Here is a 57671-nt window from a genome sequence, read left to right on the forward strand (position 1 = left end):
GATATATGAAATAAAAAACTAAAGTCTTATCGTTTTTAAAGTCAAAAAAACTTTAAAAAATATGAATATCATGATTTTAAATGCATTTCATCACATCAAATTTAGAAATATACAATTTACGCTTCACAAAATTCATATTTCACAAAAATGAAACAAACATGCTCATTTTAAACTAAATAACGTATTTTTGAAAAACAAATGAAGAACAATAAAGCAACATATAAGACTACAAGCACCACCCTATTATGGGAGGTAACTTTTGTTGCTTACTCTACTACAACTACTACAACCCCTTAGGGGTACTACAATTACATATCATCCTATACGTATACTTTATTTAAAGTTAATTTAACTTGAGTAAAACTCAAATAATTCTCTTTTCACAATAATTTTACCTAGCGACCATGGTCCCTCGTTAATAAAAAACTAAACAACAACAAAATGAAAGTACTCAAATTTGGAGGCACTTCTGTGGCCAATGCACAAAATATAAAATTGGTAATGTCAATTGTCATGAACCAATCCCTAGACCAACAATTAATTGTAGTGGTATCTGCTTTTAGTAAAGTTACTGATATGCTCCAACTTGCTTCACAAAAAGCGGCTGCTGGAGATGAAAATTACAAAACAATTCTTGCCGAAATTGAGAAAAAACACTTAGAAGTTTTAAGAGAGCTTATACCAGTACAAGATCAAAGCGGTTTGCTTAGCCAAATCAAGAGAATTATCAATCATCTTGAAACCTTACTCGATGGCTGCTATCTTTTGGGTGAATTATCCGCAAGAACTTCAGATACTATTTTAAGTTTTGGTGAGTTGCTTTCTTCATTTATCATATCCGAAGGAATACAACAAATTAGCCAAAATAGCGGATATAAAGACAGCCGAGAATTGATTAAAACCAATACTGACTTTGGTAAAGCTACCGTCAATTTTGAGGTATCAAATGCATTAATTAGTGATTTTTTTAAATCTAATGAAAAACAGGTAGTTGTAATGCCGGGTTTTATTGCTGCTTCATTAGACGGAATCAATACTACGTTAGGACGCGGAGGATCTGACTATACGGCAGCTATTCTTGCGGGCGCACTTGATGTACAGGAACTTGAAATTTGGACTGATGTCAACGGAATGTTTACTGCCAATCCAAAAATTGTAAAACAAGCAAAACCTATTGCATTCATTTCCTATCAGGAAGCGATGGAGTTGTCTCATTTTGGAGCTAAAGTACTGTATCCGCCAACTATACAGCCTGTTTTAAGAAAAAATATTCCTATTTTAATCAAAAACACTTTTGAACCAGAAGCCGAAGGAACTTATATTTCGAACCAAATTGTAGCATCATCTAATCCCGTAAAAGGAATTACACATATTGATAAAATCACATTGATTACACTTGAAGGTTCTGGAATGATTGGTGTTTCTGGGTCTTCTAAAAGACTTTTTGAAGTATTATCACATCACAAAATAAACGTGATTTTTATTACTCAAGCCTCATCGGAACATTCCATATGTATCGGGATTTTAAATTCAGATGCCGCTGTGGCCGAGGCTGCAATCAATTCTGCATTTGAAGTGGAAATTCTGCAAAATAAAGTTAATCTATGTATAGTTGAACAAAATTTATGCATCATAGCCATAGTAGGCGAGAATATGAAAAATCATCAAGGTTTAAGCGGTAGAATGTTTAGCACTTTGGGAAAAAACAATGTTAATATTCGCGCCATTGCTCAAGGAGCTTCGGAAAGAAATATTTCGGCGGTAATTAACGAAAGAGATGTAAAAAAAGCATTGAATTCGCTGCATGAAAACTTTTTTGAAGAAAACACCAAGCAACTCAACTTGTTTGTGATGGGAGTAGGAAATGTGGGAGAAAAATTCATAGAACAAATTCAACATCAAAAGAAATTCCTTAAAGAAAAATTGAAGATAAACCTGCGCGTAATAGCCTTGTCAAATTCTAGAAAAATGTATTTTGATGAAGATGGAATCTCCTTAAAAGATTGGCAATTTGCTTTAGAAACAGGAGAACCGTGTAACCAAGAGCAGTTTATCACACAAGTTAAAGAACTCAATTTACGCAACAGTATTTTTGTAGATATCACGGCAAATGAAAGTGTTTCTAAAACATACGAACAGTATTTAAAACACAATATTGCCGTAGTGACTTGTAATAAAATTGCATGCGCATCAGAGTACGACAATTATAAAAAGCTAAAAAAACTATCCAGACAATTTAATGCTCCTTTTCTGTTTGAAACTAATGTTGGAGCGGGATTACCAATTATTGATACCGTAAAAAATCTGGTTGCTTCCGGCGATAAAGTAAATAAAATTCAAGCTGTATTATCTGGAAGTCTGAACTTTATTTTTAATAATTTCGATGAAAATAATACTTTTCATGATGTTGTAAAAGAAGCTGGTGTACAGGGATTTACAGAGCCAAATCCAAAGATAGATTTGAGCGGAATTGACGTTGCCAGAAAGATATTAATCTTGATTCGCGAAAGCGGTTACAAAATGGAAATTGACGAAATTACAAACGAATCGTTCATGCCTGCTGAATGTTTGGAGACAACTAATAATGAAGCCTTTTTCAAATCCTTACAAACACATGCGGCACATTTTGAATCCATTTACAAAGAAGCATTAAGCAAAGAATCTCGTTTGAAATATGTAGCTCAATTTGAAAACGGAAAAGCAAATGTAGGATTGCGATTCATTTCCAAAGACCATCCTTTTTATAATCTAGAAGGAAAAGACAATATTGTATTGTTCTTCACAGACCGTTACATAGATCAACCGCTATTGATAAAAGGAGCTGGTGCCGGAGCTGCAGTTACAGCTTCAGGAATTTTTGCAGATGTAATCAGAATTGGAAATATATAAATAAGTCATAAAGTCGAATGTCATAAAGTGTACAAGTTACCAATTCCATTTTATGTACATTTCAATGACTTTATCACTTTAAGACATTAGACTTTAAGACTACTATTATGAATGAAATAAAAATATTTTGCCCAGCTACAATAGCTAATCTTTCCTGTGGCTTTGATGTGTTAGGATTGTGTCTTGATACAGCGGGTGACGAAATGGTTATCAGAAAATCTGCGGTAAAAGGGATTCGCATTACTAAAATTGTGGGTGCCGACCTGCCTTTTGAAACCGAAAAAAATGTTGCTGGAGTCTCCGCTTTGGCAATGTTAGAAGAAGTAGAAACCGAATTTGGATTTGAAATCGAAATTTACAAAAATATCAAAGCCGGAAGTGGAATTGGAAGTAGTGCCGCGAGTGCAGCAGGTGCAGTTTTTGGAATTAATGAATTATTGGGACGTCCATTTACACGTAAAGAATTGGTTTTATTTGCGATGCAAGGCGAAAAATTAGCCAGTGGAAATGCCCATGCTGATAACGTTGCTCCTGCCCTCTTGGGAGGATTCACATTGGTAAGAAGTTATAATCCACCGGATATTATAAAAATAGAAAGTCCATCTGAACTGTACGCCACCGTGGTTCATCCTCAAATTGAATTGAAAACATCAGATGCTCGTTCCGTATTAAAACAAACCATTTCCTTAAAAAGTGCCATTGTACAATGGGGAAATGTAGGCGGATTAGTAGCAGGTTTGTACACTAAAGATTATGATTTAATAGGTAGGTCCTTGCATGACGAAATAATAGAACCCTTGCGTAGTGTTTTAATTCCTGGATTTGATTTAATCAAGAAAACAGCCTATGAAAATGGAGCTTTAGGTTCAGGTATATCGGGTTCAGGTCCTTCTATTTTTGCTTTAAGCAAAGGAAAGGAAACCGCTGATAAAATCGCAAAAGCCATGAGGGTTGTATACGATGAAATGAATTTACCGTATGAAATTCACGTTTCAAAAGTAAATGATGAAGGAATGAAAATAATAGCCCCCTAACCCCCGGAGGGAGAATAAATGAAAAATATAGTGATTTTAAAATTATAATGAACACATTCTGAATCCCGTTTCGTCTGCCTTCCCTCTGGGGTGGGTTGGGGTGGGGATTCTATAATTACTAAACATAATGAAATACTACAGTTTAAACCATAACGCACCCAAAGTTTCTTTCAAAGAAGCCGTAATACAAGGATTAGCATCTGATAAAGGATTGTATTTTCCGGAAACCATCACCCCGTTAGCAACTGCTTTTTTTGAAACCATCGAAAATTTAAGCAACGAAGAAATTGCTTTTGAAGCGATTCAACAATTTGTAGGTGATGCAATTCCAGAAACCACTTTAAAACAAGTCATCGCCGAAACATTATGCTTTGATTTTCCTATTGTCGAAATTGAAAAAAACATTTACTCTCTTGAATTGTTTCATGGCCCAACAATGGCTTTCAAAGACGTAGGCGCAAGATTCATGTCACGTTGTTTGGGGTATTTCAACAAAGATAAGGCCGATAGTAAAAATACGGTTTTAGTTGCCACCTCTGGCGATACAGGTGGTGCTGTAGCCAGTGGTTTCCTTGGTGTAAAAGGCGTTGAAGTCATTATACTATATCCATCGGGTAAAGTGAGTGATATTCAAGAACGACAATTGACCACTTTGGGACAAAATATTAAAGCACTTGAAGTGGATGGCGTTTTTGATGATTGTCAGGATATGGTTAAAAGAGCGTTTTTGGACGAAAGTCTACAACATAAAAACTTAACATCAGCAAACTCCATCAATATTGCGCGCTGGTTGCCGCAAATGTTTTATTTCTTCTTTGCTTACAAGGAATTAAAGAAACATAATAAACCTTTAATTTTCTCTTGTCCAAGTGGGAATTTTGGGAATATTTGCGCAGGGATTATTGCTAAAAAAATGGGATTACCCATTGAACATTTTGTAGCTGCAACGAATGTAAACGATACGGTTCCGAGATTTTTAGAAAACGGAATTTACGATCCAAAACCTTCCAAAGCGACCATTTCAAATGCAATGGATGTCGGGAATCCAAGTAATTTTATTCGAATTCAGGAAATCTACCAAAATGATTTGAAGGAATTTAAAAAAGACTTTTCTTCGTTTACATTCTCTGATGCTGAAACTTTAACAGCCATGAAAACCATTTATGACACCAACGGATATATTGCAGAACCTCATGGAGCTGTGGGCTATCTTGGATTAAAAAAAGAATTAGAAAATTATCCAAATGCAATAGGTGTTTTCTTAGAAACGGCACATCCCATTAAGTTTTTGGATACAGTGGAACCAACATTAAACGTAAAACTATCTATTCCTAGACAAATTGAGAGTGTTTTAGGTAAAGAAAAAGTGAGCGTTAAAATTAAAACCTATGACGATTTGAGAAATTTTTTAAAATAGATTCAGGAGATTTTTCACTTTCTTGAAAACGCCCTTTTTTAGAATTAAAATGAAAGTAATGATTCGATTAAATAAAGAGTGATTTTTAATAATTTTATCAGCAACAAAGAATCAAAACCAACTCTTTTTAGTTTAAAATGATTAAAAAAATAGTACGTTTAGTCTCCTAATTTGATTTCAATTATTTTAAAAAACAGTAGATGACCACTTTTCCAGTAATTGCCTCAACATTGTCAGAAAAAGAATTAGGGGATTTTATCAAAAAAATGTACGAACTGACAGACGATTATAATTGTAAATTGTACCGGACAGGTGTAAATCACACCTACTTTATTTCGTAAAGAAAACTAAATTTGTTTTAGGGGTTTACTGCTATCAATGGCGAACTAAATTAGAAATTGAGCAAGAATTAGAACTTTTGAATTTACTTAGAGAAAATTCTTTTTCGGTATCAATTCCAATTTTAGATAAAAAAGGGAATTTCATTCAAGAAATTAATGGAATTCCAGAAGCGGGAGCATCTATTTATAGTTTTTTTTAGGAATACAAGCGCAAAGATTTGATTGGTCCAATATCTGTATTACTGAAAACTATCTCAAAATGTATGTTGAAAGAATCAAAAATTGGATTGAATACAGTGAGCGAAACAACAATTCTAAAAATTAATGCTTTAGTTTTATTGAAATACATTTCTGTTTTTTACACAAAAGGGTAAATGAATTATAGTTCAAAGATTTATTTTAACACCAATTAATAAAAACAACCACTAAAAAAACCTTTACTATGGACATTCATTTTAGACAGGCAAATCAAAACGATGCTGCTGCAATTTGGACCATTTTACAGCACGCTATTTTGCGAAGAAAAAATGACGGAAGCACACAATGGCAAGATGGTTATCCAAATCCAGAAATTATAAACAACGATATTTTAAAAGGCGCTGGATATGTTTTAGTACAAGATCAAACTATCATAGGATATACAGCTGTTTATTTCAACTATGAGCCTGCTTATGAAAATATTCAAGGAAAATGGCTGACAAATAACGACTTCGTTGTGGTACACCGAATTGCCATTGGCGAAAGCCAAATTGGAAAGGGTTTTGCAAAATTGATTTTAAAATATGTAGAGCAAGTTGCACTTGAAGAAAACATATATAGTATAAAAGCAGATACCAACTATGACAACTTGCCTATGTTGCGTATTTTTGAAAGTTTGGGATATCAGTATTGCGGCGAAGTTTTTTTTAGAGGAAGTCCACGAAAAGCTTTTGAAAAAATACTAAAACCGTAATCCGTTACCAAAATAAAAACGGTTCACAAATCCCTTATGTTCTTGCTGATAGCAAAAGAAGAGATTTGAGAACCGTGTTTAAAAAGTATCGCTATATTTAAAAAACTAAGCTTTAAATTAAGCTATAGTTTCTTCTTCTACTTCGTCTACAAATTCCATGTGATCTTCTATTTCTGATGTAGTATCTGGCTTTGAAGCTTTTAAGGCATTAAATCGTTCTAATTGCTCAAGTTCCCCTTCATCACCACTGAAATAAGGAAAAACATCCATAATAGGAGACTCAGATACGGCAGGAATGGTGTAATCACCCATGGTTCCTTTCATGATTGTTATCGTGTTATCGTACGCTTCTCGCACATCATTGGCTTGCACTAAGACATACATATTTGTTTTGCGTTCCTTTCCGCTCTCTTCATCATAAGCAATTAGTGAAATTTTAGAACGGAACCATCTGTCTGCATTTTCAAAAGGGTGAATTTCAGCATAATTAGCTAGTTTAATATTGGTGATTTTAAATTCTTCACTAATATATGCTGCCATTTCTTCATTGATTCTACTTTCGGCTTCTGTATACGATAGAGCATCTACAAGATAAGCCTCGGTAGTAATTTTTTGACCACCAGTCTCGTCTGTTTTTCTATATTTTACTTTGCATTCGTACCAAATATTACTCATTTCAATTATTTTTTAGGATGCCAAAGATAAATTTTAAAGAAAAAAAACAACCTTTTTTTTCAAATAGATATTCACAAAATACATTCTAATTGAAAAATCATTTTACATCCTAAACAAAAAAATCTCTCCTATTTGGAGAGATTTTTTAAAAGTTTATTTTAGTAGAACTAGTCAATAAAAGTAACCAAATCTGATTTACTCTTTCTAACTTTTACTAAATCTGATAACCAATCGTTTTTAGCATCACGGTATCCTACAGGAAGTATAACACAACTTCTTAAACCTTTTTCTCTTAAACCTAAAATTTCATCAAGAGCATCAGGATCAAAACCTTCAATTGGTGTGGTATCTACCCCTTCAAAAGCAGCTGCTGCGATGGCCATTGCAAAGGCAATATACGCTTGTCTAGCTGCATGTTGAAAGTTAACTTCTGGATCTTTTTGCGGATAACTGCTTAAAAGCATTTGTCTGTAATTTTCAAATCCTTCATTTTTAAAACCACGAACCTCATTTGTGAGATCAAACATGGTATTGATACGCTCTGCAGTATACGTGTCCCAAGCAGCAAAAACAAGCAAATGTGAACAATCTGTAATCACCGATTGGTTCCATCCTATAACTCTTATCTTTTCTTTAATCTCTTGATTAGTAACTACCATAATCTCAAAAGGCTGTAAACCACTTGATGTAGGTGCTAGAATTGCGGCCTCAAGAATAGTATCTAATTTTTCTTGTGAAACCTTTTCACCATTCATTGCTTTTGCAGCATATCTCCATTTTAATTTGTCTATTAATTCCATGTTGTATTAGTATATTAAATTTATTTATTTAGTAGGCTTTGATGCTATCCCAGGCCATCTGGAAACTTTCGTTTAAAATATTTTCATCCGCAGTACACAAATCTTTGCTATTTATATTCATTAAGAACGCCATAGGATATATGGAATGTGTATACAATAAGTATGGCGAACTATTCTTGATGACTCCCTTACTTATTCCTTCATTCCATAAATCAAAAAGTGGAGTCAGGAAAAGCAATCCTTCTTGTCTGGTTTGATCATCAATCATAGGGGTGTTATCACATTGCGACAAAAATGATGCTTCCTCTGGATGTGCTAATTTATATTGTGCCATGTTGTGCCAAATGGTTTCAAACTGTTTGGGAATAGTATCCCCTGGCGCATGTGAACTAAATGCAGCATGAGCAAAATTAGATTTTACAGAAAGATACAACTGGTTGAGCAATTCTTGTTTGCTATCAAAAAAAAGATAAATGGTAGCTGGTGATATAGATGCTTCTTTGGCAATTTTAGCCATTGATGCTCCTTGAATACCACCACTGTTGACAAGCTGCAAGGTAGCTTTTAACAATGCCGTACGTTTATCTATACTTTTTTGTAGCTGTGCCATATTCTATTTCTTGTTGTAACCAAATCACATTAAATAACTCTACAAAGGTATTTAAATAAAAGAATGAACATTCATAAATTTAAGTTAATAGTTAATTTACAGATTTAAAAAATATTGTTAAATAAAAGTTAAAAAATAATTAAACAACTGTTTAAATTAAACACATGTTTAGTTTTGCTAAATCAAAAAAAAGATTCGTTTGAAAAGTAATTTTAATGACAAACAAATTCAAATCCTAGAAGTTGCAGAAACTCTATTCTCAGAAAAAGGATTTGACGGTACCTCAATACGGAACATTGCTAAACTAGCCCAAATTAATGTGGCTATGGTTTCCTATTATTTTGGTTCCAAAGAGCGTTTGCTTGAATCTTTAATTGTATATCGCACTTCAGATTTAAAACTCCAATTGGACAAACTCCTTCAAGAAGAAATAGAACCTCTGGAAAAAATAAACAAATTAATAGCCCTTTACATTGATAGGATTAACCTAAATAAGGGAATTTATCGCATTTTGCATTTTGAGTTTACGTCCAAAAAAAGAGAACAAAACATTCAAGCGTTCTCTGAATTGCGAAAAGGAAATTTAAAATCCTTAGAATTGATTATTGAAGAAGGGCAAAATAAAGGAATTTTCAGAAAAGATGTTATTGTACCTCTTATCACACCTACTATTTTAGGAACTTTTTTTCATTTCCACATGAACAAACCTTTTTTTGAGAATTTATTGAATTTAAAAACAGAGGATTTATATAACAATTACATAAAGACCAATTTGACTAATCACATTCAACAAACAATAAAAGCCTTGCTAATATATGAAAGCTAGTAAATTCATGCTCTTTGGGATTTTCTTCATTGGAATTTCAGCTGTAGAAGCACAACAGAAAACAAGTCTTACGCTTACGGAAGCAATAGACATGGCTTGGAGTAAAAGTAATGAGATTACTTTAGCTAACACTAAAATCAAAACAAAAAAACTCGAGTTACAAGCTACTAAAAACAATCAATATCCAGATTTAAAACTTTCAGGACAATACCAACGCTTGGCAAATGCCGGTATCAATTTTAAGTTAAATCAAAGTAATGATCCACAACAAATGCCCGTTGTCAATCAATTGATGGTAGGACAATTGAATGCTACTGTTCCGGTTTTTGCAGGCTTTAAACTCCAAAATAGCATTAAAGCTCAGGACTATTTATACCAGGCAGAAATGGCAAATGCAGAACAAACCAAAGAGGAAATTGCTTTGCGTGTTATTGAGTATTATGCAAATTTATACAAAGCACAAAAAACAATTGAAATTTTAAAGGAAAATCAAAAAAGTGCCAAACAAAGAGTTAAAGATTTTATTGAACTTGAAAAAAACGGTATAATTCCTCGAAATGACTTACTGAAATCAAAATTACAAGTTTCAAAAATTCAGTTATCATTAGATGAAACCACAAACAACTTAAAAACAATCAATTTTTACCTAACTACGCTGTTAAAATTAAATCCCGAAACACAACTTGAAATTAGAGAAGCTGATTTTGCTGATTTTCAAATGACAAATGTGCCTACTAATGAATTACCAGCCTTAGAAAATAGAAAAGATTTAAAAGCGTTACAGCATCAAGGTAAAGCTAGTGAAACAAGTGTAAAAATATCCAAAGGCTCCTACTACCCTACCATAGCGCTTGTAGGTGGATATACCGCACTAGACTTAAGCAATGTCATAACAGTTCAAAATGCTATGAATGTAGGCGTAGGAATTTCGTATGATTTAAGCATGCTTTTGAAAAACGGAACCTTGGTGAAAATTGCTGAAAATAAAGTTATAGAAGTGCAAAATAACGAAGCAATTTTAACTGATTACATTCGGACACAAGTCAAAAAAGCAATAGAGGACTATGATCTTGCTTTAAAACAAACTGTAGTTTATGAGGAAGCACAAGAGCAAGCTACAGAAAATTATCGGATTGTCAAAGATAAGTATGACAACGGACTATCTGACACAAATGATTTGCTTGAAGCTGATGTAGAGCAACTCAATTCAAAAATTAATAAAGCTTTGGCGAAAGCCAATAGTATTCAAAAATATTACGAGTTACTCTCGGTTACAGGTCAATTATCACAATCATTCAATCTCGCTCATAAATAAAATACTACCATGGAAAAGAAAAAAACAAATACAAAATTTATAATTATCCTAGTAGCATTGGTAGTTTTGGGTGGTACATACGGTACCTTCAAGTACATGCATTCCCTAGCACATGAAGAAACTGATGATGCCCAAATTGAGAAAAAGATGAATCCTATTATTCCTAGAGTTTCAGGATATGTGGATAAAGTGTACATCAAAGACAATGATTTTGTCAAAAAAGGAGACACCCTTTTTACAATTGATAAAAGAGATTATTTATTAAAAATTGATGAAGCAACAGCGGCACTTGTAGGTGCAGAGGGCAACTTTGAAGTTTCAAAAGCAGATATTGGTAGTGCATTAGCAAGTATATCTGTATCAGATGCCAATGTATTATTTGCTGGTGGAAATATAGAAACAGCAAAAATTAGATTAGGAAGAGTTAATAGCGACTACATTCGTTATGAAAACTTATATAAAAGCCACTCCATTACTAAACAACAATACGAGCAAGCGCTTGCTGCAAAACTTGAAGCCGAAAATCAAGTACGCGTTTTACAACAACAAGAAAGAGCTAGTGCTTTTCAAAAATCAGTGATCGTAGCAAAATCAAAAGTTTCTAATAAACAAACTGAAGTAGCCGCTGCCAATATTAAGCGCGCAAGAGCATTGGTTGATGCAGCTAAGCTAAACTTATCCTACACTGTAATTACTGCTGCAATTGATGGACAAGTATCAAAAATAGACATTCAACCAGGACAACTAGTACAACCTGGACAATCTTTATTTTACATCATCAATAATAATGAAGCCTGGGTAGTTGCAAATTTTAAAGAAACTCAGCTTAACAAAATGGTAGTGGGACAAAAAGTTACTGTAAAAGTTGATGCTTATCCCGATTATGATTTCCAAGGGACTTTAACTTCCTTTTCACCTGCTACGGGTTCCCGATTTTCTTTGCTTCCGCCAGATAATGCAACAGGTAATTTTGTAAAAACAATTCAAAGATTACCAGTTAAAATTAGTTTAGACCCAACAAATGATGCCGAGAAAATAAAATTATTACGACCTGGTATGAATGTAGATGTTGATGTTAGAATAGATTAAGCATCTTAAAATGCTTAATCTGAACTTATAAAACGACAAACTTAAACTCTAATGATAGTTTACACTTAGTAATAAAATGGTTGAATCGGGAGAAGATGATTTAGTAGAATACGGTTTTAGGCGTGTCATTATAACAATTACAGCAGTGCTTTGTGCCATGCTGGAAATTGTAGATACCACAATTGTAAATGTAGCTTTAAACAACATGCGAGGAAGCTTAGGTGCATCTCTTACAGATGTGGCTTGGGTAATAACGGCTTATGCAATTGCAAATGTTATTGTGATCCCAATGACGAGCTGGTTGTCACAGCAATTTGGTCGTAGAAATTATTTTGCAGTTTCTATAATTATATTTACGGTTTCATCCTTTTTATGTGGAAATGCCAGTAATATATGGGAACTCGTTGCTTTTAGATTCATTCAAGGATTGGGTGGAGGTGCCTTATTAGTTACAGCACAAACCATCATTACAGAAAGTTATCCTGTTGCAAAACGTGGAATGGCTCAAGCGATATACGGTATGGGCGTCATTGTAGGACCTACACTAGGACCGCCGCTTGGTGGATATATTGTTGATCATTTTTCTTGGCCGTATATTTTTTACATCAATATACCGATAGGAATTATTGCTACATTATTGACACTATCATTTGTAAAAAGTCCTAAATACGGTAAAAAATTAAAAGCAAGCCAGGTAGACTGGTGGGGCATCTTTTTATTAACCGCTTTTATAGGTTCCTTACAGTACGTTCTTGAACATGGGCAGCAAGATGACTGGTTCAATAATATTACAATTATAACCCTTAGTGTAGTTACTGTTTTTGGGTTAGTTCTTTTTATATGGAGGGAGCTTACTTATGAACACCCCATAGTAAATCTGAGAGTTTTAAAAGACACTAATCTTAGGGTGGGAACAATTATGTGCTTTATTTTAGGATTTGGTTTGTATGGTTCTACCTTTATAATCCCTATTTATACGCAATCCGTTTTAGGATGGAGTGCTTTAGATGCGGGCCTACTACTAATTCCTAGCTCCATAACTACAGGAATTATGATGCCGTTCATAGGTAAAATGATTCAGCGGGGAGTTCCACAAGCTTATATGGTAGCTGTAGGATTTTTAATGTTTTTCTTTTTTACTTTTTGGATGCAAAGTGTGATCACTCCAGACTCTGGGGAGGAACACCTGTATTGGCCACTAATTCTTAGAGGAATAGGTTTAGGATTATTATTTGTACCCATATCTACACTTTCTCTATCTACTTTAAAAGGAAAAAGCATTGGTGAGGGAGCCGCTTTTACAGGAATGATGCGTCAGCTAGGTGGCTCTTTTGGTATTGCAATTATAACCACGTTTATTGCTCGATTCAATCAAGAACATCGAGTAAATTTAATAGCACACTTAGACAAAACATCTTTTGAAGTACAAAAAACAGTACAGCAGCTTAAACTGGGCTTCATGTCAAAGGGTTATCCCGAAAATGAAGCATTGGCAAAAGCCTATAAAGCAATAGAATATAAAGTCATGGTTCAAAGTTCAGTGCTATCTTATATGGATATTTTCTTGTACTTAGGAGCTTTGTTCTTGTTATGTATTCCATTTATCCTTTTGATTAAAAAGGGAAAAAATAAAATAAATCCTGCTGATGCTATGCATTAACATAAAAAAAACCGTTAATCGATATTAACGGTTTTTTTATTTTCTATCTGGTAAAAACCAAGTTATTTCCTTTTGACTCTGTAGCATCAAATTGATATCCATCATAATTAAAGCCTTTTAAATCCTCCATAGTTTCTGCATTGGTATCTATGATATAACGAACCATCATTCCGCGGGCTTTTTTAGCAAAAAAACTAATAATCTTGAGTTTGCCGTTTTTATAATCTTTAAACTCAGGTGTAATAACCGGAACTTTTAATGACTTAACATCAACTGCCGAAAAGTATTCGGTACTCGCTAAGTTCACAAACAACTCCCCTTCTTTTAGCTCCTTATTTAAAGCTTTAGTAATGGAAGGTTTCCAAAACTCATAAAGATTTTTACTTTCGCCAATAGGTAATTTTGTACCCATTTCTAATCGATACGCCTGCATTAAGTCTAATGGTTTTAATATGCCATAAAGTCCAGATAGTATGCGTAATTTATCCTGTAAAATTTCAATTTTTGAAGGTGAAAGGGTAAATACATCTAATCCTACGTACACATCTCCATCAAAAGTGTATACTGCTGGACGAGCATTCTTAGGAGTAAATGGAGTTTTCCATTCTTGATTTCGTTTCCAATTGAGATCTGCAAGTTTATCTGATATGCTCATTAATACTGATAAATCAGCTGGTTTTTTTTCTTTTAAAACTGAATGAATTTCAGCTGACTCTTTTAAGAAAATAGACTTGGTAAACGTTTCAACGGGCAATTTCTTCTCAAAATCTAAGGATTTAGCTGGCGATATAACAATTTTCATACACAATATTCTTCTCGAACGCTTTTATATTAGTAATCCCAAAAGTACTAATTGAAATTTAGATTTCATGAATCTTTAAATTGATTTGTCGAATAGTGTCATAGATTATAAAAATCAATCGGAATTTTATTTATTTTTGGTAAAAACCAGAACCATTTCTATGCACAATATCCAAATAAAAAAAGCCACATTAAAAGACCTTTCGCTGTTACAAAAGATAAGCATACAAACCTTTACTGAAACATTCGCAGCTGTCAATACCCCCGAAAATATTAATTCTTACATTACAGAAAAATTAAATATTGAACAATTAACAAAAGAGTTAAAACATCCTTCATCGGAATTTTTCATCGCTATTTTGAATAATGAAGTTGTGGGTTATCTCAAAATTAATTTTGGAGATGCTCAAACTGAAAAACAAGATGAGAATTCCCTTGAAATTCATCGAATATATGTACTGCAATCCTATCATGGGGAAAATATAGGTCAACAATTACTTGATTTTGCTTTACAAATAGGACATAAAAAGCAAGTCAATTACATTTGGTTAGGCGTATGGGAGGAAAATCATAGAGCATTAAAATTCTATAAAAAAAATGGATTTATTGAATTTGACAAACACCTATTTTTAATGGGTGATGACCAGCAAACCGACTTATTAATGAAATTGAAATTAAAATAATTATGATGGCAGCAGAAAAACCAACCCGAATATTAAATGCAGCTGTTATCGTGGCTGCCCTAGGTTATTTTGTAGACATTTATGACTTATTACTATTTGGAATTGTTCGTACAGATAGCCTTATTGATTTAGGAATTACAGGAGATGCCATTCGTAACCAAGGTGAATATTTAATCAGTATGCAAATGTTTGGGATGCTTTTTGGAGGGATCCTTTGGGGAATTCTCGGTGATAAAAAAGGTCGGATTTCTGTTTTATTTGGCTCTATAATCATGTATTCTGTTGCTAATATTGCTAATGGTATGGTTACTACCGTAGACGGATATGCTTTTTGGAGATTAATAGCAGGAATAGGTCTTGCGGGTGAACTAGGCGCTGGGATTACCTTAGTTACAGAAAGTTTGCCTAAAGAAAAAAGAGGATATGGTACTATGATTGTAGTAGCCGTGGGAGTTTCTGGAGCTGTAGCTGCATATTTAGTGTACCAAGTTTTTCAAGATTGGCGCTTGTGCTATTATGCAGGTGGAATTTTAGGATTGTTACTTCTTTTTTTAAGAATTAAAATTTCAGAATCAAAAATGTTTCAGGATGCACATAAAAGTACCGAGAAAAAAGGTGATTTCCTGTCTTTGTTTTCCAATAAAACTAGATTTTATAAATACCTGAAATGCATTCTTATTGGAGTTCCGCTGTGGTTTTTGGTCGGAGTACTAATTACTTTTTCGCCAGAATTTGCAAAAGCACTTGGAGTACAAGGATACGAAACTATTGCAGCTGGTAAAGCTATTGCTTGGTGTTATGGCGGACTCGTTTTTGGTGATATTGCCAGCGGATTAATAAGCCAATGGCTAAAAAGCAGAAAAAAAGTAATGGCTCTTTTTTTACTTTTAAATTTAATCATGGTATTCATTTTCTTAAATGCTTTTAATATCACAACAATTACTTTTTACACATTATGCTTTTTGATGGGTTTCTCTGTAGGATATTGGGTATTGTTTGTTACAATTGCTGCAGAACAATTTGGCACTAATATTCGGGCAACAGTAACTACAACAGTACCCAACTTAGTTAGAGGATCACTACCCCTTATATTACTTATTTATAGTTTTTTTAGAGATAGAGTATTTGATGGTGAAATCTTAAAATCAGCAATGATTGTTGGCACATTACTCTCAATTATTGCATTAACAGCACTTTGGAATCTTAAAGAAACTTTTGACACTGATTTAGATTATTCCGAATAAAGAACATCAAAATTGAAGTGCCAAAAAAACAGCAAAAATGATTTATTTTTGTCTAAATTTATACTATGAAACAGGACGTTATTATTGTAGGAGCTGGATTATCTGGATTAACAGCAGCAGTATATTTGCACCGCCAAGGTAGAAAAGTACTAATTTTAGAAAGTAGTGAACGTGCGGGAGGTAGAATAAAAACAGATTCAAAAGACGGTTTCCTTTTTGATCGAGGTTTTCAGGTTTTATTGACTGCTTATCCAGAAACGAGAGCTTTACTAGATTACAAAGCTTTGAATCTCAAAAAAATACTTCCGGGCGCCACTGTACTCTACGACAAGGGAAGCTTTGAAATTGCTGATCCGTTCAGAAGACCATCAGCAACACTCGCAACGCTATTTGCCCCCGTGGGAACTATAAAAGATAAGCTGAATACATTGTGGCTTAAAAACAAACTACAAAAACAAACTATTGAAGCAATTTTTGAACAAAAAGAACAAACCACTTTACAACAATTAAAAGAATATGGTTTTAGTTCAAAAATGATAAAGCGATTTTATGCTCCCTTCCTATCCGGGATTTTTCTTGAAAACGAATTAAAAACTTCTAGCAGAATGTTTGATTTTGTGATGAAAATGTTTTCTGATGGTGATGTTGCCGTACCTGAATTAGGAATGGAAGAAATTCCGAAACAATTAGTAAAAATGCTCCCTGAAGGCAGTATAATATTTAATACTAAAGTAATAAAAATAGATAGCAATACAGTAACAACTGATGATGGAAACGTATTTGAAGCCAACCAAATTTTACTGGCTACAAATGCAAATGCGCTAACTCAAACGCATTGTCCAAATCAAAAAATGCAATCACAGCAAGTAACCAATGTGTACTTTGTGGCTGAAAAAGCTCCCACGAACAAGGCAGTTGTTGTTCTTAACGCTTCTACTCTTAAAAAATGGGTCAATAACATGACCGTGATGACTAATGTGTCCAAGGCCTATGCCCCACAAGGCAAAATATTAATTTCTGTTTCTTACAATGGCATCCCAACTATTAACGAAAATACACTGGCGGAAAACATGAAACAAGAATTGAAACAATGGTATGGTGATCAAGTTGAATCTTGGAAAATGATTAAATCGTACCAAATAGAATATGCATTGCCTAATCAAGAATCAGTTCGAAATGATATATCTAGTCAAGAACTTACATTATCCGAAAACGTATTTATTTGTGGAGATAACTTACTCAATGGATCTATAAATGCTGCTATGAGAACAGGTAGACTCGCAGCCGAAGCCATGATGAAATCTAACTAAATTTAAGCCTATTCAACAAAAATTTTTTCAAAATTGAAACAAGGAACAAGGGTTAACATATTAAAAAATTCAACAACACCTTTTTACAACTACTCCTTTTTGAAATAAAAAAAGTGATCAAAATAAACTTTTTTATCAGTAGCCAAAACAGACAATGAAATTGCTTATTTTTGTAAACTATTACCACCACTTAAAAGTTAAAACATTATATAAGAGCTGCTATATTGCTATTGATTTTACTTTTTTGAAAATGGCACACCTTTTACTTTAGCTATAATAAAAAATATGAAATTAGTATATACCTTATTAGTTGCATTTGTCTTAAACACTGTTTATTCACAACCTACTGATGCCTACTTTGAAAAAATTAGAAACAATGAAGCAGAGCTAACCGCTTTTTTTTCGCAAATGCCTAAAGGAGGAGATTTACACCACCATTTTTCAGGATCTATTTACGCAGAGCCTTTATTGCAACACGCCATAAAAGAGGATTTCTACCTCAACACAGAAACCATGGACGTGAGAAAAGTAAAAGAAAATTCAGGAAACTGGTCCTTATTTTCTGCGCTCAAGGCAAATGGTACGCTGGAAGTATACAAACAAAAAATAATGCAAAAATGGTCTATAAAGGATTACAACTACGTGGATTATCCTTCGGATAAATTATTTTTTGAGTCTTTCATGAAATTTGAACCCGCCATACAAGGCAATTTTGCAGCAGGATTATTAGAACTTAAAAAAAGAGCTATTGCTGAAAATGTAAGTTATATTGAAACACAATTATCTACGATTCCAAATACTTTGCAAACGAATGATTTAGTAAAATTCGATTCAAGATTAAGACAATTGGCTGCTGCCAAAGATGAAAAAGCAATACTCAAAACATTAGATTCTCTCTATGTTATTTTCCAAAAAAGAGATGCCGAAATGTATGCTAAAAACTTCAACACTAATTTTGTTGCTAAATTACACAACGATTTAAAAATTGATGATACACAGTTTACAATGCGTTATCAAAATTTTGTATTGCGTTTTATGGAGCCTGTAGATTTATTTAAAAACATAGTTATTGCATTTATCTCTGCAAACGAGAGCAAATTGATGGCTGGCGTAAATATAGTCTCACCAGAAGATGGAGAAACCTCAATGAAAGATTACGGCTTGCACATGTTAATGTTTAAATATTGTAGTTCTCGTTTTCCCAATGTAAAATATACCATGCACGCTGGTGAACTAACACTAGGACTTGTTCAACCCGAAGAATTATCGTGGCATATTGGCGCTGCTGTTCATACAGCTGGAGCAAATAGAATAGGTCATGGAGTGGATATGGCTTATGAAAAAGATGCTTATAATTTATTGCGATTTATGGCTTCTAAAACCATTCCAATTGAGATCAATTTAGTGAGTAACGAGTTTATTTTAAAGGTAAAAGAACAGCGTCATCCCTTTTCGTTGTACAAAAAATTTGGAGTACCCATAGTTATCAGCACAGATGATGCTGGAATTTTACGTACAAATATGACAGAGCAATATGTATTACTAGCCAAAAGATATAAAGAGGTTACCTATAAAGACATCAAGCAATATGTATACAATAGCATTCTTTACAGTTTTATAAAAGAGGAAGCAGTGAAAAAACAATTACTTCTTGATTTAGACAAACGTTTTTCAAACTTTGAAAATCAATTTTCAAAAATGTAAAATTTACTTTTTCGGTATTAACTAACTGGTTTTATTGTTTAAATCCTGTTATTTTGGAATTGTTAAAATAAAACTACATCCTTCTCCTTCTTGGCTTTTGATGTAAATTATTCCACCTTTTTCCTCGACTATTTTTTTTACTATCGACAAGCCAATTCCAGTACTTTCTTTTACATCACGGGCTTCAATTGTTTGAAAAACATTGAATACTTTTTGTTGGTATATCTCTGCAATGCCTGGTCCATTATCTTTGATTGTGAATTCATGAAAATCAGTCAAAGATTGATAACTACATTCAATTTTACCAAGTGGTTTGTCATTATATTTCACTGCATTACCAATCAAGTTCGTAAATACTTGCTGTAACAAAATTCGTTCGGCTAGTACAATAGGGAAATTAGTTCCTATTGAAACTTCAAAAGTATCAGGAACAATAGAATCTACCAATTGTTCTAATAGATCATGTGTATCTACACTTTCTTTCTCAATTTCAATACGACCAATTCTTGAGTATTCTAGAACACCATTGATTAAATTGTCCATTCGGGATACCCTACGACGCAGTAAATCAAAATGTCCTTTAACTTTTTCTGGCAATTCAGGCATATCCTCAACAATCCATTCAGAGAGACTGTAAATAGCTCTTAAAGGTGATTTTAAATCATGAGATACTACATGGGCATATTCATCAAGTTCTCGGTTTTTCTTTTCTAAACTAGTAAGTGCGTCAATAAGATTTTCTTCGGCAATCTTTCTATCCGTAATATCTGTGCCTATTGAAATATATTGGTATGGAACTCCTTTATTATTTAAAAATGGAACAATCGTTTTATTTTCCCAATAAAAAGTCCCATCTTTTGCTTTGTGTTGTACTTCGCCTTTCCAAGTTGTACCGTTATAAATGTTTTCTGAAATCTGTTTTCCAAAATCAGTTTCAAAAAAAGCAGCCATGTTTGGTTGTTCATTTCCTATCAACTCTTCTCTATCAAATTTTGAAACAGTACAAAAATTATCATTAACATACGTTAGTTTTCTTTTTCTATTAGATATTGATACAATAGCAGCCTCATCGAGTGCAGCTCTGATATCTTTGATTTCTTTAGATTTTTCGGAAAGATTTTGTTCGGCAACCGTAATGTCTGTAACGTCTTGTACAACACCGTTAAGTGCAATTATGGAACCTTGAGCATCCATTACGGGTTCACCCATAGCTAAAATATATTTAACTCTTCCGTCTGGAAAAACTATTCTATAATTTGTTTTGAACCTGTTACCGGTTTTGGACACCTCTTCCATAATATTATCCAAAACTATTAAATCATCTTGGTGGATTAAAGTTCTAATTTTTGCAACTAACTCATCTGTAGGCATCTTATCCATTTCAAAAATACGATAATACTCATCAGACCAAATCAAATTTTTTGTAACAAAATTATAATTATAACTGCCAATTTTAGCAATTTGCTGAGACTCCTCAAGTAAATAATTCACTTCTTTTAGATGTTGTTCTGCAAGCTTTTCTTTTTGAACATTTCTAGCAATTGCGTATAAATTTCCTGTTTCTGGATCTGGTGAAGTGTTCCAACTCAAATTTATATATGATCCATCTTTAGTTCTAAACCTATTTTCAAAACTAACTGTCTGCTTTAAATCAGCAAGTTTTCCTACCTCATCAAGTGTTGATTGCACATCCTCAGGATGAACAAAATCTATAAAAGGTTTTCCTTCTAGCTCTTGTTTTTCAAATCCTAAAACCGCTGTAAAAGCTGGATTTACTTTATAGAAAAGTCCATCTAAATTTGCTATACAAACCAAATCCTTTGAGAGATCTATGAAATTTTGCAACTCTTTTTGAGAGTCCAAGTATTCTAAATTTTTCTTCCTCGCATCTAGTAACGCGACCACTTGATTTGCTAAAAGTTGTAAAGCATTTTTTTGTTCTTCATTTAAACGTTTGGGTTCCGTATCAATAACACAAAGAGACCCCATGACAAAGCCATTTTTGTTGATCAATGGAGCACCTGCATAAAATCTTATATTTGGGTTTCCCAAAACCAACGGGTTATCATAAAATAATTCATGTTCCGTTGCATTTTCAACCTCAAAAACATGATTGTTCATGATGGTATATTGACAAAAAGAATCTTCTCGCGATGTTTCACTTGCATTCAGCCCTACACTAGCTTTAAACCATTGTCTGTCTTTATCAATTAAACTTACTAATGCTATAGGAACACCACAAATATAGGAAGCTAACTGTGTGATTGATTCGTACTCTTTCTCTGAAATAGTATCCAAAATTGCATAGTCCTTAAGAACTCTTAGACGCTCAATTTCATTTTCAGGCATAGGGTATACTTTCATTTGAAAAGATTTTGAATTACACCGAAATTTACAAAGAAAAATTGCACAAAGAACATTTTTGAAAAAAATATTAGTTTTTATCTTAAATGTTTGCATAAAACACAAACAAAATCTAAATTATTCAACATAATATTCGTTCCTATTTTTAAGAATACAAACACTGTTCTCAAATGAAAATAGCATGGGAACGAAATCACTAATGTTGAAATTGTTTTAATAATAATTTATTATACTATTCAATTGCAATTACCCTGCTCTACAAAGATGTATAACCTTTTTTTTATAGCAAAACATCATTCCAAAAAAATACCTCCAAATGTATGATACAGTTGGAGGCAAAATTTAAAGTAAATGCAAATCAATCTTATGTTATCTTGGATTCAAAATAAGATCAATTCTTTTTATAGCATCTTCATAATGATATTTTGTTTCAATATTGACAGCAGCAGATCGAGCAGTTGTCAAAAGTACTTTTAATACATTCAATTCCCCACGAACCAGGCCACGTACATCTGATTGTGCGACATTATAAAAATCAGATGGGCGTCCTGATTTTATTTCTTCTTTCATTAAATAGCTCATTCTTTCTATATATGCTCTTTGCAGGTTTCTTCTGTAAATGGTAACATTGGCTCCAGCCGAAGCTTCTTTCCAAATACCTTTACGCATATCACTCAAAGCGTCTAAAGCTTTATAATTATTAGTTCCTACAATTTCGGCATCCAGCAATCTTCCTAGACGTTCAAAACTCAATACACTGTTTAGAAAACGTGCTTGTATATTTCTAAAACGCTCTGTATACCCAGTATAGTCAAGATTTTTTAAGGTATTTACATTAACAATCCATGTAGGAGAAGCAAATGCATTAGCCTGCAACCACTGCATGGCTTCTATTTGTTTTTCTTTTGGCACAACATTATATACACTCCCTTTTTGATTGGGTTTTTTATAACTTTCGTACACTCCACCTATATTAGTAACAACATGCCCTACATACCTTCCCCATACATCTAGCATTTCTTTGTATAACTCATCAAGGTCTTCGTAATTATTAGTCACATCACTGGTCCACTCAGGTAAATGAGTTGCAACATATTGTAAATTTTTCAATCCATAAGTACTGGCTTTCATGGCGTCATTCCCTACATCTTCTGTTTGTGAAGTAGGATCAAAACTACTACTTTGACTCCCAAACTTATAGGTTATATCTCCTGCTTTTTCCATAATCCACTTATCCAAAGTTGGAACTTCAGCCTCTGGAGAATTAGCGTTTGGTATGTATCGATACCCCCAGTTAGTGGCATAATGATCATAAGGACCCATTTGACGAATGAAACGAATATTTTTATCTCCTGGCTGCGCAATATAATTGTATCGAGCATAATCCATCAAACTTGCTGCAATTCCGTTTTTTTGAGTAAAAGCTCCGTCTCTATAACTTTCGGTATTGTATGCGCAACTTGCACCCATATTGTGCGGAAAACCGAGTGCATGTCCTACCTCATGCGCAATAACCATTCGCATCATTTCGCCCATTTCTTCATCACTAGTGTTTAATGTTCGAGCCGAAGGATTTGCTGCACCTGTTTCTAGTAAATAACGATTTCTGTACGAACGCAAATGATTGTGATACCAAATTACGTCACTCTCAATAATTTCTCCAGTACGAGGATCAGAAACACTAGGTCCAACAGCATTTCTTGTAGTACTTGCTACGTAACGAATCACAGAGTAGCGAATATCTTCTGGACTAAAATCTGGATCTTCTTCTTTGCTTGGAGCATCCTTGGCAATAATAGCATTTTTAAAACCAGCTGTTTCAAATGGTTTTTGCCAATCTTCAATTCCTTGCTTGATGTACTTTCTAAGCTTAACAGGAGTGGCAGGATCAAGATAGTAAACTATAGGTTTTATTGGCTCTACAAGCTCTCCTCTGGTGTAAGCAACTGGATCTTTAGGTTCTAATCTCCAGCGGCGAATGTATCTTTTACTATCTGATTTTAAAGCTTCGCTGCCATAGTCTATTTGATCCATCGTAAACCATCCTACCCGATCATCGGCCAGTCTGGGTTGCATGGGCTTTTCTGGCAATAAAATCATCGATTGATTCATTTGAATACTGATTGTTTCAGAATCAACTTGTACGGGTGGTTTTGAAGCATTATAGGTAAAATCTTGAATCACCTCAATGTTCATAGGGAAACTTTTCATGGTATTGATAAAACTTCGAGACTCATCTATACCTCTCACTTTGTAGGTTTCTCGCATTTCTGCAGACAATCCGCTTATGGATCGCACGTCAGTACTGTAAAACTTAGTCACATCAATTACAGTATTTAAGGTGTCTTTGCTAAAGGCTACTATATCAAAAGCGAATAAAGTAGGCTCGTAATTATTAGCTTTAACCGAAATGCTTATTGGCAAACTATCAGCGGCAACAGCACTAAACGATTTAAGTTTTATTAAAATTTTATCTTGAAAACGTTGCCAAACAATAAGTTGTTCATTCGTTTCCGAACCTGCATTTACATATCCACCACCTAAATTTGAAGGGAGTTTTGACAATCTACTCACCAGCAACATGTCTTTATCTAAAAGCTTATTTGGGATTTCAAAAAAATACTTTTTGTCTACTTTGTGGACTGTAAACAAACCCTCATCGGTTATAGCATCTTTTGTAATTACTTTGCTATACTCCTTAATAGTTGTCTCTGGTTTCTTTTCAGGAGCTGGCACTACAACGGCATTTTTGTCTTTTTCCTTTTTAGATTGGGCCTGATTTTCTAAAGGTACAAGACTGGTAAGAGCAATAGCTGTAAAAATGAAAAATTTCTTCATTTAGTAGGTTTTATTAGTTATTTGCTATAAAAATAAATGTAAATCAAGCTTTACTAAATTATATTACACCATTTAACAATTAATTAACAACGAACAAATGGCGTGGTTTGATGTTTTTAAAACTAAGTTTTGCATTTCTATATTGGTTTTAGAGTATTAGAAAAACATAAAAAAACCCAAAAGAAATTCTTTTGGGTTTGGTATTTAGTACGAATTAAATGTTTAAATGAAATTTAATCATTCATAGAAATTAAAAACTCCTCGTTATTTTTAGTTTTCTTAAATCGGTCATTTACAAAGTCCATAGCTTCAATAGGATTCATATCAGAAAGGTATTTTCTCATAATCCACATTCTTTGTAATGTTTTTTGATCTAACAATAAGTCATCACGTCTTGTGCTAGAAGAAGTTAAATCAATAGCTGGAAAAATACGTTTATTAGCAATTTTTCTATCAAGCTGCAACTCCATATTTCCTGTACCTTTAAATTCTTCAAAAATTACTTCATCCATTTTCGATCCTGTTTCAGTTAATGCAGTTGCAATGATACTTAGAGATCCTCCATTTTCTACATTACGAGCAGCACCAAAAAAACGTTTTGGTTTTTGTAGTGCATTCGCATCAACACCACCACTCAAAACTTTACCGGATGCAGGCTGAACGGTATTGTAGGCTCTTGCCAAACGGGTAATGGAATCTAATAAAATAACAACATCATGACCACATTCTACTAATCTCTTGGCTTTTTCAAGAACAATGTTAGCTATTTTTACGTGTTCTTGTGGTTCTCTATCAAAGGTAGAAGCAATTACTTCACCACGCACACTGCGTTGCATATCAGTAACTTCCTCTGGACGCTCGTCAATTAATAGAACGATCAAATAAACTTCAGGATGATTGGCGGCAATAGCATTTGCAATTTCTTTAAGCAACATGGTTTTACCCGTTTTTGGTTGTGCTACAATCATACCACGCTGTCCTTTTCCTATTGGTGAAAACAAATCGATGATGCGAGTAGAAACAGTGCTTTGTTTTTCGGCCAATTTGAATTTCTCTGATGGAAAAACTGGCGTTAGGTGTTCAAATGAAACTCTATCTCGAACAACTTGTGGATCATGTCCGTTGATTTTTAAAACGCGCACTAATGGGAAAAACTTCTCACCTTCTTTTGGTGGACGTACGACTCCTTTTACCGTGTCTCCTGTTTTTAATCCAAAAAGTCTAATTTGTGAAGTAGATAAATAAATATCATCTGGTGATGCTAAGTAATTGTAATCTGAAGATCGTAAAAAACCATATCCATCAGGCATCATTTCTAACACTCCTTCACTTTCAATGATTCCATCAAATTCAAAATCGGCAGCAGCAAAATTGCTTTTTTTGTTTTTAAAATTCGGATTTTGATTTACGTTCCCGTTAGTGTTTTGCTTATTGAGCTGATTCGGGTTTATTTTTTTTATAGCAAGTGGTAATTCATTTTTTACAGCAGGAGCATCTTCAACTATCGTTTCTGGCTCTGATTCTACTGTTTTAACTTCTTCCTTATTTTTCTTTAAAGCTATCTTTTTCTCGTATGCTGATTTATTAAATTTTATAGCTTTACCCCTTTTAACACCATCTTCCTCAATATTCGTGGACATTGCTGGAATGTCCTCTGTTTTTGTATCTGTTGCAGTTTCGTTATCAGGAGATACAGTAGTAATTGCCTCTGGAGTAACGGATATATCATTTTCAAAAAGCGTACTTTTTTCGTTTTTTTGAATGGGTGCTTTTTTTACAGGAAGTATTCTTGTTCTTTTTGTTTTTTCCTCTTCAAGATTCTCACTAGGTTTTGCAACATTCTCCGGTGCTTTACTAAGTGCTTGTTGCTCTAGTATTAGCCCAATTAATGTTTCTTTTTTTACACCGTTAAACTTTATGGTTTTTGCTAATTTAGCAATTTCTTGAAGCTCAGAAAGCTTCATTTCTTTTAATGCAGAAATATCAAACATGAATGTTCTAGGAATTTAATTAATTTTGTTGGAGATGTTATAAAAGATAGGTGGTAATTTTTTAAATCAACTGACCGCAGTATGAAGTTATTACGGTATTATGATGCAATAATACGAATAAAAAATTAGCATACAATAGTATTTTTAAAAAAGAAAATATATTTTTGTAAAACAAATATAAAAAATGATACAACGAATTCAAACCGTATACCTAGCATTAGTATTCATTATGACTGGTGTTTTGTTGTTTTTCTTGCCACTTTGGACCTTAAATGATGGAAAAGCATATTATTTTATGCAAAATCAAATCTATACCATCATTCTTGGACTAAGTACTATGCTGACACTAGTGAGTATCATTTCATTTAAAAAGAGACAAAATCAATTTGTTATGGGCAGATTGAATATCATATTAAATATGATTTTATTAGCATTGTTTGTCTATCGTTCGCTAAATTTATCTGGAGAAACACCTGCTGTTTCTGAGAAAGGTATTGGGATGTTTCTACCTGTTCTTGCTATCGTGTTTTTAGTTTTGGCTAATAAGGCGATCAAGAAAGATGAAGATCTCGTAAAATCTGTGGACAGATTGAGATAATACTATAATTTTTTATTTATTAGTGCGAAGAAAACCCGAATTAATTTTCGGGTTTTTTTGTGATTTATTGAAAATGATAAGATAAATAAATATAATACGTTGTTGCAATTTGACAAATATTTCAATTACATTAAATTTCAAAATTTTGTAAGAAATAATAAATACAAAATCAAATTAGTGTCTGTTATTTTTTATATATTTGATTATATTAAAACTTTATGTCTGATAAAATCCGAATTCACCTTGCAGATGACCATCAAATATTAATCGATGGTATTAAAACGCTACTCCACACAAACCCTCACTTTGAAGTCGTTGGTTTTTCTGTAAATGGATCTAATTTGTATCAGGAAGTTGTTCAAAATAGTTCTGACATATTAGTACTAGACATCAACATGCCCGAAAAAGATGGCATACAAGTCATAAAAGAATTTGCATCAAAAGGATTTCCTTGTAAGATTATAATTTTATCTAGTCATGATGATTTACGAATCATTAAAGAAGTTATGAAATTAGGTTCAAGCGGCTATTTGACCAAGAAATGTGCAGGTGAAAATATTGTTGAAGCCATTCAAGCTGTGCACAATGGGGAAGAATATTTTTGTAGATCTGTTAGAGAGAAAATATTTAATTCTGCTACCAAAGAAAATCCAAAATTAAACAAACTCGATCAAAATGGAGATTTTATCTTAACAGATAGAGAACTTGAGATTATAACATTAATTGCTCTTGAATTTAGTGGAAAAGAGATAAGCGATCAACTCTTTATCAGTATGAATACTGTAGAAACGCATCGTAAAAATATTATGAAAAAATTAGACGCAAAAAACTCCATTAGTTTGGTTAAATATGCCCTTAAAAACAAGCTTATAAAGACTTAAATATCAATATATCACTATTAATACATCCTTTGTATTGGCTTTTAAATACAAGAATTAATTACAGCAGCATGTTAAACAAGCAAATTACAATTCTGTTTTTATTTATTTTTGGCTTTTTCCCTGTTTTGTTATTGGCCGAAGACAAAACCCAAACAATGAAGGATATCATATTGCTTTCTAACAAATCTATTGAACTCATGCGAGAGGGCAGCTATGAGAAATCTTTGATACAATCTAGACTAGCACTCAGCAAAGCTATTCAAATTAAAGACAATAATATCATTGCTAGCTGCTACAACACTATTGCAGCTAATTTTGATCAACTTTCAGAACCTGACAAAGCATTTTATTATTACAACAAAGGATTAATTTATGCCAAAAAAACCAATAATGATGTATTAAAAAACTGGCTATACAACAATATTGGAAACATTTATTGCTTTGATAAAAAACAATACAAAGAAGGAATTTATTACTATAAAAAATCATTAGAATACAGCACTAATATTAATGATGTTGCACAAATTTTATTTACAAAACTAAATATTACCTGGGCGTACTTTGATATTGGTGATTTTAAAAATGGGTATCCCTATTTAGATTACATCAATAAAAATCATAAAAAGGACGGTGATGCATCTACAATTGTAGCGCTGCACATGCTTAACGGAATGTATTATTCGAGTATTAATGATACTAAAAAAGCTACCTTACATTTTGAGAATGCCATCAGACTAGGGATTCAAGGAGATGAAAAATCAGATTTATCATTTTCTTATCTTGAGTATTCTAAATTTTTAACAAAAACTGGAGATTACAAAAAAGCATACTCTTACCTCGACTCCTACATTAGATTGACCGAAGAATTAAAAGACGAGGAAAAACTAAAAAAAGCAAATGTTGCAGGAATAAATCTTGAAATCGACGAATATAAACGTGAAATTGACAAAATTGAAAGTGAGTTCAAAACCAAACAAATAGAATTATTAGAAGAACAATACCGCAATAAAAAAATTGTAATTGTTGTAGCCGTAATCTTGCTATTACTCTCTTTGGTCTTTTATATTTTAACTTTAAACGCAAAGTTAAAACACAAAAACAAAATTAAAGACTTACAAAGCAAGGTTCAAGAAAACATACTAAATGCCTCCATTAATGGTCAAGAATTAGAACGGAAAAAAATTGCTTCTTTTTTACATGATAACATAAGTGCTCTATTATCATCTGCAGGAATGCAATTACAAGCTTTTACCAATCAAACACAAAATTTCCCTACTGAAATTACTAAAACAAAACAAATCCTTGAAAATGCACACGACCAAGTTCGGGATTTATCCCATGAATTAATGCCTTCGTTACTGGTTCGTTTTGGATTATTTGATGCTCTGGAAGATCTATGCGAAAAAAACACAAACTCATTACTGAACTTTGTCTTTAACAATTCAGTAGATCGAAACACCCGTTATGACGAAGACTTTGAAATGAAAATCTATTTCATCATTATGGAACTCATTAACAATACTATAAAACACAGTACAGCCTGCCAATCTATAGTTTCATTGAACGAAAATAATAACACGTTGCAAATAAAAATTATTGATAACGGAAAAGGTTTTGATTCTTCTAATTTTCATATTCTTGAGGGCTTTGGAATTAACCAAATTAAGTCTAGAATCAATAACTTGAAAGGGACATTTTATATTGATTCAAAACTCAATTGGGGTACAACTGTAAGCATTGAAGTTCCCATACACTATCATAAAAAGAATTCTAACCCCGTTTACCCAACTCAATAATTTCCATATCCTTAATTTTATCTCCTTCTATCACAAATCGCAACATAGTGCGTACTTGATGAAAACCACTTATACCAGCGGCTCCAGGATTAAGGTGCAAAAGATTCAGTTTCTTATCAAACATAACTTTCAGTATATGAGAGTGTCCGCAAATAAATATTTTCGGCGGATTTACAAGTAGTTCTTCTCTAATACTAGCATTGTACTTCCCAGGATAACCACCAATATGTGTGATCCACACATCAACTCCTTCACACATAAATCGGTTGTGTAATGGAAATTCCATTCGAGCCTTTGCATCATCTATATTACCATAAACAGCACGCAAAGGTTTTACTTTTTGTAGCGCATCAGTAACAATCAGATTACCTATATCGCCCGCATGCCAGACTTCATCGGCTTGGTCCACATATTTCAAAATGGTATCGTCTATATGACTGTGCGTATCCGAAAGTAAAAGGATTTTTTTCAATTTAAGTTTTTTTAGGAGCTTTTTCCAGCTATTCGCTTTATTCCCGATCAAAAAAACTACGGCTAAAAAGCCTTATTTTTTAAAATCGGGAGATACCGCTGCTATCTGGGCTAGAAATTTTGGTAAAAATAGCCATTCTTGGTTCAATAATGAAATCGAATTCATTCTTAACAAACTTTGGCAGTTTGTCATTTCCTTGCACAAAAATTAATAAGTATCTTTGTCGCATCAAAAAAAAACAGTTGAGATATTTCGTTAAATTTGCATATAATGGCACGCATTACCACGGATGGCAATTCCAGCCTAACGCAGCCTCTGTTCAAGAAACCATGAACAAAGCCTTTTCGGTATTGCTAAATACACCCCTAAATCTTATGGGTGCCGGAAGGACTGATACAGGAGTTCACGCAAGAGAAATGTATGCTCATTTTGACATAGAAAAATCATTTGATAATACAAGTTTGATTCACAAACTCAACTCTTATTTACCCAAAGATATTGTAATTTATGACCTGATAGCAGTTCATGATGATGCACACACTAGGTTTGATGCTACTAAAAGAACTTACGAATATCACATTCATACTTTTAAAGATGTATTTTTACAAGATAAGAGTTGGTACTTTCATCAAACGTTAGATATTGAACTTATGAATCAAGCAGCACAAATACTGTTTTTACACACTGATTTTCAATGTTTTTCTAAAGTAAACACTGATGTAAACACATTTGATTGTACGATTTATGAAGCGCATTGGACACAAAAAGACAACAATTCATTGGTTTTTACCGTTTCGGCAAATAGGTTTTTACGCAATATGGTGCGTGCCATTGTAGGAACGTTGATCAATGTAGGGTTACATAAAATTACACTCGAGGATTTTACAGCCATTATTGCTAGTAAAAACAGAGATAAAGCCGGGATCTCGGTTCCTGCACATGGTTTATATTTAACCAAAATAGAATACGATTACATTACACAATAGCCCTGATTACTTCACTCAACTTTTATTTTCGTAGGAGTTCAGTGAATTACATTTGTAACGAATAGCAGACACGAGCAAAGCAAATTCATTAAGTAAACAGCTCCAAAAAATAATATGAAAGCAAAAGCATTTGATACTAGATTATTCAAACGAATATTAAAATTTACAAAACCCTATCAATGGCGTTTTAATGGAGTGGTTATTTTTGCCATTTCATTGTCAATATTTGCAGCGTTACGCCCGTATTTATTGAAACAAACCGTTGATGGTTACATTGCTACACAAGATCAAAAAGGATTATTGATGTATGTAATCTTAATGGGGATTGTACTTTTATTAGAGGTGTTTTCACAATTTTACTTTGTCTTTTGGGCCAACTGGTTGGGTCAAGACATTGTAAAAGACATTCGTACCAAACTGTTTCAGCACATTTTGAGTTTTAGAATGAAATATTTTGACCATGTTCCTGTGGGGCAATTGGTGACTCGTTCGGTTTCTGATATCGAATCTATTGCTAGAATTTTTAGTCAAGGTTTGTTCATGATAATTAGTGACTTGATGAAAATGGTTGTGGTGCTCGGTTTTATGTTTTACATGAACTGGACCCTAACTTGGATTGTTATTGTCGCCATGCCTATCCTGGTTTTTGTTACGAGGATATTCCAAAAGAAAATGCAAGTTGCTTTTGAGGAAGTGCGTACTCAAATTGCCAATATGAATTCCTTTGTACAAGAGCGTGTCACGGGCATGAAGATTGTTCAACTCTTTAATAGGGAAAATATTGAGTCAGAAAAGTTCAAAGAGATAAATGACAAGCACAAGAAAGCGTGGATAAAAACCATTTTATACAACTCTATCTTCTTCCCTATTGCAGATATTATTTCGTCATTGACACTTGGTTTTATTGTGCTTTACGGCGGAATCAAAATATTAAACGGAGACAATTTCACTACGTTTGGAGATTTATTTTCATACACCATGTTTATTGGAATGTTGTTCAATCCACTAAGACAAATTGCCGATAAATTCAATGAGATGCAACTGGGAATGATTGCTGCCAACCGTGTTTTTGATATTTTAGACACCCAAGATCAAATACAAGATACAGGTATTCTTGAGGCGCCAATTTTTAAAGGAAATATTGAATTTAATAAAGTTCGTTTTGGTTATATTCCTGATGAAGAAGTAATAAAAGGAATTGATTTAGAAGTAAACGCTGGACAAACAATTGCCATTGTAGGTTCTACTGGTGCAGGAAAATCTACTATTATCAATTTACTGAATCGTTTTTACGAAATCAATAGCGGTTCCATATATATTGATAATCAAAATATTGAAAATTATACTTTAGGTTCTTTACGTAAGCAAATTGCGGTAGTATTGCAAGATGTTTTCCTTTTTGCTGATACTATTTTTAATAATATCACCTTAAATAATCCTGAAATTGATCGCGACCAAGTATTGGCTGCAGCCAAAAAAATTGGAGTGCATGAATTTATCATGAGCTTGCCTGATAATTATGACTTTGATGTAAAAGAACGCGGAGTAATGCTATCCTCTGGTCAGCGCCAATTAATTGCATTCTTGAGAGCCTATGTGAGTAACCCAAGTATTTTAATTCTTGACGAAGCAACATCTTCTATAGATACCTACTCTGAAGAATTGATTCAGCGTGCTACTGAGACTATTACAAAAGGCAGAACCTCTATTGTTATTGCGCACCGATTAGCAACGATTGTAAACGCTGATAAAATTGTAGTGATGGACAAAGGGCTAATCGTTGAACAAGGTACACATCAAGAACTAATTAATCGTGAAAGTGGTTTTTATAAGAATTTGTATGACTCTCAGTTTTCAGTGGCGAATTGATTAAAATAAAATGTTTAAATTCACCTGCTTTAATAGTTACATTTAAACCTGCAAGCAATTGAAGAAAATAGGAATTGGTTTCTTGATACTACTTTTATATTCGTGCATCCCACTACGAATTGCACCAAATATTGAGGGTGATAAAATTGTACAAGCCAAAAAATTCAAAAAAGACCTTCCAAATTGCTACGGATTTGTCTTTGAAGACAAAAAAAAGGCTGATGAATTTTACAACTTTATCAATACCAAATACAATTTAAAACACAGCAATGTAGATTCAAATGTTCCCATTATTATTGACAACAAAACTTTTTATATGTCTTTTTTTGAAAGGGAAAGAGTGACAAAAACGCTGAATTTAATTCCAATTGCCGTTGATACCGGTTTACAAAGCAAAGGGAATGATCCGATCTTTGAGGACAATTATACTTCTAGAAATGGTTTTTGGTACATCATTAATTCGGTTAGGGATAAAGAAATCAAGGACTGTCTCGACCCAAATTATCCCGAACTAGCAATTGTTACCAAACATTTAAAAAAGCTTAGAGATGAGTATTTTTCGACCACAAATTATATTGAAGCCTATTTAAAAATGAAATGATTGAGCTGGTGCAAACACCATTGCTAATAAACTTATAAAACGGTTAATTTTTTTTAAAATAAATCCTTAATTTTGCTATCCGAAAAGCGATTCAAACAAGTCGTAAATGAAAATAGTAGAAGTACTGCATTCTCATCAATAAAAAAAACAAAAAAAACTTTACAATGAAATACGATATTATAGTTTTAGGAAGTGGTCCTGGTGGTTATGTTACTGCAATTAGAGCATCTCAATTGGGCTTTAAAGTAGCCGTAATAGAAAAAGAAAACTTAGGTGGTGTATGTTTGAACTGGGGATGTATCCCAACAAAAGCCTTACTTAAATCGGCTCAAGTTTTTGATTATTTAAAACATGCTTCGGATTACGGATTAACAGTATCCTCATTTGATAAAGATTTCCCAGCTGTCGTACAACGCAGCCGATCAGTAGCAGATGGAATGAGCAAAGGTGTTCAATTCTTAATGAAAAAAAATAAAATTGACGTGATTGATGGTTTTGGAAAACTAAAACCAGGCAAAAAAGTTGATGTTACTGACAAAGAAAATAAAGTTACAGAATATAGTGCAGATCACATTATTATAGCTACTGGAGCTCGCTCTCGTGAGTTACCAAACTTACCACAAGATGGTGTAAAAGTAATTGGTTACAGACAAGCCATGACATTGCCAACACAACCTAAATCGATGATCATTGTTGGTTCTGGAGCAATTGGGGTTGAGTTTGCACATTTTTACAACGCAATGGGAACAGAAGTAACTATTGTTGAATTTATGCCAAGCATTGTTCCTGTTGAAGACGAAGACATTTCTAAACAAATGGAACGTTCTATGAAAAAAGCAGGTGTAAAAATCATGACAAACTCTTCTGTAGAACGCATTGATACCGCTGGTACTGGTGTAAAAGCATTTGTAAAAACAGCTAAAGGAGAAGAAGTTCTTGAAGCTGATATTTTACTTTCAGCAGTTGGAATCAAAACCAACATTGAAAACATTGGACTAGAAGAAGTAGGAATTGCTACTGATAGAGATAAAATTTTAGTTGACGCTTTCAATGCAACCAATATTCCAGGTTACTACGCCATTGGTGATGTAACTCCTGGTCAAGCATTGGCTCACGTAGCATCTGCCGAAGGTATTAACTGTGTAGAAAAAATTGCAGGACTTCACGTAGAGCCTATTGATTACGGAAACGTACCAGGTTGTACCTATGCAACTCCAGAAATTGCATCTGTTGGGTTAACAGAAAAACAAGCTAAAGAAAAAGGATACGAATTAAAAATTGGTAAATTTCCATTCTCAGCATCAGGTAAAGCAAAAGCTTCTGGAACACCAGATGGTTTTGTAAAAGTAATTTTTGATGCTAAATACGGCGAATGGTTAGGATGTCACATGATTGGTGCTGGTGTTACTGATATGATTGCTGAGGCAGTTGTAGCTCGTAAACTAGAAACTACTGGACATGAAATATTAAAAGCCATTCACCCACACCCTACTATGAGTGAGGCAGTAATGGAAGCTGTTGCTGATGCTTATGGCGAAGTAATTCACTTGTAAGATAAAACTCTTTGAATTCATAAAATCCGATTGGCTCGTTTGCCAATCGGATTTTTTTTGCTTCAATGCTCACAGAAATACGCTAATTTGTATATTTTTTGTACATTAACAATTATTTACAAAACGTACCCTACTTTCTAAACAAATCTCCTATATCTTTGTAAAACGTGGGCAGGACCACATTATTTAGAACTTATTTTATAAAAATGACACCTGAAAACAAACGATTTTCTTCACTTTTAAGCGAAAACCAAAATAATAATTGGGTACGAGCAATTGATTCCTCTAAAATTGTCAATTGGATTGATGACTTATTCAAAATTTTATTCCCTGAAAAAGCCTTAGAGACCATTCAAATAGAAGTACTCTTAAATCAAAACAAAGCCGATTTTATTAGTATTTTATCCGAAATTGTAAAGAACAAACCAACAGAGGTGATACTTGATGATGCCGAAGCGTTTTATACTACTTTACCACATTTATACACTAACATGCAGCAAGATGCTCAAGCCATTCTTGACACAGACCCAGCTGCTGATTGCATTCAGGAAATCATTAATTCCTACCCAGGTTTTTTTGCAATTGAAGTATATCGTATAGCGAATGCCATTGCAACAAGAACCCCTTGCCTACTGCCCCGAATTTTAACGGAGTATGCACACAGTAAAACAGGAGTAGATATCCATCCCAATGCTACCATTGGAGTTCCGTTTATAATTGATCATGGAACAGGAATTGTAATTGGTGAAACCACAGTGATAGGAAAACATGTGAGTGTTTACCAAGGTGTAACTCTAGGAGCTTTGCAAGTAGAAAAAAGCATGCAAGAAAAAAAACGACACCCTACTGTTGAAGATCATGTTATCATTTATGCTAATGCCACCATCTTAGGTGGTAGTACAATAATTGGTAATCACAGTATTATTGGTGGAAATACGTTTATAACCAAAAGTGTTAATCCGTATTCATTTGTCATGCAGTCTAATAAAAACACAGTTTTAAATCAACTAGAAACAAAAGATATTAATTTTTTCTCTATATAAGTTATGACAAAATTCAACAACATACTCGACACAATTGGCAATACACCACATGTAAAAATCAATCGTTTGTTTGGCAACAACCATAATATTTTCATTAAACTGGAACGCGCTAATCCTGGAGCAAGCATCAAGGATAGAATTGCACTTGCCATGATTGAAGATGCCGAAGAAAAAGGGTTACTCAAAGCAGGTGGAACCATTATTGAGGCCACATCTGGTAATACTGGAATTGGTCTTGCCATGGTTGCAGCCGTAAAAGGATACAAATTAGTATTGGTTATGCCAGAATCCATGTCTATAGAAAGACGAAGACTCATGAGCTTATACGGTGCCGAGTTTGTACTTACACCCCGAGAAAAAGGAATGAAAGGAGCACTAGAAAAAGCACAAGAACTAGTTGATGAATCTCCTAATGCTTGGTCTCCACTTCAGTTTGAAAATCCCGCTAATATTGAAATTCATAAAAAAACCACTGCACAAGAAATTATAAAAGCATTCCCTGAAGGCTTGGATTACTTGATTACTGGAGTAGGAACTGGTGGTCATATAACAGGTTGTGCCGAAATACTAAAACAGCATTTCCCAAACCTTAAAGTTTATGCAGTAGAGCCAGAAGCTTCTCCTGTAATTAGTGGTGGCGCTCCTGCTCCTCACCCTATTCAAGGGATAGGTGCTGGATTTATTCCTAAAAATCTTCATACTGATTTATTGGATGGAACAATTCAAGTAAGCAAAGACGAAGCATTCACATACGCACAAAGGGCCGCAAAAGAAGAAGGAATGTTTATAGGAATATCATCAGGAGCATCACTTGCGGCAGTAGCCAAGAAACTTCCTGAAATTCCTGAAAATGCAAATGTATTGACTTTTTGTTACGACACAGGAGAACATTACTTAAGCATTGAAGGCTTATTTGTTTAAATAAATTTCTAGAAACCGATTTACAATTGTAAGTCGGTTTTTTTATTCTAGTCTATAAATTTAAATTGTTAAAATTAACATTAAATACGTTTATTTCATATCTAAATTAGAATTTTTCAAGATTTTAAACCTAAAAAACAATAAATAGTTAAACCTTTTTAAAAATATGAAGTCATAGAAAAAAAACTATTATGAAAAATTTTATTTTAATACTATGTATTGTATTAGTAAGCAGCTGTAGCAATAATAATGAGGAAGTAGAACTAAATTCCACAACTGAAATGTATTTCCCATCAAATTCAAATAGCAACTGGGAAACCACATCAAGTGCAAGTTTAGGTTGGAATCAAAGTGCAATACAACCATTAAAAGATTTTTTAATCCAAAAAAACACAAAATCCTTTCTAATTCTTGTTAACGGCAGAATAGTAATGGAGGAATATTTCAACGGACACACAGCAACAGATACATGGGAATGGAATAGCGCAGGTAAAACACTTGTAGCAACTACAACCGGAATAGCAGTGCAAGAAGGACTAGTAAACTTGAACACAAAAGTATCTAATTACCTGGGTACAGAATGGACTAGTATGCCATTACCTAAAGAAGATCTAATCCAAGTTCGTAATTTATTGACCATGACTTCAGGAAATGATGACAGTAAACAATTCATGATAAAATCAAATATAACTTACATTGCTGATGCCAATACTCGATGGGCTTATAGTAATGTTTTTCAGAAATTAACTGATGTGATTGCAAAAGCTAGCAATAAACCATTTGAAACTTATTTTAATGAAAAATTAAAAAATAAAATTGGCATGGATGGCTTTTGGAATTTTGGAGCTATTTTCACAATATACCATAGTACAACAAAAAGCATGGCGCGATTTGGACTATTAGCATTAAATAAAGGAAAATGGAATAATGAAACAATTGTAAACGAATCCTTTTTTAACGAGAGTGTAAATACGTCTCAAAATATTAATCCATCTTACGGCTACCTATGGTGGTTGAACGGTAAATCGAGTGCAATGATACCAGGTGAACAAACCGTATTTCAAGGTTCACTTGTGCCTAATGCACCTGCTGATATGTATGCAGCAATGGGAGCCAGCGATCAAAGAATTTATGTTATCCCGAGTAAAAAAATGGTAATCGTTAGAATGGGAAATGCTTCTGACCCATCAAACCCTAACTTTGCAGTTTCTGGTTTTGACAATACCCTTTGGAGTAAAATAAATGCTGTTATCAAATAAATAGAATTATTATTACAGAAAATAAAAGTGTTTTACAATTTCAAAAAGTATTTCTTTAAATTCAAAACTGATTGGCTAAACTCATGAAAACCATCTGCTTTTAATTTTGTTTAATTTTTTGTTAAATATATTAAACAAATACATTAAATGCCTATATTTGAATATCTTAATTTAATTAAACTAAAATATTTAAAATGAAATTAGTAAAAGTAATCGGTGCTATGGCACTATTAGGAGTTATTACAACTTCATGTGGAGAGAAGAAAACTGCTGAAACAGCAGAAACCGCTGACACAACAACAGTTGCAGTTGACTCTGCAGCAGTTGTTGAAACACCAAACATTGTAGGTGTAGCAGCTGGAAATGCTGATTTTTCTACATTAGTAACTGCTGTAAAAGCGGCAGGATTAGTAGAAACATTAAGTAGCGAAGGACCATTTACAGTTTTTGCACCAAACAATGCAGCCTTTGACAAATTGCCTGCGGGTACAGTTGATGGGCTATTGAAACCAGAAAGTCTTGACAAACTGAAAGCAGTTTTAACGTATCATGTAGTTTCGGGAAAATTTGACGCAGCAGCAGTAACTGAGGCAATCAACAAAAATAATGGTAAATTTACCGTTACAACTGTTCAAGGTGGTAAAATCGAATTGAGCTTAAAAGATGGAAAAGTAATTTTAACGGATGCAAATGGAGCAACATCTACTGTTGTTCTTGCTGATGTGGCTGCTTCAAATGGTGTAATTCATGCAATTGACTCTGTGGTAATGCCAAAATAATGTATTGATTTTAAATCAATTTTTTTAAAAACCGTTGCAAAGTTAAAATTGCAACGGTTTTTTTATTTTTTTTGATAAAATTTCTTATTTTTATTCCTTGTGAATTTTAATTAATTACATTTTTAAGCATTCATACCCACAGTAAATTAAAAAATTAATTAATTTTGATTACAAATTTTATGTAACCTATGAGTTATCTGAAAACCGAATTATACGAATTAATCAAACAAGACAACTCTATATTTGATTTTATTCAAGAAACTGCATTAGATGGCCTTTCATATTGGGATATAGAAAATCCCGAAAATAGTTATATGAATCCTAAGTTTTGGTCAAAACTAGGTTATAATTACAACGACTTACCAAGCCATTACAATTCGTGGAAAAACATCGTAAACAAAGATGATGCAAAATTACTGCAAGAAGTAATTATAAAAAATATAAGCACCGTTGATTTTGTTTACGAACAAATTTTCAGATTTACCCATCAAAACGGTACAACAATATGGATGAAATGCTATGGCAAAATCATCCAAAATCCAAATGGTAATGAAAAACGATTACTGGGAGCACATATTGACATAACGTACTTAAAAGAGCAAGAAGTTTTACTAGAAAATTGTAATTCAGCTGCCAGAATTGGGTATTGGGAATTTGACATTTTAGCTCAAAAAATCTATTGGAGTAAAATCACAAAGGAAATCCATGAAGTTAGTGAAAACTATATCCCTAATCTTGAAACGGCTATTCATTTTTATAAAGAGGGTGATAACAGAGATATAATTAACATAGCAATATCTAATGCGATAAAAAATAACGAACCATTTGATTATCGCTTACAAATAATTACTGCAAAAGGAAATCACCGTTGGATTAGAACAATCGGCCAAACAGTATTTATAGAAGGTAGATGCACCAAAGTCTATGGAACGTTTCAAGATATAACTATTGAAAAGAATGCGAAAATTGAATTAATAAAAGAAAAAGAAAAACTACAAAGTGTTCTTGAGGCAACTAACTTGGGGACTTGGGAATGGAATGTTCAAACTGATGAAGCTCTTTTTAATAATAGATGGGCAGAAATTATAGGATATACACTTGAAGAACTTCAACCCGTAAGCATCCAAACTTGGATAGACTTGGTTCATCCAGAAGATTTGCTGATTTCTCAGAAAATCCTAGAGGAATGTTTTAGTAAGAAAAGAGAATTTTACCATTGTGAATGTAGAATGAAACATAAAAATGGGGAATGGGTTTGGATTTTAGATCACGGAAGAATTATCAGCTGGACAGAAGAAGGATTGCCAATAATGATGTATGGAACTCATTCTGACATTACAGAAACTAAAAAAAAATTTGAAAGAAATAAATTATTTATAGAGCAGACCCCTACCGCCATTGCCATGTTTGATAAGCAATTAAAATACATTGCTGCATCAGAGAAATGGTGTACTGATTATGGATTGCAAAGGCAAGAAATAATTGGTAAATCTCATTATGAAATTTTTCCAGAAATAGGAGACAATTGGAAAAAAATACACCAACATTGCTTAACTGGTGCAAAGCGAAAAAAAGAGGAAGAAAAATTTATTCGCCAAGATGGTTCATTCCAGTGGCTAAAATGGGAGGTAAAACCATGGTACTCTGATTCAGATACAATTGGTGGACTGATTATGCTTACTGAAGACATAACTCCTAGAAAAAAAATACAAGAACAACTTTTAGTCAGTGAAGAGGCTTTTAGAGGGAGTTTTGAAAGTGCGGCTATAGGTATGGCGTTACTTAACATACAGGGGCAATGGCTTAAAGTGAATAAAAACTTATGTGAAATCACTGGATATACTAATGATGAGTTAATGCAACTTACTTTTCAAGATATTACCCATCCAGATGATTTAGAAAAAGATATTGCTTTACGCAAAAAACTTGTTGAGGGTAAAATTAACTTTTATCACCTTGACAAAAGGTATATTTGTAAAGATGGGACATTTGTTTATGTAATATTAGCCTCGTCTATTGTTAGGGATTCAGAAAACAATCCCTTATATATTATATCTCAAATAATAAATATTTCTTCTCAAAAAAATGCTGAAAATAAACTAGAACAAGCTGTATCAAAACTTCAAGGAATACTAGATGCCAGTACTCAAGTAGCTATTATTGAGACTAACATTGATGGACTGATTACTACCTTTAATACTGGTGCCGAAAATCTTTTAGGCTTCAAAAAAGAGGAAGTTATAAATTTAAAAACTCCTGAAACCATTCATTTACAAGAAGAAATTGAAGCACAAGAAGAAAAAATATTAATTGAAAAAAATATTAAATGCAAAGGTTTTGAAGTCTTTACTCATGTGCTACATAAAGGAAAATTTGAAACCAGCGAATGGACGTATGTAAAAAAAGACGGAACTCAATTTCCGGTTCAACTTACAGTTACAGCAGTAAAAAGGAATAATGAAATTACAGGTTATTTAATGATAGCTGTAGATATTAGTAGCATTAAAAAGGTAGAAAATGAAATTCAATCGTTACTGTTTGTCACAAAAGATCAAAACGAACGATTGAAAAATTTTGCACATATAGTTTCTCATAACCTTAGATCCCACTCCGGCAATATTGCCATGATGTTAGAATTACTTTTATATGAAAACCCTGCATATGCCGATAACGAAATCATACAACTACTAGATTTAGCCTCAAAAAACTTAAAAGATACTATAGGCCACCTCAATGAAGTGGTAATTATGAATACCACAATAACCGAAAATATTGCTCCCGTAAATTTAAATAATGCAATTGAAAACAGTATCCATAATATACAAATCCTAGCTAAAAATGCTCATGTAAAGATCTTAAATGAAGTAAAAAAAGATGTATCTATTTTAGGAATTCCTGCTTATGTAGAGAGTATTTTATTGAATTTTTTATCGAATTCTATAAAATATAAATCAGACAAAAGGAAGGCCTATATTAAGTTGAATGCTACTGTTGAAAATGATAAAATTGTATTAAGTATTGAAGACAATGGTCTAGGGATAGATTTAAAACAAAACGGAGATAAGCTTTTTGGAATGTATAAAACTTTCCATATGAATGAAGATGCACGAGGGATTGGGTTATTTATTACAAAAAACCAAATAGAAGCTATAGGCGGCAAAATTACCGTAACTAGTGAAGTTGATAAAGGAACCACTTTTAAATTATATTTTCAAAATGCCTAAGATAGATATTGCTTGTATAATTGATAACGACCCAATCTTTGTTTTTGGTGCTAAAAGAATTATGGAAATTGCAGATTTCTGCAATAGTTTCATGATTTTTAGAGACGGCAAAGAAGCATTTGATAAACTAAAAACAATAATAAATACGGATGGGAAACTCCCTGATTTAATTTTATTAGATATAAACATGCCTATTTGGAATGGTTGGCAATTTCTGGATGAGTTTATCAAAATTCCAATCAAAAAATCAATCACTATCTATATCATGACCAGTTCGATTGACCCCATTGATGTTGAAAAAGCAAAAAAATATAACGAAATCTCAAATTATATTGTTAAGCCTATATCTCTTGACGAACTAAAACAACTGATTGTGTAAGTTTATTCTTAATGTGATTAACTATTTTGAATGGCTACAAGAGCCGCAATAAAAGTATCAACATCTTGTGTAGTGTTAAAATGACTAAAAGAAACTCTCAAGCTTGGTAATACTAAATCCGATTCACTTAAAAGTTCTGCCAAAACATGTGATGGTTTAATACTTCCTGATTGACAAGCACTTCCTCTTGAAACTGCAATACCTTTCATATCTAAATGAAACAAAATCATTGCTGTTTTTTCTTTATCAAAAGGTAAAAGAATATTTATAACATTATAAAAACCCGAAAGATCACCGTTACATTTTACACCTGGAATATATACTTGTAATTGATCCCACAAATATTTTTTTAAAGCTTCAATGTCCTTTTGATCTTTTTCTAAATTTAAATACGAAAGTTCTAAAGCCTTTGCCATACCCGCTATTTGATGTAAGGCTTCGGTTCCTGCGCGCAACCCCTTTTCTTGTTCTCCACCAAAGAATAAAGGTTGTAGTCCTGAATTTTTTCGAATAAAAGCAAACCCTACTCCTTTTGGACCGTGAAATTTATGTGCACTAGCCACAATAAAATCAACCGGTATATTTTGTAAATCAAGATTCATTTTTCCAATGGATTGTACGGTATCAGAGTGAAACAACACATTATGCTCTTTACAAATGATACCCACACGGTTCAAATCTAGTACAGTTCCTATTTCATTATTCACATGCATTAAACTAACTAAAGTCTTTTTATCATCTGCTAAAAGAGTAACTAAATGGGTTAAATCTATGGCGCCATCTGGTTTTACAGCCACATAATCTACTTGAATTCCGTACTGTTGCTGTAGCGCTAAAACCGTATATAAAACAGCGTGATGTTCTATTTTACTAGTAATAATTCGTTCTACCTTTAAATCTTTTACTGCTGATTGCAAAATCCAATTGTTAGCCTCGGTACCACAAGATGTAAAGATGATTTCTTGTGCAGTAGCATTCAAATTTTTAGCAATAACTTTTCGAGACAATTCCAAAACATTTTTAGAACTTCTTCCAAAGCTGTGCGTAGAAGACGGATTACCGTATTCTTGTTCTAGAACGTGTGTCATTTCCTGAATCACCTCGGGACGAAGTGCAGTAGTTGAAGCATTGTCAAGATATACTTTTTGCATTGTAGTTGATATATTTGAAAGGTTACTCGGCGCCTTTGGTAGTTGAAAATAATTTTTTGTTTTTCTTAAATAATACTTCTTTGTTGAATACTACGATAGACAATAAAATTAAGAAATAGGAAAATAATTGAATATTCCGTACTTGTTCCTGGTAGTAAAAAACAGCTAATAAAAAATTAATTATCGGATTAATATAAATCATAATTCCCACCGCTGAAGAGTTTATTCCTTTTAAGGCATATAGATTTAAGAAAAGTGGAATGATTGTAAAAAAAACTACAATCATAAACATGCATGTATAAAAAATAGGCTCTGAAGGAACTGGACCGCTGTATGCTGGATAAAAAGGCAGTAAAATAACCGCAGTAAAAATTAACTGAATGGTTAATCCTAAAAACTTATCAATTTCGTTATTTTTTCGCTGGCTTACTAAATACAAGGCATACGTTGCAGCAGTAACTAAACTAAAAAAGATATCTTGGAAATGATCAAACGATAACAAAATACAACTCAAAAAACTAATTCCAACTGCAACCCATTGCCAAGAACTTAGTTTCTCTTTGAGCATAAAAAAGGCTAAAACTGTGGTCACAATAGGACATATCAAATAGGCCAAAGAAGCAGCATTTACGCTTACATGATTCATTACAAAAATATAAACAAACCAGTTTGACGATAAAAAAAAGCCTCCGCCTAGAGTAAGCCAAACTACTTTTTTTTGCTCCTTAGGTGCTAATTGCTTAAAACGATTCCAATTTTCAGATATTATTTTTTTTCGAAAAAAAACATTAATTAACACCATCGTAATTACACTAAAGAAAACACGATAAAACAAGATATCTAGTGATGGATAAAGATGTAACGGTTTAAGTGCGAAACTGAAAAAACCCCACATAAAAAAAGCAAGGAAGGCCGCCGAATAATATTTATTTAATCTCATTGATAAAAAAATGAGGTACAAAGATACTCATTTCTCAAAGTAATACAGCCTTAAAAACCAATCAAGTTGGGTAATCAAAGTGTCACCTTTCAAAAAAAACTCCCTTAATATCATGTTAAAAATGTGTTTTTTAAATTACAATACAACAAGAACCCATTAAAAAATTCTATTTTTGTTTCAAATTATTGATGATGAAAAAAATTTTAAGCATATTCTTTTTAGCGGTTATTTTAAACAGTTGTGATGATGGTGATTTAACACAAGAGAACATCAACTTTGAGTCGGTAACAGCTCAAAAATGTACTAACACCAACATTATCTATAAAGTAAAAGAAAACGAAGCCTTACTTATTGATGCATCAGGAATTCAATTTCCTACTGAGGAAAGCACTCAAGAAATAGATATTAATACTACAAATCGTGTAATTTATCGTTTTTATAACGGAACGGTAACCTCTGCAACGTTATGTGAAACAATACCGCCTGCAAATCCTATTGTTGTAGATGAATGGATAGCAACAGGTGGAAAAATAGTGATTACAACTAAAGCCGTTAAACCATTAAACCAAACTGATAACAGTACCAGAATAACCGGATACAGCCACAACATTACATTTAAAAATATAACGTTTGATAAGGGAAATGGCACTCAGGTATATGATACCTTTACTTTTGGTGATTATATTTTAAACACTACACCTCTCCCTTTTTCATTTACTAAAGTATTGAAACAATGTCCAAACACCAAGCAATTACATGATAAAAACAGTAGTGAAGCTTTGATACTTGATATTGATCCAGCTTTGATTAAAAATGAAAGTACAGCGTTAAATGCTCCTCGCGTAGCACTCATTGGCAATACTGTAAACAAACTCACTTACAGACTGTTTGGAGGTTTATTAACTGACAGTTATTTTTGCAACACCACTTATCCTGCTACTCCTAGTGTAACCGAAGAATGGATAGCAATTCCAGGTGTTGCTAATACTAGCGGTACCATTGAGGTTACTACAACAACTTTCGGAACGGGGTTTAAGCATACAATTGTTCTAAAAAAGGTAAAACTAAAAAAAGGAACAAATGATTTTAGTCTAGGTGACAATTACATTTACGGAGAGTTACAGACTACAAATTAGTTTTCAAAATAAGGTAGATATATTTGATACAAAAAACCCAATTCTAGCAGTAAATAAAATTACTTTTAGAATTGGGTTTTACTTCTTATGACCAACTTACCATTTTACATGGCACTTTGCTTGATATATACTTCGGTCGCGCCCAAACCATATTTTTGATAATTACCATCCTGAAAAGCTATATTATCGTATCGACCAAGGAGAAAATCAAGTTCTGCTTTTAAGATTCCCTCTCCTACTCCATGAATAAAAACTATTTTTGGAATTCTGTTTTTAATGGCAAATTCAATGTGTCTTTTGGCTGTTTCGGTTTGCAGGGTCAAAATATCATAATTAGACATTCCTCTTTTATTAGGTACTAATTTTTCAATATGTAGATCAAACTCTGGTGCAGAAATTTCATGTTTAGATTTTTTTTCTTTTACAAAACTACGTGGCTTAGGAATCTCTTTTTCTTTTTTAATTTCAGCTACATCTATCCTTCTAATAGTATCTAGTAAATTACTACTGTCGCTTACTTTAATCAATTCATTGGCAAGAAATGCCATTGTAAAACCGTCTTCTGTTTCTATTGTAACACGATTCTCTTGTACAGAAAGAACGACACCATTTATAGCATCATCAAGAACCGAAACTTTATCTCCTTTATTCAACATTATCATCCTTATTTTCCTGATTCTTACTTGGTGTTTTAGCGCTCAACTGCATCATTCCCATCATAAAGACAACTATAGCTACAGCCATAATATATATGTTTTTATCGGCACTTACTTGCTCGTACAAAGCCACTACAATGGCTACTATCATAATAGGAATTATAAATTTTTTCATTTTCTAATATTAATATTCAAAAGTAATCATTTTTAAATTGCTCTTTTTAATTTGTAAAAAGTTTATTGTTTATTTGTAAAGTTGTAAAAAGAAAAAAAATTGAATTTAGAAAAATACATGCTCCCTTGTTTAAGTAAAACAATCTTTGGAATTGAATGCTTGGGCTGCGGCTTTCAGCGGGCTTTACTTTTATTGATACAAGGTAATCTTACAGAAGCTTTTAAAATGTATCCCGCAGTGTATTCCTCCATACTTTTTATTGCCTGCTGTACCCTAGGTTTTTTGGACAAAAAAAGAAAATATAGTAACCTAATTATAACAACGGGAATCATAAATGGTGTTTTTATGATTGTAGGTTATTATTTCAAACATTTTGAAAGTATCTTTTTGATGTAAAATAGAATTGAAGTAAAATTAAATGCTACTAAATTTCTCCGTCAAAAAACATTACTTCTATAACAAAGTTTCCTAATTGCAACAATAGGTTTACTTGAATCCAATGCATAATTTTAATTTAGTTCAATATCTTTGCACCACTTTTTTGAACAAAAGAAATAAATTTTATCGAAGGCTCCTCTTTTGGTGCAGTAACTTTCTTTTTTAATAATCGCAAACAGCTCATGAAATCATATAAAATACTAGATTTAATAGGTAACACGCCATTAGTTGAATCTACAAACTTAATTGCCAACAAAAATGTAAAATTATTATTGAAACTTGAGGGTAACAATCCTGGTGGAAGTGTAAAAGATAGAGCGGCATACAACATGATCAAATCGGCATTAGAACGAGGAGACATAAAAAAAGGAGACAAACTAATAGAAGCAACTAGCGGCAATACTGGAATAGCGCTAGCCATGATTGCACAGTTATTCAATATTGAAATTGAGCTCATACTGCCCGAAGATTCTACCATAGAGCGCACACAAACCATGCGTGCTTATGGAGCAACGGTTATTTTAACTCCAGCGGCAACAGGAATTATAGGATCAAGAGATTATGCTGATAAAAAAGTTGCTGAAGGTGGTTATATCATGCTCAATCAGTTTGCTAATGATGACAACTGGAAAGCACATTACAATACTACAGGTCCCGAAGTATGGAATGATACTGATGGAACGGTAACCCACTTTGTATCTGCAATGGGTACTACAGGAACTATAATTGGTACATCTACTTTTTTAAAAGAAAAAAATCCTGCCATTCAAATTGTTGGAGCACAACCTAGTGATGGTTCTCAAATACCTGGTATTAGAAAATGGCCACAGGAATATTTGCCTAAAATTTTTGATGCAAAAAAAGTAGATACTGTTATTGAAGTTTCAGAGCAAGAAGCCAGAGCTATGACCAAACGCTTAGCGCTTGAAGAAGGAATTTTTGCAGGAATGAGTAGCGGCGGATCAGTGGCTGCTGCGATAAAAATTGCTGAAACTTTAGAATCTGGTGTTATTGTAGCAATCATTTGCGATCGTGGTGACCGTTATTTATCTTCAGATTTATTTGATTAATTCTAAAAATCAATGCTATCCAATGAAAATAATATAGCCTTGAAATTATTATTTTGAATAAAAGATAGCTTTTCAATTGGTTTAATAAGAAGTATCATGCATCATGGGGCAAAAAACACAAACTCAAGACTTGGCCAATTTAAAAAAGTACCAAGAACAAAATTTACAACTTAAACCATCTCCTGCTGAAGAAAAAAGAGTTGTATTTATGGGTGATTCCATTACTGAGTTTTGGAGCAGAATAAATCCGAGTTTTTTTGAATTAAAACCGTACATCAACCGCGGAATTAGTGGCCAAACAACACCTCAAATGCTCAACAGGTTTACAGCTGATGTTTTAGATTTAAACCCTGCTGTTGTTGTCATACTGGGTGGTGTAAATGATATTGCTGGAAATACTGGCCCAACTACGATCCAAAGGATTGCTTCAACTATTTTTGAAATGGAAGCTTTGGCTCAAGCCAATAAAATAAAAGTCATTTTATGTTCTGTTTTGCCTGCTTATGATTTTTCTTGGAGACCCAATCAATTTCCTGCTGAAAAAATTATAGCCTTGAATCTTTTGATAAAAAAATACGCATTAGAGAACGGTATATATTATCTTGATTATTTTATCGAAATGAAAGATGAGAAAAACGGACTCAAAAAAGATTATGGCCCAGACGGTGTACATCCTAACTTAGTGGGATATCAAGTAATGGGTCCTTTAGTTGAAGAGGCAATTCAAAAAGTGTTGAAAATTTAAACCATAAAAAAACTCGAGTGTACAACTCGAGTTTTTTGTGAATCTATTTTTAGTTTACAATAGTGTTGCAGTACTTGATATTGTTGCGTTCAGAACTTTAGAAACAGGACAATTTTTTTCGGCTTTTTGAACTAATTCTTGAAAAGCATCTGCTGTTATGTCTGCAATTTTTGCATTAACCGTAAGATGAGATGTGGCAATGACACCATCTACAAAATCAATGTCACATTTTGTTTCAATATTTTCAATAGCAAATCCTTCCTCGCCAATATATGCCGATAGTTGCATCGTAAAACAACCAGCATGTGCAGCTGCTATTAACTCTTCGGGGTTTGTGCCCACACCTTCTTCAAAACGTGATTTAAATGAATATTGCGTTTTATCAAGCGTAGTTGTTTGAGTAGTTAGTGTACCATTTCCTTCTTTAAGTGAACCTTCCCAGTGTGCTGTTGCGTATCTTTTCATAAAGTTTTTTTTTAGTGTTTATCAAATTTACAAAACCAAAACAAACTTGCCTGCCAATAAAATATTAATTAACGTAACTTTAGTCATGTATCTAAAGTGCAAAAAAACTTCCTGAAAAATGTCTTGGATAAAATTTATGAACGACACCCTAAAATAAATATTATTTGAGTATGTTTGTTTACTAAATATCTTACGATTTGTTTAAAATCGATCAGGTAATACCCGTTAACCCAAAAACTATGAGCCACTCTTTCTCCGAGAATATTCATGAAAATTTAAAAAATTTCATTTCTTTTTTAAAAAACCCAACAGATCAAAAAGGAGCTGAACTAACTTTTTTAGAACGACTTAAAAACGTACTTGCTTTTATTATACTTGAGATGCCTGTTCTGCTACTGATGATAGGCATAATTAGCGGACTAGAGAAGCTTGAATGGATTGATACTGAAAATCATTCGATTCAAGAAATGATGAAAACAATACCAATTCCATTGTTTTTTATTTTAGCTGTATTTATAATTCCACTTTTTGAAGAATTAATTTTCAGGTTGTATTTACGATATCAGTACAATAGTGTTATTCAAATTATCCTAGGATTTGCCTCTTTTGGTGGTACAGCAGCGCGACAAAAAACAAACGACAAACTGCAAACCATTTGGACAAAATACTATGCTACAGTTTTCTTTTTCTCGGCCTTGTTGTTTGGTTTCATTCACATTTTCAATTTCGAAATAACCGTAAATGTATTATTGTTATCACCACTTTTAGTAGCTCCACAAATTATGATGGGACTTATAACCGGTTTCTTGAGAGTAAAACAAGGTTTTTTAGCAGGATACATGATGCATGCCATTCATAATGCTATTTTTATAGGAATTTCAATCCTTGGGATGAATAGTATGATGATTAATGTTGATGAAAACACCCCTAAATACAGTATTAAAATAGAGCAAAACAAGGATGCTTTTTCTGACGCATCTTATAAAAACTATGTGGACAGTTTAGCGTACACTAATACAACCATTAAAACTTTGCTAGCGCCGGTGTTACAAACTAGTGAACAATTAATAGAGGTGAACGATTCTCTGGAAACAACAAAAAGTTATAATTTTCATTTTAAAAATAAAACAAAAGAAACGCTACAAACAAGAAAACTAGCTCTTGAGCAACTCAAAAAACATTTGGGTTTCACCATTATCAAAAAAAATATTGAAAAAGAAAGTTGGAATATGAGCATTGTAAATCCGGCTTTGTTAGCAAAAAGTTTGGCAACCGACCCAAAAATCACAACTTCTACAACAATCTCTCCTAAAGAAATTCGTATCGAAAATGGAACGTTAGCTGCTTTAGCATATGCCATAAGCAACCACAAAAACATATTATTTAACGATCAAACTCCTAACACAAAAAACAAGTACAACATTACTCTAAAAACACAGAGTTTAGATAAGATGATCCAGCAGCTAGAATCTCAATACGGTTTAAAAGTCGTAAAAACTAAGGAGAAAAAAGAAGTCTATTTGATTGAATTCAAAGAAAATAAAGAGTCATAAACAATATGTTTTTTTAGAACTTGAACAACTTAAAATTGCCTTTTTCTAAAAAAAATCATTTGAGATCTAACCTCACAGAAAAAGTAGAACCTTGATTCATGCCATTGCTTTCTGCATAAATGTGACCTTTATATTTTTCTATGATTTTTTTACACAAATACAACCCTATTCCTGTTGAGGCTTCATTATTTGTCCCTAAACGGCTTTTTGATGTGAACTTATCAAATAAATGCTCAATATCTTGGCTTTTAAATCCCAAACCAGTATCTGTGACTTGAATAAGAATAGTTTTATCGTCTTGTATCAAATTGATTCTGATAATACTGTCTGGAAACGAAAACTTAATAGCATTATCGGTAAGGTTAATTAAAACACGCACTAATAAATCCTCATCTAAATGAATTAAGGCCGTAGGCAACTGTGTTGCATATTCTAAAGTACAATTTTTAGAAATCAATTTTGCGGCTAACTGGCCTGAAACTTTACTTAAAACGGTATTGAAATCTATTTGGTTTACAAAATATTCTTTTTTTGATATTTCGTCTTCATCACGTATCAGTGTAATTAAAGTTTCAATGAATGCAAGTTGCTGATTAGTCGAATCTGTGATTAAATTGGAATACTCTGCTATTAATTCAGAGGGATTTTCATTTAAAATTAATGTAGAAAGCCCCTGAGAATTAGCAGCAAAACCTCGTAAGTCATGTGATAACAAATAGATTAAATCTTGTTTATCATTAATATAAGCTTCATAATCTGCTATAGAGGATTGAATATTGGCCAATAACAATCCTGTTTCATCTTGAAAATGAGTTGGTAAATTAGGTATGATTCTATTGTTTCTATAGTCTACTAAAGCGCTAGAGGCAAGCTCAATAGGCTTTATTAATTTTTTGAGCACTAGCAAAGTTATCAATGTTGCAAGTAATGTGAATATTAAAGTAACTACTAGAATCATTATAGATTGCAATTCTTGGTTTCCAAAAAGAAGAAAAAGTGAAACTCCTATTAGTGGAATGTGAATTCCTAAAAAAGCAACAAAAAGAAATTTACTCGCATATTTTTTTCTCAAAAAAGGAATCGCATTCAATTTTTCATAAAGCTTCATAGGCGTCTATTTTAAGTAATCAATAGTGCAAAAATCGGTAAATAAATTAAAAAATGAGCTGTTCTTTTCTATAAAATATTAATAAAAACTAGTATCCTTTTTCTATAAAAAAACATTGAAATAAAACCTTAATAGGGGCATTTCTTTTCTTTTGAATGTCAATAATTGACTAAAATTGAAAAATATTTGTAAAATTGAATTTATAAAACCTTTCAATCACTTATTTTTGCGCTATGGCTAAGAAAAATACAGACAAAGTTGTCTTTCATCAAATAAAAGTCCTTGATGCTGGTGCAAAAGGCGTTTCGGTTGCAAAAGCACCGGATGGTAAAGTAGTTTTTATCCCAAATGTAGTTCCGGGAGATGTGGTTGATGTGCAAACTTTCAAGAAACGCAAGGCGTATTATGAAGGTAAAGCAGTGCATTTTCATGAGTTTTCAGAGCATCGTGTAGATCCTATTTGTGATCACTTTGGTGTTTGTGGAGGGTGTAAATGGCAAAACATGAACTACAATCAACAATTGGTTTTCAAACAAAACGAAGTCAAAAACCACTTGCAACGTATTGGAAAAATAGAACTTCCGGAATTTGAATCAATTTTAGGTTCTGAGAAAAAGTTTTTTTACAGAAATAAAATGGAATTTTCGTTTTCAAATAGCCGTTGGTTAACCGAAGCTGAAATTGGAAGCGACGAAGATTTAGGAAATAGAAATGCACTTGGTTTCCATATCCCTAAAATGTGGGATAAAATTCTAGACATCAATAAATGTCATTTACAAGAAGATCCTTCAAACGCTATTCGTAATGAAGTTAGAGATTTTGCAAATGCAAATGGATTAACTTTCTTTAATCCCAGAGCTCACGAAGGTTTGTTACGTACCTTAATGTTGCGTACCGCCTCAACAGGTGAAATTATGGTATTGATTCAATTTTTTGAAAATGATAAAGCCAACAGAGAGTTGATTTTAGATCATCTTTACGAAAAGTTTCCGCAAATTACATCGTTACAATACGTAGTTAATAATAAAGCAAACGATACGTTGTACGATACGGATATCAAGTTATACAAAGGAAGAGATTACATTCTAGAAGAAATGGAAGGGTTGAAATTTAGCATTAATGCAAAATCTTTTTACCAAACCAATTCAGACCAAGCTTACGAATTGTACAAAATCACAAGAGATTTTGCAGGTTTAACTGGAAATGAAGTAGTGTATGACTTGTATACTGGAACAGGAACTATCGCCCAGTTTGTTTCTAAAAAAGCTAAAAAAGTAATTGGTGTAGAAAGTGTTCCTGATGCTATAAAAGATGCAAAAGCTAATGCCGTTCGAAATGAGATCACGAATTGTGAGTTCTTTGTTGGAGACATGAAAGTGGTGTTTAATGATGCGTTTATAGCACAACATGGTCACCCAGATGTCATTATTACCGATCCACCCCGAGATGGTATGCACAAAGATGTTATTGAACAAATCTTAAAAATTGCTCCAGAAAAAGTGGTTTATGTAAGTTGTAACTCGGCTACCCAAGCACGCGATTTAGCCTTAATGGATGAGAAATACAAGGTAACTCGTGTACGTCCTGTGGATATGTTTCCGCAAACGCATCATGTAGAAAATGTGGTTTTATTAGAAAGAAGATAGACACCTTAATCCTATTAGGGAAAACATTACAATGTAAATGAAAAAAATAATTTTATTCGTATTTGCTCTAGCACTCTCTTTCTCAAGCTGTGAAAAAGACGATATCTGCGATCCAAAAACCCCTACAACCCCAAGATTAATAATTGAATTTTTCGATTTTGAAAACCCATCAATAAAGAAAAATGTAACTAATTTGAAAGTGGTAGGTGAAGGCAAGACTGATGGAATTTTATTTAACGGTAGCCAAACCACAAACGGTACTAGTATTGCAATTCCACTAAAAACGGTAGGGAATTCAACGAGTTTTAGTTTTACACTAAACTCGGGAAATCCAAATCTAGCATTAGTTGATGAAGATATTATCCGTTTCAATTATTCAACACAGGAACTTTTTGTTTCAAGAGCATGTGGGTACAAAAGCATTTTTACATTAGACCCAACAACACCCTATACCCATACTGATGCATCAGCTGCAAATCAAAAATGGATCAAGTTCATATCAGTTGAAAAAAATAACATCGAAAACGAAAATGAAACACATATTAAGATCTTTTTTTAGTTTTTTTCTCGTTTTATCGTTTGCTGTAATGCAAGCTCAAGAAACAACACCCAAAGGAGCAGTACCAAAACCTATTGCCCCGCAAAAAACTACACTCGAAAAACAGACAAAAAAGGAGCCTTTACAACTAGTCCCGACTGATGTTAAGACCGAAAAAAAAGATTCAGTTGCAGCTAAAACTGATCGATATGGAATTCGTGTAGGTTTAGATTTGTATAAAGTAACTCGTGCACTCTATGACAAAGATTATAAAGGATTAGAACTTGTGGGTGACTACAGATTAACTAAAAAATACTTCCTAGCTGCAGAGCTTGGAAACGAAAATAAAACCACAGCTGATGATCGCGTCAACTTTACCACAAAAGGAAGTTACATAAAAGCAGGTTTTGATTACAATGCATATGAAAACTGGCTGGATATGGAAAACATCATATCAATTGGTCTTCGTTATGGTTTTAGCACCTTTAATCAGCAATTGAATTCCTATCGTATTTACAATGCCAATCCGTACTTTCAAGAAACACCGATTATAAACTCAGGACAAAAATTTAATGGTTTGTCTGCAAGTTGGATTGAAGTTGTTGCGGGTATAAAAGCAAAAGTATTTAACAATGTTTTTATGGGCTTCAGCCTTCGTTTGAATCGATTGGTAACTAATAAAGAGCCCGAGAATTTCTCTAACTTATACATTCCGGGATTTAATAGAACGTACGATGGGAGTTTTGGAGTAGGATTCAATTATACAGTAACGTACTTTGTTCCTATTTATAAAAAGAAAATAAAGCCAGCTGTAGTACCAAAAAAGTAGTATAAAAAAACGCATATTCACTATTAGAACTTAACAAAGTAATTAGTGAATATGCGTTTTATATTTAAAAATAAAACTTATAGGATTTTATACTACCCTATTTCCTTGAATCCTTTAATGAAAATCCATTTCATATATAATTTTTCACCATCTTTGGTTTGTACGGCTTGAAATTTTGGAGCTACTAATGTTCCTATTACAAATGCCGTTATTGGAATCCAAAAACCAGTTAAATTTGTGTACATAGCAATAGCATATCTTGCAGCGATAAATAAAACCGCAAAGCTTGCTAGTTGATATACAAATGCTTGTATTTGCTTTTTTGTCATTTTTTATAAGTCTTAAAGTTTTAAAGTAAAAAATTCGATATTACTTATTCAGCACCAGTTGTGTCTTGATCTGAATCCTCTGATCGAACAGACGATGCAAATTTTGTTCTTTTACTGCCTTCATACATCTCATATTTTACTAATCGCGCCTCAAGACCTGCATTAAAAAGTTTAATTTTTCTTGAAGGCTTTAAACCTACATGTTTTAACGCCTCTAAGTTTGCAGTGATCATCCAAGCGTTTGTACCTGGATAATTTTTCTTTAAAGTATCGCCAACATTCTTATAAAATTCCTCCATGTGAATGTCCAAACGCTCATCATAAGGTGGATTAAACACAATATGCAATTTGCCTTCAGAAGTTTTCTCAGTATCAAAGAAGTTTTTATCTTCTATTGAAATGTATTCGTCTAGATTGGCATTTTTGATGTTGTCTTTCGCTTTTTGAACCGCACTTGGAGCTTTGTCATATCCTTTTATAGTATAATGAAACTCACGTACACGTTTCAATAAACTATCCGTAATAGCATCAAACAAATCATTGTCCCAATCGTTCCATTTTTCGAAAGCAAATTCTTTACGGTTGATATTCGCTGGAATATTACAAGCAATCATGGCTGCTTCGGCTAAGAAAGTACCGGATCCACACATTGGATCTAAAAAATCTGTTTGACCATCCCAACCTGAAAGTAATAAAATTCCAGCTGCCAAAACCTCGTTTATAGGTGCAATATTTGTCGCAGTTCTATACCCACGCTGGTTCAATGCATTCCCAGATGTATCTAGCGCTACCGAAACTTGGTCTTTATCAATATGAATATTAATTCTTAAATCAGGGTGAACCTTATCAATACTAGGTCGTTGACCTGTTCTTTCTCTAAACTGATCTACAATGGCATCTTTACATTTTTGAGAAACAAATTCAGAGTGATTAAAATATTCTGAATGTACTGTGGTATCTATAACAAAAGTCTGGTTCGCATTCAATAATTTAGACCAGTTTACTCCCGCAATACCTTTGTATAATCCTTGTTCATTATTGGCCTTAAAAAAATAAATGGGTTTTAAAATTTTTAAAGCGGTACGCAACGATAAATTAGCCTTGTACATAAACCCTTTATCACCCTTAAAACTAACCATACGTACACCCTGCTCTACATTTTGCGCACCTAGGTTTTGCAATTCTTTTGCTAGTATTTCTTCAAAACCAAAAAAGGTTTTGGCAATCATTTTATAATTATTTTCCATTGTAAAATCAAGTATTCGTTGCAAAAATACACTAAATTTGCATCAATCGAATTAATTGAAAAAGAATAAATGTCTGCATCTCAAAATACATCCCTTGAAAATCAACCCAAATCAACAGAAAACTGGTACACCTCTTGGTTTGATACTCCTTATTATCACATTTTATATAAGGATAGAAATTACAGGGAAGCTCAAGTTTTTATGGACAATCTTACCCATTATCTGAATTTACCAGAAAATGCTAAAGTCCTTGATTTAGCGTGTGGCAAAGGCCGTCATTCTATATATTTAAATCAATTGGGTTTTACCGTACTTGGTGCCGATTTATCTGAAAATAGTATCGCCGAAGCGAATAAAAATGCTAATGAAAAATTACAATTCAAAGTTCATGACATGCGTGAGCCTTTTGAAGAAAAATTTGATGCCATATTTAATTTATTCACCAGTTTTGGCTATTTTGAAAATGACGAAGACAACCTTACAACACTTATAGCCATCAAAGAAAGCTTGTCAGAATATGGTTTTGCAGTGATTGATTTCATGAATGTAAATCATGTACTCGAAACTTTGGTACCAGAAGAAACTAAAACGGTTGATGAAATTGATTTTCACATCACGAGGTATGAAAAAGAAGGTCATATTTATAAAGATATTAGCTTCGAGGACAAAGGTCAAAAATTTCATTTCACCGAAAAAGTAAAAGCGCTAACGCTAAAAGATTTTGAAGTATTAATGGACCAA

The 57671-nt window shown here is 33.1% G+C and carries 52 protein-coding genes (1 of these 52 running past the window's edge); 36 read left to right on the forward strand and 16 right to left on the reverse strand.

Going from position 1 to position 57671, the window contains the following annotated elements:
- Window positions 1–441 precede the first annotated feature (441 nt).
- The 6 genes from thrA to DNC80_RS09730 all read left to right on the forward strand — a co-directional run bounded on the left by thrA (window position 442) and on the right by DNC80_RS09730 (window position 6633).
- Entirely contained in the window at window positions 442–2889 is a 2448-nt protein-coding gene (thrA, locus tag DNC80_RS09710) for a bifunctional aspartate kinase/homoserine dehydrogenase I (RefSeq protein ID WP_182651043.1), read from the forward strand.
- A gap of 107 nt (window positions 2890–2996) precedes the next feature.
- On the forward strand, window positions 2997–3923 hold the full coding sequence (locus DNC80_RS09715; protein WP_182651044.1) for a homoserine kinase: 927 nt from the start codon (window positions 2997–2999) through the stop codon (window positions 3921–3923).
- A 127-nt stretch (window positions 3924–4050) separates the two neighbouring features.
- Complete coding sequence (thrC, locus tag DNC80_RS09720) at window positions 4051–5340, forward strand: threonine synthase (protein ID WP_182651045.1); 1290 nt, start codon at window positions 4051–4053, stop codon at window positions 5338–5340.
- Window positions 5341–5540: 200 nt separating this feature from the next.
- A complete protein-coding gene (locus DNC80_RS09725) occupies window positions 5541–5681 on the forward strand; it encodes a hypothetical protein (protein ID WP_182651046.1) in 141 nt (46 codons plus the stop codon).
- Between the two features lie 77 nt (window positions 5682–5758).
- Window positions 5759–5881, forward strand: coding sequence for a hypothetical protein (locus tag DNC80_RS16010; RefSeq protein ID WP_255493211.1), 123 nt, complete (start codon window positions 5759–5761; stop codon window positions 5879–5881).
- Window positions 5882–6123: 242 nt separating this feature from the next.
- On the forward strand, window positions 6124–6633 hold the full coding sequence (locus tag DNC80_RS09730) for a GNAT family N-acetyltransferase (protein ID WP_182651047.1): 510 nt from the start codon (window positions 6124–6126) through the stop codon (window positions 6631–6633).
- A 117-nt stretch (window positions 6634–6750) separates the two neighbouring features.
- Here DNC80_RS09730 and DNC80_RS09735 read toward each other — a convergent pair whose 3' ends face one another.
- The 3 genes from DNC80_RS09735 to DNC80_RS09745 all read right to left on the reverse strand — a co-directional run bounded on the left by DNC80_RS09735 (window position 6751) and on the right by DNC80_RS09745 (window position 8718).
- Window positions 6751–7308: a DUF4494 domain-containing protein gene (locus tag DNC80_RS09735; RefSeq protein ID WP_182651048.1), complete on the reverse strand. Its 558-nt coding sequence runs from the start codon at window positions 7306–7308 to the stop codon at window positions 6751–6753.
- Window positions 7309–7475: 167 nt separating this feature from the next.
- Entirely contained in the window at window positions 7476–8108 is a 633-nt protein-coding gene (locus DNC80_RS09740; protein WP_182651049.1) for a nitroreductase family protein, read from the reverse strand.
- A gap of 28 nt (window positions 8109–8136) precedes the next feature.
- Complete coding sequence (locus DNC80_RS09745) at window positions 8137–8718, reverse strand: TetR/AcrR family transcriptional regulator (RefSeq protein ID WP_182651050.1); 582 nt, start codon at window positions 8716–8718, stop codon at window positions 8137–8139.
- A 199-nt stretch (window positions 8719–8917) separates the two neighbouring features.
- On the opposite strand from DNC80_RS09745, the gene DNC80_RS09750 reads away from it, so the two are divergent.
- The 4 genes from DNC80_RS09750 to DNC80_RS09765 all read left to right on the forward strand — a co-directional run bounded on the left by DNC80_RS09750 (window position 8918) and on the right by DNC80_RS09765 (window position 13608).
- Complete coding sequence (locus tag DNC80_RS09750) at window positions 8918–9544, forward strand: TetR/AcrR family transcriptional regulator (protein WP_220485228.1); 627 nt, start codon at window positions 8918–8920, stop codon at window positions 9542–9544.
- Window positions 9534–10859, forward strand: coding sequence for a TolC family protein (locus DNC80_RS09755; protein WP_182651051.1), 1326 nt, complete (start codon window positions 9534–9536; stop codon window positions 10857–10859). Before DNC80_RS09750 ends, DNC80_RS09755 begins: the two co-directional genes overlap by 11 nt.
- Window positions 10860–10868: 9 nt before the next feature.
- The gene (locus DNC80_RS09760) at window positions 10869–11948 is read left to right on the forward strand and encodes an HlyD family secretion protein (RefSeq protein ID WP_182651052.1); all 1080 of its coding nucleotides are present in this window, start codon (window positions 10869–10871) and stop codon (window positions 11946–11948) included.
- A gap of 76 nt (window positions 11949–12024) precedes the next feature.
- Complete coding sequence (locus DNC80_RS09765; RefSeq protein ID WP_144892313.1) at window positions 12025–13608, forward strand: DHA2 family efflux MFS transporter permease subunit; 1584 nt, start codon at window positions 12025–12027, stop codon at window positions 13606–13608.
- A 43-nt stretch (window positions 13609–13651) separates the two neighbouring features.
- Here DNC80_RS09765 and yaaA read toward each other — a convergent pair whose 3' ends face one another.
- Window positions 13652–14410 (reverse strand): peroxide stress protein YaaA, encoded by a 759-nt coding sequence (gene yaaA, locus DNC80_RS09770; RefSeq protein WP_182651053.1) that lies wholly within the window; start codon window positions 14408–14410, stop codon window positions 13652–13654.
- A gap of 160 nt (window positions 14411–14570) precedes the next feature.
- Here yaaA and DNC80_RS09775 point away from each other — a divergent pair, with 160 nt between their 5' ends.
- From DNC80_RS09775 to DNC80_RS09790, 4 genes are all read left to right on the forward strand, one after another.
- A complete protein-coding gene (locus DNC80_RS09775; RefSeq protein WP_182651054.1) occupies window positions 14571–15092 on the forward strand; it encodes a GNAT family N-acetyltransferase in 522 nt (173 codons plus the stop codon).
- A gap of 5 nt (window positions 15093–15097) precedes the next feature.
- Window positions 15098–16336, forward strand: coding sequence for an MFS transporter (locus tag DNC80_RS09780; RefSeq protein WP_255493213.1), 1239 nt, complete (start codon window positions 15098–15100; stop codon window positions 16334–16336).
- A gap of 65 nt (window positions 16337–16401) precedes the next feature.
- Window positions 16402–17646, forward strand: coding sequence for an NAD(P)/FAD-dependent oxidoreductase (locus DNC80_RS09785; RefSeq protein WP_182651056.1), 1245 nt, complete (start codon window positions 16402–16404; stop codon window positions 17644–17646).
- Window positions 17647–17931: 285 nt separating this feature from the next.
- Window positions 17932–19350, forward strand: a complete 1419-nt coding sequence (locus tag DNC80_RS09790; RefSeq protein ID WP_182651057.1) for an adenosine deaminase — start codon at window positions 17932–17934, stop codon at window positions 19348–19350.
- 48 nt (window positions 19351–19398) lie between these two features.
- On the opposite strand, the gene DNC80_RS09795 is transcribed toward DNC80_RS09790, so the two are convergent.
- The 3 genes from DNC80_RS09795 to rho all read right to left on the reverse strand — a co-directional run bounded on the left by DNC80_RS09795 (window position 19399) and on the right by rho (window position 26543).
- Window positions 19399–21714: a PAS domain S-box protein gene (locus tag DNC80_RS09795; protein ID WP_182651058.1), complete on the reverse strand. Its 2316-nt coding sequence runs from the start codon at window positions 21712–21714 to the stop codon at window positions 19399–19401.
- Between the two features lie 369 nt (window positions 21715–22083).
- On the reverse strand, window positions 22084–24552 hold the full coding sequence (locus DNC80_RS09800) for a zinc-dependent metalloprotease (RefSeq protein ID WP_182651059.1): 2469 nt from the start codon (window positions 24550–24552) through the stop codon (window positions 22084–22086).
- A 233-nt stretch (window positions 24553–24785) separates the two neighbouring features.
- Window positions 24786–26543 (reverse strand): transcription termination factor Rho, encoded by a 1758-nt coding sequence (gene rho / locus DNC80_RS09805; RefSeq protein WP_182651060.1) that lies wholly within the window; start codon window positions 26541–26543, stop codon window positions 24786–24788.
- A 184-nt stretch (window positions 26544–26727) separates the two neighbouring features.
- On the opposite strand from rho, the gene DNC80_RS09810 reads away from it, so the two are divergent.
- The 3 genes from DNC80_RS09810 to DNC80_RS09820 all read left to right on the forward strand — a co-directional run bounded on the left by DNC80_RS09810 (window position 26728) and on the right by DNC80_RS09820 (window position 29818).
- On the forward strand, window positions 26728–27141 hold the full coding sequence (locus DNC80_RS09810) for a DUF4293 domain-containing protein (protein WP_182651061.1): 414 nt from the start codon (window positions 26728–26730) through the stop codon (window positions 27139–27141).
- 218 nt (window positions 27142–27359) lie between these two features.
- Window positions 27360–28022, forward strand: coding sequence for a response regulator transcription factor (locus DNC80_RS09815; protein ID WP_182651062.1), 663 nt, complete (start codon window positions 27360–27362; stop codon window positions 28020–28022).
- A gap of 155 nt (window positions 28023–28177) precedes the next feature.
- Window positions 28178–29818, forward strand: a complete 1641-nt coding sequence (locus DNC80_RS09820; RefSeq protein ID WP_255493215.1) for an ATP-binding protein — start codon at window positions 28178–28180, stop codon at window positions 29816–29818.
- On the opposite strand, the gene DNC80_RS09825 is transcribed toward DNC80_RS09820, so the two are convergent.
- Window positions 29793–30290, reverse strand: a complete 498-nt coding sequence (locus DNC80_RS09825) for a metallophosphoesterase (protein ID WP_144892530.1) — start codon at window positions 30288–30290, stop codon at window positions 29793–29795. The two genes, DNC80_RS09820 and DNC80_RS09825, sit on opposite strands and share 26 nt — an antisense overlap.
- Window positions 30291–30532: 242 nt before the next feature.
- On the opposite strand from DNC80_RS09825, the gene truA reads away from it, so the two are divergent.
- From truA to DNC80_RS09875, 10 genes are all read left to right on the forward strand, one after another.
- Entirely contained in the window at window positions 30533–31276 is a 744-nt protein-coding gene (gene truA, locus DNC80_RS09830; RefSeq protein ID WP_182651064.1) for a tRNA pseudouridine(38-40) synthase TruA, read from the forward strand.
- 114 nt (window positions 31277–31390) lie between these two features.
- Window positions 31391–33145 (forward strand): ABC transporter ATP-binding protein, encoded by a 1755-nt coding sequence (locus DNC80_RS09835; RefSeq protein WP_182651065.1) that lies wholly within the window; start codon window positions 31391–31393, stop codon window positions 33143–33145.
- A gap of 58 nt (window positions 33146–33203) precedes the next feature.
- The gene (locus DNC80_RS09840; RefSeq protein WP_182651066.1) at window positions 33204–33746 is read left to right on the forward strand and encodes a hypothetical protein; all 543 of its coding nucleotides are present in this window, start codon (window positions 33204–33206) and stop codon (window positions 33744–33746) included.
- 164 nt (window positions 33747–33910) lie between these two features.
- The gene (gene lpdA, locus DNC80_RS09845) at window positions 33911–35299 is read left to right on the forward strand and encodes a dihydrolipoyl dehydrogenase (RefSeq protein WP_182651067.1); all 1389 of its coding nucleotides are present in this window, start codon (window positions 33911–33913) and stop codon (window positions 35297–35299) included.
- A 206-nt stretch (window positions 35300–35505) separates the two neighbouring features.
- Window positions 35506–36342 carry a serine O-acetyltransferase gene (locus DNC80_RS09850; protein ID WP_182651068.1) on the forward strand — a complete coding sequence of 279 codons (837 nt, stop codon included), beginning with the start codon at window positions 35506–35508 and terminating at the stop codon, window positions 36340–36342.
- 3 nt (window positions 36343–36345) lie between these two features.
- The gene (cysK, locus tag DNC80_RS09855; RefSeq protein ID WP_182651069.1) at window positions 36346–37263 is read left to right on the forward strand and encodes a cysteine synthase A; all 918 of its coding nucleotides are present in this window, start codon (window positions 36346–36348) and stop codon (window positions 37261–37263) included.
- A gap of 191 nt (window positions 37264–37454) precedes the next feature.
- On the forward strand, window positions 37455–38522 hold the full coding sequence (locus DNC80_RS09860) for a serine hydrolase (RefSeq protein ID WP_182651070.1): 1068 nt from the start codon (window positions 37455–37457) through the stop codon (window positions 38520–38522).
- A gap of 194 nt (window positions 38523–38716) precedes the next feature.
- Window positions 38717–39301: a fasciclin domain-containing protein gene (locus DNC80_RS09865; RefSeq protein WP_182651071.1), complete on the forward strand. Its 585-nt coding sequence runs from the start codon at window positions 38717–38719 to the stop codon at window positions 39299–39301.
- A 188-nt stretch (window positions 39302–39489) separates the two neighbouring features.
- Window positions 39490–42525, forward strand: coding sequence for a PAS domain S-box protein (locus tag DNC80_RS09870; protein WP_182651072.1), 3036 nt, complete (start codon window positions 39490–39492; stop codon window positions 42523–42525).
- Window positions 42518–42904 carry a response regulator gene (locus DNC80_RS09875; RefSeq protein ID WP_182651073.1) on the forward strand — a complete coding sequence of 129 codons (387 nt, stop codon included), beginning with the start codon at window positions 42518–42520 and terminating at the stop codon, window positions 42902–42904. Before DNC80_RS09870 ends, DNC80_RS09875 begins: the two co-directional genes overlap by 8 nt.
- A 17-nt stretch (window positions 42905–42921) precedes the next feature.
- Here DNC80_RS09875 and DNC80_RS09880 read toward each other — a convergent pair whose 3' ends face one another.
- Window positions 42922–44055, reverse strand: a complete 1134-nt coding sequence (locus DNC80_RS09880; RefSeq protein ID WP_182651074.1) for a cysteine desulfurase family protein — start codon at window positions 44053–44055, stop codon at window positions 42922–42924.
- 22 nt (window positions 44056–44077) lie between these two features.
- Complete coding sequence (locus DNC80_RS09885; protein WP_182651075.1) at window positions 44078–44995, reverse strand: EamA family transporter; 918 nt, start codon at window positions 44993–44995, stop codon at window positions 44078–44080.
- Window positions 44996–45186: 191 nt separating this feature from the next.
- Here DNC80_RS09885 and DNC80_RS09890 point away from each other — a divergent pair, with 191 nt between their 5' ends.
- Window positions 45187–46131: a hypothetical protein gene (locus DNC80_RS09890; RefSeq protein WP_182651076.1), complete on the forward strand. Its 945-nt coding sequence runs from the start codon at window positions 45187–45189 to the stop codon at window positions 46129–46131.
- A gap of 104 nt (window positions 46132–46235) precedes the next feature.
- Here the strand turns inward: DNC80_RS09890 and DNC80_RS09895 are convergent, their stop codons facing one another.
- Both DNC80_RS09895 and DNC80_RS09900 read right to left on the reverse strand, forming a co-directional pair.
- A complete protein-coding gene (locus tag DNC80_RS09895) occupies window positions 46236–46787 on the reverse strand; it encodes a Smr/MutS family protein (RefSeq protein WP_182651077.1) in 552 nt (183 codons plus the stop codon).
- A complete protein-coding gene (locus DNC80_RS09900) occupies window positions 46777–46938 on the reverse strand; it encodes a hypothetical protein (RefSeq protein ID WP_370628736.1) in 162 nt (53 codons plus the stop codon). The genes DNC80_RS09895 and DNC80_RS09900 overlap by 11 nt, the downstream gene beginning before the upstream one ends.
- 123 nt (window positions 46939–47061) lie before the next feature.
- On the opposite strand from DNC80_RS09900, the gene DNC80_RS09905 reads away from it, so the two are divergent.
- The 3 genes from DNC80_RS09905 (at window position 47062) to DNC80_RS09915 (ending at window position 49215) form a co-directional block, all read left to right on the forward strand.
- The gene (locus DNC80_RS09905; RefSeq protein WP_255493216.1) at window positions 47062–47358 is read left to right on the forward strand and encodes a DUF2752 domain-containing protein; all 297 of its coding nucleotides are present in this window, start codon (window positions 47062–47064) and stop codon (window positions 47356–47358) included.
- 224 nt (window positions 47359–47582) lie between these two features.
- Complete coding sequence (gene cysM, locus DNC80_RS09910; RefSeq protein WP_182651079.1) at window positions 47583–48470, forward strand: cysteine synthase CysM; 888 nt, start codon at window positions 47583–47585, stop codon at window positions 48468–48470.
- A gap of 103 nt (window positions 48471–48573) precedes the next feature.
- Complete coding sequence (locus DNC80_RS09915; RefSeq protein ID WP_182651080.1) at window positions 48574–49215, forward strand: SGNH/GDSL hydrolase family protein; 642 nt, start codon at window positions 48574–48576, stop codon at window positions 49213–49215.
- A gap of 54 nt (window positions 49216–49269) precedes the next feature.
- On the opposite strand, the gene DNC80_RS09920 is transcribed toward DNC80_RS09915, so the two are convergent.
- Window positions 49270–49680 carry an OsmC family peroxiredoxin gene (locus tag DNC80_RS09920; protein WP_144892369.1) on the reverse strand — a complete coding sequence of 137 codons (411 nt, stop codon included), beginning with the start codon at window positions 49678–49680 and terminating at the stop codon, window positions 49270–49272.
- A 239-nt stretch (window positions 49681–49919) separates the two neighbouring features.
- On the opposite strand from DNC80_RS09920, the gene DNC80_RS09925 reads away from it, so the two are divergent.
- Complete coding sequence (locus DNC80_RS09925; RefSeq protein WP_182651081.1) at window positions 49920–51233, forward strand: CPBP family intramembrane glutamic endopeptidase; 1314 nt, start codon at window positions 49920–49922, stop codon at window positions 51231–51233.
- 55 nt (window positions 51234–51288) lie between these two features.
- Here the strand turns inward: DNC80_RS09925 and DNC80_RS09930 are convergent, their stop codons facing one another.
- On the reverse strand, window positions 51289–52341 hold the full coding sequence (locus tag DNC80_RS09930; RefSeq protein WP_182651082.1) for a sensor histidine kinase KdpD: 1053 nt from the start codon (window positions 52339–52341) through the stop codon (window positions 51289–51291).
- A gap of 233 nt (window positions 52342–52574) precedes the next feature.
- Here DNC80_RS09930 and rlmD point away from each other — a divergent pair, with 233 nt between their 5' ends.
- From rlmD to DNC80_RS09945, 3 genes are read left to right on the forward strand one after another with little or no spacing between them, the layout of a single operon-like run.
- The gene (gene rlmD / locus DNC80_RS09935) at window positions 52575–53987 is read left to right on the forward strand and encodes a 23S rRNA (uracil(1939)-C(5))-methyltransferase RlmD (protein WP_182651083.1); all 1413 of its coding nucleotides are present in this window, start codon (window positions 52575–52577) and stop codon (window positions 53985–53987) included.
- Window positions 53988–54024: 37 nt separating this feature from the next.
- A complete protein-coding gene (locus DNC80_RS09940; protein WP_182651084.1) occupies window positions 54025–54546 on the forward strand; it encodes a DUF6452 family protein in 522 nt (173 codons plus the stop codon).
- Complete coding sequence (locus tag DNC80_RS09945; RefSeq protein ID WP_182651085.1) at window positions 54518–55354, forward strand: DUF6048 family protein; 837 nt, start codon at window positions 54518–54520, stop codon at window positions 55352–55354. Before DNC80_RS09940 ends, DNC80_RS09945 begins: the two co-directional genes overlap by 29 nt.
- Before the next feature lie 92 nt (window positions 55355–55446).
- Here the strand turns inward: DNC80_RS09945 and DNC80_RS09950 are convergent, their stop codons facing one another.
- A complete protein-coding gene (locus tag DNC80_RS09950) occupies window positions 55447–55683 on the reverse strand; it encodes a hypothetical protein (RefSeq protein ID WP_144892381.1) in 237 nt (78 codons plus the stop codon).
- Between the two features lie 44 nt (window positions 55684–55727).
- Entirely contained in the window at window positions 55728–56930 is a 1203-nt protein-coding gene (locus DNC80_RS09955) for a class I SAM-dependent RNA methyltransferase (protein WP_182651086.1), read from the reverse strand.
- Between the two features lie 69 nt (window positions 56931–56999).
- Between DNC80_RS09955 and DNC80_RS09960 the strand changes: the two genes are divergently transcribed.
- A protein-coding gene (locus DNC80_RS09960; RefSeq protein ID WP_182651087.1) for a bifunctional 2-polyprenyl-6-hydroxyphenol methylase/3-demethylubiquinol 3-O-methyltransferase UbiG crosses the window boundary here: on the forward strand, window positions 57000–57671 show its 5' portion. It continues 93 nt past the right edge of the window; 672 of the gene's 765 nt are visible here — the first part of the coding sequence; its start codon is at window positions 57000–57002; the stop codon falls past the right edge of the window.

The organism is Flavobacterium sp. SOK18b (genome assembly GCF_014156605.1).
Lineage (GTDB): Bacteria > Bacteroidota > Bacteroidia > Flavobacteriales > Flavobacteriaceae > Flavobacterium > Flavobacterium tiangeerense.

What these genes read in the sequence shown, in the direction of transcription:
- thrA (WP_182651043.1), top strand. Translation starts at nt 442, where the DNA reads ATGAAAGTACTCAAATTTGGAGGCACTTCTGTGGCCAATGCACAAAAT.
- DNC80_RS09835 (WP_182651065.1), top strand. Translation starts at nt 31,391, where the DNA reads ATGAAAGCAAAAGCATTTGATACTAGATTATTCAAACGAATATTAAAA.
- DNC80_RS09740 (WP_182651049.1), bottom strand. Translation starts at nt 8,108, where the DNA reads ATGGAATTAATAGACAAATTAAAATGGAGATATGCTGCAAAAGCAATG.
- DNC80_RS09945 (WP_182651085.1), top strand. Translation starts at nt 54,518, where the DNA reads ATGAAACACATATTAAGATCTTTTTTTAGTTTTTTTCTCGTTTTATCG.
- DNC80_RS09940 (WP_182651084.1), top strand. Translation starts at nt 54,025, where the DNA reads ATGAAAAAAATAATTTTATTCGTATTTGCTCTAGCACTCTCTTTCTCA.
- DNC80_RS09860 (WP_182651070.1), top strand. Translation starts at nt 37,455, where the DNA reads ATGAAAAATTTTATTTTAATACTATGTATTGTATTAGTAAGCAGCTGT.
- rlmD (WP_182651083.1), top strand. Translation starts at nt 52,575, where the DNA reads ATGGCTAAGAAAAATACAGACAAAGTTGTCTTTCATCAAATAAAAGTC.
- DNC80_RS09780 (WP_255493213.1), top strand. Translation starts at nt 15,098, where the DNA reads ATGGCAGCAGAAAAACCAACCCGAATATTAAATGCAGCTGTTATCGTG.
- DNC80_RS09735 (WP_182651048.1), bottom strand. Translation starts at nt 7,308, where the DNA reads ATGAGTAATATTTGGTACGAATGCAAAGTAAAATATAGAAAAACAGAC.
- DNC80_RS09715 (WP_182651044.1), top strand. Translation starts at nt 2,997, where the DNA reads ATGAATGAAATAAAAATATTTTGCCCAGCTACAATAGCTAATCTTTCC.
- DNC80_RS09755 (WP_182651051.1), top strand. Translation starts at nt 9,534, where the DNA reads ATGAAAGCTAGTAAATTCATGCTCTTTGGGATTTTCTTCATTGGAATT.
- DNC80_RS09790 (WP_182651057.1), top strand. Translation starts at nt 17,932, where the DNA reads ATGAAATTAGTATATACCTTATTAGTTGCATTTGTCTTAAACACTGTT.
- rho (WP_182651060.1), bottom strand. Translation starts at nt 26,543, where the DNA reads ATGTTTGATATTTCTGCATTAAAAGAAATGAAGCTTTCTGAGCTTCAA.
- DNC80_RS09800 (WP_182651059.1), bottom strand. Translation starts at nt 24,552, where the DNA reads ATGAAGAAATTTTTCATTTTTACAGCTATTGCTCTTACCAGTCTTGTA.
- DNC80_RS09815 (WP_182651062.1), top strand. Translation starts at nt 27,360, where the DNA reads ATGTCTGATAAAATCCGAATTCACCTTGCAGATGACCATCAAATATTA.
- DNC80_RS09775 (WP_182651054.1), top strand. Translation starts at nt 14,571, where the DNA reads ATGCACAATATCCAAATAAAAAAAGCCACATTAAAAGACCTTTCGCTG.
- DNC80_RS09890 (WP_182651076.1), top strand. Translation starts at nt 45,187, where the DNA reads ATGAAAAAAATTTTAAGCATATTCTTTTTAGCGGTTATTTTAAACAGT.
- DNC80_RS09820 (WP_255493215.1), top strand. Translation starts at nt 28,178, where the DNA reads ATGAAGGATATCATATTGCTTTCTAACAAATCTATTGAACTCATGCGA.
- DNC80_RS09785 (WP_182651056.1), top strand. Translation starts at nt 16,402, where the DNA reads ATGAAACAGGACGTTATTATTGTAGGAGCTGGATTATCTGGATTAACA.
- DNC80_RS09745 (WP_182651050.1), bottom strand. Translation starts at nt 8,718, where the DNA reads ATGGCACAGCTACAAAAAAGTATAGATAAACGTACGGCATTGTTAAAA.
- DNC80_RS09850 (WP_182651068.1), top strand. Translation starts at nt 35,506, where the DNA reads ATGACACCTGAAAACAAACGATTTTCTTCACTTTTAAGCGAAAACCAA.
- cysK (WP_182651069.1), top strand. Translation starts at nt 36,346, where the DNA reads ATGACAAAATTCAACAACATACTCGACACAATTGGCAATACACCACAT.
- DNC80_RS09895 (WP_182651077.1), bottom strand. Translation starts at nt 46,787, where the DNA reads ATGTTGAATAAAGGAGATAAAGTTTCGGTTCTTGATGATGCTATAAAT.
- DNC80_RS09875 (WP_182651073.1), top strand. Translation starts at nt 42,518, where the DNA reads ATGCCTAAGATAGATATTGCTTGTATAATTGATAACGACCCAATCTTT.
- DNC80_RS09915 (WP_182651080.1), top strand. Translation starts at nt 48,574, where the DNA reads ATGGGGCAAAAAACACAAACTCAAGACTTGGCCAATTTAAAAAAGTAC.
- DNC80_RS09795 (WP_182651058.1), bottom strand. Translation starts at nt 21,714, where the DNA reads ATGAAAGTATACCCTATGCCTGAAAATGAAATTGAGCGTCTAAGAGTT.
- yaaA (WP_182651053.1), bottom strand. Translation starts at nt 14,410, where the DNA reads ATGAAAATTGTTATATCGCCAGCTAAATCCTTAGATTTTGAGAAGAAA.
- DNC80_RS09955 (WP_182651086.1), bottom strand. Translation starts at nt 56,930, where the DNA reads ATGGAAAATAATTATAAAATGATTGCCAAAACCTTTTTTGGTTTTGAA.
- lpdA (WP_182651067.1), top strand. Translation starts at nt 33,911, where the DNA reads ATGAAATACGATATTATAGTTTTAGGAAGTGGTCCTGGTGGTTATGTT.
- DNC80_RS09880 (WP_182651074.1), bottom strand. Translation starts at nt 44,055, where the DNA reads ATGCAAAAAGTATATCTTGACAATGCTTCAACTACTGCACTTCGTCCC.
- thrC (WP_182651045.1), top strand. Translation starts at nt 4,051, where the DNA reads ATGAAATACTACAGTTTAAACCATAACGCACCCAAAGTTTCTTTCAAA.
- DNC80_RS09865 (WP_182651071.1), top strand. Translation starts at nt 38,717, where the DNA reads ATGAAATTAGTAAAAGTAATCGGTGCTATGGCACTATTAGGAGTTATT.
- DNC80_RS09730 (WP_182651047.1), top strand. Translation starts at nt 6,124, where the DNA reads ATGGACATTCATTTTAGACAGGCAAATCAAAACGATGCTGCTGCAATT.
- DNC80_RS09900 (WP_370628736.1), bottom strand. Translation starts at nt 46,938, where the DNA reads ATGATAGTAGCCATTGTAGTGGCTTTGTACGAGCAAGTAAGTGCCGAT.
- DNC80_RS09925 (WP_182651081.1), top strand. Translation starts at nt 49,920, where the DNA reads ATGAGCCACTCTTTCTCCGAGAATATTCATGAAAATTTAAAAAATTTC.
- DNC80_RS09870 (WP_182651072.1), top strand. Translation starts at nt 39,490, where the DNA reads ATGAGTTATCTGAAAACCGAATTATACGAATTAATCAAACAAGACAAC.
- cysM (WP_182651079.1), top strand. Translation starts at nt 47,583, where the DNA reads ATGAAATCATATAAAATACTAGATTTAATAGGTAACACGCCATTAGTT.
- DNC80_RS09760 (WP_182651052.1), top strand. Translation starts at nt 10,869, where the DNA reads ATGGAAAAGAAAAAAACAAATACAAAATTTATAATTATCCTAGTAGCA.
- DNC80_RS09930 (WP_182651082.1), bottom strand. Translation starts at nt 52,341, where the DNA reads ATGAAGCTTTATGAAAAATTGAATGCGATTCCTTTTTTGAGAAAAAAA.
- DNC80_RS09885 (WP_182651075.1), bottom strand. Translation starts at nt 44,995, where the DNA reads ATGAGATTAAATAAATATTATTCGGCGGCCTTCCTTGCTTTTTTTATG.
- DNC80_RS09810 (WP_182651061.1), top strand. Translation starts at nt 26,728, where the DNA reads ATGATACAACGAATTCAAACCGTATACCTAGCATTAGTATTCATTATG.
- DNC80_RS09950 (WP_144892381.1), bottom strand. Translation starts at nt 55,683, where the DNA reads ATGACAAAAAAGCAAATACAAGCATTTGTATATCAACTAGCAAGCTTT.
- DNC80_RS09725 (WP_182651046.1), top strand. Translation starts at nt 5,541, where the DNA reads ATGACCACTTTTCCAGTAATTGCCTCAACATTGTCAGAAAAAGAATTA.
- DNC80_RS09765 (WP_144892313.1), top strand. Translation starts at nt 12,025, where the DNA reads ATGGTTGAATCGGGAGAAGATGATTTAGTAGAATACGGTTTTAGGCGT.
- DNC80_RS09920 (WP_144892369.1), bottom strand. Translation starts at nt 49,680, where the DNA reads ATGAAAAGATACGCAACAGCACACTGGGAAGGTTCACTTAAAGAAGGA.